The organism is Rhodoblastus acidophilus (genome assembly GCF_900187365.1).
GTDB lineage: Bacteria > Pseudomonadota > Alphaproteobacteria > Rhizobiales > Beijerinckiaceae > Rhodoblastus > Rhodoblastus acidophilus.
In genome coordinates this window covers 227813-285483 of the sequence record NZ_FYDG01000001.1, presented here as the reverse complement: position 1 = coordinate 285483, position 57671 = coordinate 227813, and the positions used below count along the sequence as shown (strand labels likewise).

Annotated in this window: 48 protein-coding genes (2 of these 48 running past the window's edge); 19 read left to right on the top strand and 29 right to left on the bottom strand. The window is 66.1% G+C overall.

Annotated elements, in window-relative coordinates:
- From CFB24_RS01215 to tolR, 8 genes are all read left to right on the top strand, one after another.
- Positions 1–1021, top strand: partial view of a DUF1214 domain-containing protein gene (locus tag CFB24_RS01215; RefSeq protein WP_088518744.1) — the 3' portion only. It extends 299 nt beyond the left edge of the window; 1021 of the gene's 1320 nt are visible here — the last part of the coding sequence; its start codon lies beyond the left edge, outside the window; it ends in the stop codon at positions 1019–1021.
- A 64-nt stretch (positions 1022–1085) separates the two neighbouring features.
- Entirely contained in the window at positions 1086–2117 is a 1032-nt protein-coding gene (locus tag CFB24_RS01210) for a sulfate ABC transporter substrate-binding protein (RefSeq protein ID WP_088519471.1), read from the top strand.
- 2 nt (positions 2118–2119) lie between these two features.
- Complete coding sequence (locus CFB24_RS01205) at positions 2120–3898, top strand: SulP family inorganic anion transporter (RefSeq protein ID WP_088518743.1); 1779 nt, start codon at positions 2120–2122, stop codon at positions 3896–3898.
- Positions 3899–3971: 73 nt separating this feature from the next.
- Positions 3972–6323 carry an arylsulfatase gene (locus tag CFB24_RS01200; RefSeq protein WP_088518742.1) on the top strand — a complete coding sequence of 784 codons (2352 nt, stop codon included), beginning with the start codon at positions 3972–3974 and terminating at the stop codon, positions 6321–6323.
- Between the two features lie 34 nt (positions 6324–6357).
- Complete coding sequence (locus tag CFB24_RS01195; protein ID WP_088518741.1) at positions 6358–8274, top strand: multiheme c-type cytochrome; 1917 nt, start codon at positions 6358–6360, stop codon at positions 8272–8274.
- 143 nt (positions 8275–8417) lie between these two features.
- Positions 8418–9185, top strand: a complete 768-nt coding sequence (locus CFB24_RS22945; protein WP_088518740.1) for an energy transducer TonB — start codon at positions 8418–8420, stop codon at positions 9183–9185.
- 28 nt (positions 9186–9213) lie between these two features.
- Complete coding sequence (locus tag CFB24_RS01185) at positions 9214–9954, top strand: MotA/TolQ/ExbB proton channel family protein (protein WP_088518739.1); 741 nt, start codon at positions 9214–9216, stop codon at positions 9952–9954.
- Positions 9935–10375, top strand: coding sequence for a protein TolR (gene tolR, locus CFB24_RS01180; RefSeq protein ID WP_088518738.1), 441 nt, complete (start codon positions 9935–9937; stop codon positions 10373–10375). Before CFB24_RS01185 ends, tolR begins: the two co-directional genes overlap by 20 nt.
- A 47-nt stretch (positions 10376–10422) precedes the next feature.
- On the opposite strand, the gene CFB24_RS01175 is transcribed toward tolR, so the two are convergent.
- The 4 genes from CFB24_RS01175 to CFB24_RS01160 all read right to left on the bottom strand — a co-directional run bounded on the left by CFB24_RS01175 (position 10423) and on the right by CFB24_RS01160 (position 15388).
- Complete coding sequence (locus CFB24_RS01175; protein ID WP_088518737.1) at positions 10423–11028, bottom strand: helix-turn-helix domain-containing protein; 606 nt, start codon at positions 11026–11028, stop codon at positions 10423–10425.
- A gap of 136 nt (positions 11029–11164) precedes the next feature.
- Complete coding sequence (locus tag CFB24_RS01170) at positions 11165–13735, bottom strand: TonB-dependent receptor (protein ID WP_158255199.1); 2571 nt, start codon at positions 13733–13735, stop codon at positions 11165–11167.
- 208 nt (positions 13736–13943) lie between these two features.
- Positions 13944–14759, bottom strand: coding sequence for a PNPOx family protein (locus tag CFB24_RS01165; protein ID WP_088518735.1), 816 nt, complete (start codon positions 14757–14759; stop codon positions 13944–13946).
- A 2-nt stretch (positions 14760–14761) separates the two neighbouring features.
- On the bottom strand, positions 14762–15388 hold the full coding sequence (locus tag CFB24_RS01160; RefSeq protein ID WP_088518734.1) for a glutathione S-transferase family protein: 627 nt from the start codon (positions 15386–15388) through the stop codon (positions 14762–14764).
- 104 nt (positions 15389–15492) lie between these two features.
- Here CFB24_RS01160 and CFB24_RS01155 point away from each other — a divergent pair, with 104 nt between their 5' ends.
- Entirely contained in the window at positions 15493–16383 is an 891-nt protein-coding gene (locus CFB24_RS01155) for a LysR family transcriptional regulator (protein WP_088518733.1), read from the top strand.
- A gap of 21 nt (positions 16384–16404) precedes the next feature.
- On the opposite strand, the gene CFB24_RS01150 is transcribed toward CFB24_RS01155, so the two are convergent.
- Complete coding sequence (locus CFB24_RS01150) at positions 16405–16899, bottom strand: Ros/MucR family transcriptional regulator (protein WP_088518732.1); 495 nt, start codon at positions 16897–16899, stop codon at positions 16405–16407.
- A 492-nt stretch (positions 16900–17391) separates the two neighbouring features.
- Between CFB24_RS01150 and CFB24_RS01145 the strand changes: the two genes are divergently transcribed.
- Positions 17392–19683 (top strand): arylsulfatase, encoded by a 2292-nt coding sequence (locus tag CFB24_RS01145; protein ID WP_244593180.1) that lies wholly within the window; start codon positions 17392–17394, stop codon positions 19681–19683.
- A gap of 60 nt (positions 19684–19743) precedes the next feature.
- On the opposite strand, the gene CFB24_RS01140 is transcribed toward CFB24_RS01145, so the two are convergent.
- From CFB24_RS01140 to CFB24_RS01115, 6 genes are all read right to left on the bottom strand, one after another.
- On the bottom strand, positions 19744–21675 hold the full coding sequence (locus tag CFB24_RS01140) for a bifunctional 2',3'-cyclic-nucleotide 2'-phosphodiesterase/3'-nucleotidase (protein ID WP_088518730.1): 1932 nt from the start codon (positions 21673–21675) through the stop codon (positions 19744–19746).
- A gap of 11 nt (positions 21676–21686) precedes the next feature.
- A complete protein-coding gene (locus tag CFB24_RS01135; RefSeq protein ID WP_088518729.1) occupies positions 21687–22349 on the bottom strand; it encodes a MotA/TolQ/ExbB proton channel family protein in 663 nt (220 codons plus the stop codon).
- A gap of 2 nt (positions 22350–22351) precedes the next feature.
- Positions 22352–24853 (bottom strand): TonB-dependent receptor, encoded by a 2502-nt coding sequence (locus CFB24_RS01130; RefSeq protein ID WP_088518728.1) that lies wholly within the window; start codon positions 24851–24853, stop codon positions 22352–22354.
- 38 nt (positions 24854–24891) lie between these two features.
- The gene (locus tag CFB24_RS01125) at positions 24892–25626 is read right to left on the bottom strand and encodes an energy transducer TonB (RefSeq protein WP_088518727.1); all 735 of its coding nucleotides are present in this window, start codon (positions 25624–25626) and stop codon (positions 24892–24894) included.
- Complete coding sequence (locus CFB24_RS01120; RefSeq protein ID WP_088518726.1) at positions 25623–26033, bottom strand: ExbD/TolR family protein; 411 nt, start codon at positions 26031–26033, stop codon at positions 25623–25625. Before CFB24_RS01120 ends, CFB24_RS01125 begins: the two co-directional genes overlap by 4 nt.
- A gap of 307 nt (positions 26034–26340) precedes the next feature.
- A complete protein-coding gene (locus CFB24_RS01115; RefSeq protein ID WP_088518725.1) occupies positions 26341–26577 on the bottom strand; it encodes a hypothetical protein in 237 nt (78 codons plus the stop codon).
- 190 nt (positions 26578–26767) lie between these two features.
- On the opposite strand from CFB24_RS01115, the gene CFB24_RS01110 reads away from it, so the two are divergent.
- From CFB24_RS01110 to CFB24_RS01100, 3 genes are all read left to right on the top strand, one after another.
- Positions 26768–27424 carry a TetR/AcrR family transcriptional regulator gene (locus tag CFB24_RS01110; RefSeq protein ID WP_088518724.1) on the top strand — a complete coding sequence of 219 codons (657 nt, stop codon included), beginning with the start codon at positions 26768–26770 and terminating at the stop codon, positions 27422–27424.
- Positions 27425–27632: 208 nt separating this feature from the next.
- The gene (locus CFB24_RS01105) at positions 27633–28796 is read left to right on the top strand and encodes an efflux RND transporter periplasmic adaptor subunit (protein ID WP_088518723.1); all 1164 of its coding nucleotides are present in this window, start codon (positions 27633–27635) and stop codon (positions 28794–28796) included.
- Positions 28797–28799: 3 nt separating this feature from the next.
- Entirely contained in the window at positions 28800–31955 is a 3156-nt protein-coding gene (locus CFB24_RS01100) for an efflux RND transporter permease subunit (RefSeq protein ID WP_088518722.1), read from the top strand.
- A gap of 38 nt (positions 31956–31993) precedes the next feature.
- Here the strand turns inward: CFB24_RS01100 and CFB24_RS01095 are convergent, their stop codons facing one another.
- Positions 31994–32188: a hypothetical protein gene (locus CFB24_RS01095; RefSeq protein ID WP_088518721.1), complete on the bottom strand. Its 195-nt coding sequence runs from the start codon at positions 32186–32188 to the stop codon at positions 31994–31996.
- Between the two features lie 385 nt (positions 32189–32573).
- Here CFB24_RS01095 and CFB24_RS01090 point away from each other — a divergent pair, with 385 nt between their 5' ends.
- The 3 genes from CFB24_RS01090 (at position 32574) to CFB24_RS01080 (ending at position 35229) form a co-directional block, all read left to right on the top strand.
- Positions 32574–34163 carry an alpha-amylase family glycosyl hydrolase gene (locus CFB24_RS01090; protein ID WP_176440403.1) on the top strand — a complete coding sequence of 530 codons (1590 nt, stop codon included), beginning with the start codon at positions 32574–32576 and terminating at the stop codon, positions 34161–34163.
- 263 nt (positions 34164–34426) lie between these two features.
- Positions 34427–34681, top strand: coding sequence for a WGR domain-containing protein (locus CFB24_RS01085; RefSeq protein ID WP_088518719.1), 255 nt, complete (start codon positions 34427–34429; stop codon positions 34679–34681).
- Between the two features lie 116 nt (positions 34682–34797).
- On the top strand, positions 34798–35229 hold the full coding sequence (locus CFB24_RS01080) for an ATP-binding protein (RefSeq protein WP_088518718.1): 432 nt from the start codon (positions 34798–34800) through the stop codon (positions 35227–35229).
- 114 nt (positions 35230–35343) lie between these two features.
- On the opposite strand, the gene CFB24_RS01075 is transcribed toward CFB24_RS01080, so the two are convergent.
- A complete protein-coding gene (locus tag CFB24_RS01075; RefSeq protein ID WP_088518717.1) occupies positions 35344–36414 on the bottom strand; it encodes an acyltransferase family protein in 1071 nt (356 codons plus the stop codon).
- A 69-nt stretch (positions 36415–36483) separates the two neighbouring features.
- Between CFB24_RS01075 and CFB24_RS01070 the strand changes: the two genes are divergently transcribed.
- Positions 36484–37230 (top strand): sialate O-acetylesterase, encoded by a 747-nt coding sequence (locus tag CFB24_RS01070; protein ID WP_088518716.1) that lies wholly within the window; start codon positions 36484–36486, stop codon positions 37228–37230.
- On the opposite strand, the gene CFB24_RS01065 is transcribed toward CFB24_RS01070, so the two are convergent.
- The 4 genes from CFB24_RS01065 to CFB24_RS01050 form a co-directional block, all read right to left on the bottom strand.
- Entirely contained in the window at positions 37227–38480 is a 1254-nt protein-coding gene (locus CFB24_RS01065; protein WP_088518715.1) for a VpsF family polysaccharide biosynthesis protein, read from the bottom strand. The genes CFB24_RS01070 and CFB24_RS01065 overlap by 4 nt on opposite strands.
- 140 nt (positions 38481–38620) lie before the next feature.
- Positions 38621–39718, bottom strand: a complete 1098-nt coding sequence (locus CFB24_RS01060; protein ID WP_088518714.1) for a glycosyltransferase — start codon at positions 39716–39718, stop codon at positions 38621–38623.
- Positions 39719–39811: 93 nt separating this feature from the next.
- Positions 39812–40480, bottom strand: coding sequence for a methyltransferase domain-containing protein (locus tag CFB24_RS01055; RefSeq protein WP_088518713.1), 669 nt, complete (start codon positions 40478–40480; stop codon positions 39812–39814).
- A 162-nt stretch (positions 40481–40642) separates the two neighbouring features.
- Positions 40643–42109: a S10 family peptidase gene (locus CFB24_RS01050; protein ID WP_088518712.1), complete on the bottom strand. Its 1467-nt coding sequence runs from the start codon at positions 42107–42109 to the stop codon at positions 40643–40645.
- 140 nt (positions 42110–42249) lie between these two features.
- Between CFB24_RS01050 and CFB24_RS01045 the strand changes: the two genes are divergently transcribed.
- Positions 42250–42495 (top strand): thioesterase domain-containing protein, encoded by a 246-nt coding sequence (locus tag CFB24_RS01045; protein WP_088518711.1) that lies wholly within the window; start codon positions 42250–42252, stop codon positions 42493–42495.
- On the opposite strand, the gene CFB24_RS01040 is transcribed toward CFB24_RS01045, so the two are convergent.
- From CFB24_RS01040 to trpB, 12 genes are all read right to left on the bottom strand, one after another.
- Positions 42448–43479, bottom strand: coding sequence for a CobW family GTP-binding protein (locus tag CFB24_RS01040; protein ID WP_088518710.1), 1032 nt, complete (start codon positions 43477–43479; stop codon positions 42448–42450). The two genes, CFB24_RS01045 and CFB24_RS01040, sit on opposite strands and share 48 nt — an antisense overlap.
- Complete coding sequence (locus CFB24_RS01035) at positions 43476–45176, bottom strand: ASKHA domain-containing protein (RefSeq protein ID WP_088518709.1); 1701 nt, start codon at positions 45174–45176, stop codon at positions 43476–43478. Before CFB24_RS01035 ends, CFB24_RS01040 begins: the two co-directional genes overlap by 4 nt.
- On the bottom strand, positions 45176–46201 hold the full coding sequence (locus CFB24_RS01030) for a uroporphyrinogen decarboxylase family protein (RefSeq protein ID WP_088518708.1): 1026 nt from the start codon (positions 46199–46201) through the stop codon (positions 45176–45178). Before CFB24_RS01030 ends, CFB24_RS01035 begins: the two co-directional genes overlap by 1 nt.
- Positions 46194–47240: a uroporphyrinogen decarboxylase family protein gene (locus CFB24_RS01025; RefSeq protein ID WP_088518707.1), complete on the bottom strand. Its 1047-nt coding sequence runs from the start codon at positions 47238–47240 to the stop codon at positions 46194–46196. Before CFB24_RS01025 ends, CFB24_RS01030 begins: the two co-directional genes overlap by 8 nt.
- 2 nt (positions 47241–47242) lie before the next feature.
- On the bottom strand, positions 47243–48322 hold the full coding sequence (locus CFB24_RS01020) for a uroporphyrinogen decarboxylase family protein (RefSeq protein ID WP_088518706.1): 1080 nt from the start codon (positions 48320–48322) through the stop codon (positions 47243–47245).
- Positions 48319–48981: a corrinoid protein gene (locus CFB24_RS01015; protein WP_088518705.1), complete on the bottom strand. Its 663-nt coding sequence runs from the start codon at positions 48979–48981 to the stop codon at positions 48319–48321. The genes CFB24_RS01020 and CFB24_RS01015 overlap by 4 nt, the downstream gene beginning before the upstream one ends.
- A gap of 33 nt (positions 48982–49014) precedes the next feature.
- Complete coding sequence (locus tag CFB24_RS01010; protein ID WP_088518704.1) at positions 49015–49266, bottom strand: 4Fe-4S dicluster domain-containing protein; 252 nt, start codon at positions 49264–49266, stop codon at positions 49015–49017.
- A gap of 155 nt (positions 49267–49421) precedes the next feature.
- Positions 49422–50591 (bottom strand): trans-sulfuration enzyme family protein, encoded by a 1170-nt coding sequence (locus tag CFB24_RS01005; protein ID WP_088519470.1) that lies wholly within the window; start codon positions 50589–50591, stop codon positions 49422–49424.
- An 8-nt stretch (positions 50592–50599) separates the two neighbouring features.
- Complete coding sequence (locus CFB24_RS01000) at positions 50600–51970, bottom strand: pyridoxal-phosphate dependent enzyme (protein WP_088518703.1); 1371 nt, start codon at positions 51968–51970, stop codon at positions 50600–50602.
- A 175-nt stretch (positions 51971–52145) separates the two neighbouring features.
- Entirely contained in the window at positions 52146–54884 is a 2739-nt protein-coding gene (locus CFB24_RS00995; RefSeq protein WP_088518702.1) for a DUF2339 domain-containing protein, read from the bottom strand.
- Positions 54885–55266: 382 nt separating this feature from the next.
- Positions 55267–56118, bottom strand: a complete 852-nt coding sequence (gene trpA, locus CFB24_RS00990) for a tryptophan synthase subunit alpha (protein WP_088518701.1) — start codon at positions 56116–56118, stop codon at positions 55267–55269.
- Positions 56115–57332, bottom strand: a complete 1218-nt coding sequence (gene trpB, locus CFB24_RS00985) for a tryptophan synthase subunit beta (RefSeq protein ID WP_088518700.1) — start codon at positions 57330–57332, stop codon at positions 56115–56117. Before trpB ends, trpA begins: the two co-directional genes overlap by 4 nt.
- Before the next feature lie 131 nt (positions 57333–57463).
- Between trpB and CFB24_RS00980 the strand changes: the two genes are divergently transcribed.
- Positions 57464–57671 carry the 5' portion of a LysR substrate-binding domain-containing protein gene (locus CFB24_RS00980; RefSeq protein ID WP_088518699.1) on the top strand. It continues 686 nt past the right edge of the window, so the window shows 208 of its 894 coding nt (coding positions 1–208); the start codon lies at positions 57464–57466; its stop codon lies beyond the right edge, outside the window.

Below are 57671 nucleotides of genomic sequence, written 5' to 3'. Positions count from 1 at the left end.
CCAGTTCGGCCCCAGTATTTTCTGGACGCTCACGCCCCCCTATGTCGCGGGCGAGGATTCCGCGCCGGGCGGACGGTTCGGGATCGACACGCCGGACCGCATCTACCGGGCGGTTTCGGTCTCGCCCGCGTTGCGCTACGTGATCCGGGGCCAGCGGGCGGCGCAGCCGTCCAACGGGGATTTCCTGTTCGAAGTCCACCAGAATTTCGTCAGCCGCGTGCTCGGCTCGCTGAGCGCCCGCGATATCGATATCGACGCCGATGGCAATTTCGCGATCACCGTGGATGCCTCGCCGTCCGAAGGGCGCCGCAATCATCTGACCCTGCCCCCGGACGCATCCTCCCTGCTGATCCGCGACACGCTGGCCGATTGGGACCGGCAGAGTCCGAACCGGCTGACGATCGAACTTGTCGGCGGCGAACCGTCCCGCGCCGGCCTGGATCAGGCCAGGCTCGACGCCGCGACCACGATCAAGGCCTATGCCGAGGTCAACAGCAAGATCCTCGATCTCGTCGCCAAAACGCCAGTCAACGAGATCAAGCTCGCGGTGCGCACCGGCGATCATGGCATTGAGGGCGCCATCGCTGGCGTGTCGCGGTTCAGCATCAAGGACGACGAAGCCCTGGTGGCGACGCTCGATCCGCAAACCGCCGCTTATCTCGGCGTTCAGCTCACCGACCCCTGGGGCCGCTCGATCCCCTACTGGGACCATATCAGCAGCCTCTCGAACCGGCAGGCCGTCAAGAACCAGGATGGAACCTTCACCTTTGTCATCGCGCCGCGCGACCCCGGCTATCGCAATTGGCTCGACACCAACGGGCTGAACGACGGGGTCGCCGCCGTGCGCTTCGAGGATTTCGGCAAGGCGGATATCGACAAGATCGTGCGGCGGTGGAAGCTGGTGAAGGTCGCGGAATTGCCGCAGATCCTGCCGGCCGACGCGGCGCGCGTGACGCCGGAGGAGCGCGCGGCCCAGATCGCGGCGCGCAAGGCCGGCTTCGACAAGCGTCTCATCAACTGAGCGCGGCCGCCGGCGCGTGGCTTTTCCTTTTCGCGCGCCGGCTTCCGCTTTGGATATTTTCTTCATGCGCCCGCCGCCCCTGCCCGCCCTCGGACTGTTCGCCTGCCTCGCGGCCTTCGCCGTCATCGCCGGCTGGAACTGGCCCGGCCACGCCGGGCCGCGCCTCGTCAACGTCTCCTACGATCCCACCCGCGAGCTTTACCGCGATATCAACGCGGCCTTCGCCGCCGACTACCGCCAGCAAGCGGGCGGCGAGGTCGAGATCGTCCAGTCCCATGCGGGCGGCGCGTTTCAGGCGCGGCAGGTCGCTTCCGGCGCGCAGGACGCGGATGTCGTCACGCTCGGCCTGCCGTCGGATGTGGAAGGGCTGCATCGGCGCGGCCTGATCGGCGACGATTGGCGCGAGCGCCTGCCCCATGCGGCGAGCCCCTATTGCTCGACCGTGGTGTTCGTCGTGCGCAAGGGCAACCCGCGCGGGATTTCCGACTGGCCGGACCTTTTGCGCGACGGCGTCGAGATCATCACGCCGGATCCGAAAACCTCGGGCAATGGCCGGATGGCGGCGCTGGCGGCCTTCGGCTCTGTGACGGCGCGCGGCGGCGACGAGAAACGCGCCAAGGCGTTTGTGAAGGACCTGTTCGCGCACGCCCCGTTCCTGCCGGCGGCGGCGCGCGAGGCCGGGGTCGCCTTCGCCGTCGAGAACAAGGGCGATGTCCAGATCGCCTGGGAGAGCGAGGCCTTGCGCGAGGCGGACGAGTCCGGCGGCGCGGTCGAGGTGGTCTATCCGCCGATCTCCTTGCGCGCCGAGGCGAGCGTGGCCTGGGTGGACGCCAATGTGGCCCGCCACGGCTCCGAAAAATTGGCCCGCGCCTATCTCCAGTTCCTGTTCGGCGACGCGGCGCAGGAGATTTTCGCTCGGCGCGGCTATCGCCCGGCCAACGCCGAAATCCTGCAACGCCACGCCGAACGGCTGCGGCCGATGAACCTTTTGGCGATCACCGCGCTCGCGCCCGACTGGTTCGAGGCGCAGCAGAAATTTTTCGGCGAGAACGGCGTCATCGACACGATCTATCAACCCAAGCCGCGCGGCGAGTGACCATGACCGATCTGCGCCCGTTCTCGCCTCGCTTCGGATTGAATTTTTCGTCGTTGCGCGCCGATCTGATCGCCGGCCTGACGGTGGCGGCGATCTCGCTGCCGCAGAGCATGGCCTATGCGCTGGCGGCGGGCGTCGATCCCCGGTTCGGCCTTTACACCGCCATCGTCTTCGCCGCCGTCGCCGGCCTGTTCGGCTCATCGCGCGCGCTCGTCAACGGGCCGACCGGCGCGGCGGCGCTGGCGGTGTTTTCGGCGCTGGCGTTCATCGACCCGGAGGCGCGGCTCGAATCCTACGAAGCCATGTTCATGCTGGCGGCGATGATCGGCGCCGTCCAGATCGTGATCGCCGCCTGCCGGCTGGGCGACTGGATGCGCTTCATTTCGGATTCGGTCGTGACCGGCTTCATCACCGGCGCCGCGCTCCTGACCATGGCGGGCCAACTCGCCAACGCGCTGGGCGTGAAGGCGCAAGGCGCCGCGCACCAGCCCGTGCTGGCGCGGCTCTGGCTCACGCTGACGCAGGACGCCGCCGTGAACCCGCGCGCCCTCGCGCTGAGCCTCGGGGCGATTCTGTTGGCCGTGGCGAGCCGGGCCTTTGTCAAACGCTTCCGGCTGCCGCAAATCGACATGCTGTTCAGCTTATTGGCCGTTTCGCTCGCGGCCTTCCTGCTGGGCTGGTCGCGGGCGCAGGAGAACGCCAAGCCGCTCGTCGCCCTGATCGACGCCATTCCCGCGTCCTTGCCCGCGCTTCATGTTCCGGAAGTCCAGCTGTCCTGGCTCGGCGAACTCGCGCCTTCGGCGCTCACGCTCGGCCTGCTCGGCAGTCTCGAAGCGCTGACAATCGCCAGGGCGATCGCGCGCAAATCCGGCGAGACGCTCGATTGCAACAGGCAAATCCTCGCCGAGGGGCTCGGCAATCTGGCCGGCGCCTTCTTCCGGTGCATGCCGGGTTCGGGCTCGTTGTCGCGCACGGCGATCAATGTTCAGGCGGGCGCCGTGACGCGATTGTCGGGGCTGGTTTGCGCGGGGGCCGTCGCCCTGGCGGCGGCGGGGCTGGGATCATGGGCCGCCGCGATTCCCAAACCCGCGCTCGCCGGCCTGCTGATCGTCGCCGCGGCGCGGCTGATCGACGTCGCGCGCATCCGCGCCACGCTGTCGTCCTCGCGCTACGATGCGTTTCTGGCTTTCGTCACGGCGGCGGCGGCGCTGACGCTGGGCGTCGAGATCGCCATTTTCGTCGGGGCGACGCTGTCGGCGGCGCTCTACCTGCCGAGGGCCGCGCAATTGAAAATTCAGGAACTCGTGGTGTCGCGCGAGCGGGTGTTGCGGGCGCGAATCCCCTCCGATCCGCCGGCGCGCGCGGTCGCTATTCACGATCTCGAAGGCGAACTGTTCTTCGCCGCCGCGCCGGTCTTGACGCAATATCTCGACCAGGCGGCGGCGGCGGCGCGCGCGCAGGGCGTCGGCTATCTCGTGTTGCGTCTGAAGCGGGTGCGCAATCCCGACGCCGTGGCGCTGGAGGCGCTCGACCGTTTTCTCGCGGACGCCCGCGCGCAAGGCCCGACCGTTCTGCTGGCCGGGCTGCGGCCGGATATTCATGCGGCGCTGGAGGGGTTCGGAATCATCGGCCGCCATTCGCCGGACCTGATCTTTCCCGAGGAGGCGCAGGATTCCTCGGCGACGATCAAGGCGGTGCGCCGCGCCTATGCGCTGGCGACGCGCGACGCCCTTGGCGCCCGCGAGGGGGCGGAGCGGCAGCCGAGATATTACCTGGTTTGACGCCTCGGGGGGCGTTGACAAGCTTGGCGTCACAAAATACTAGTTAAAAACTAGATTTAATAGGGAATTTGTGATGCGACTCCTCCACGCCCTCGCCCTGAGTCTGGCGCTGCCCCTGCCGCATGCCTTTGCGGAAGACCTGCCCAAGCCCGAGGCGCCGTTCGCGGGCGTGGCGGCGGATACGCGCGAGAAATCGACGCCGGCCTTTCCCGACGCCGTCAAGGCGCCCAAGGGCGCGCCCAATGTCATCCTGATCCTGCTCGACGACGTCGGCTTTGCCGCCAGCTCCACCTTTGGCGGCGCGGCGGCGACGCCGGAACTCGACAAGCTCGCGTCGCAGGGCGTGCGCTACAACCAGTTCCACACCACCGCGATCTGCTCGCCGACCCGCGCCGCGCTGCTCACGGGCCGCAACCATCACCAGACCGGCTTTGGCAATCTCGTCCCCGCCGGCTATCCCGCCTATAATTTGATCTGGAAAAAGGAAACCGCGTCGATCGCGCAGGTGCTGAGGCTCAACGGCTATTCCACCGTCGCCTTCGGCAAGTGGCACAACACGCCGGTCTGGGAAATCTCGCCCGCCGGCCCGTTCGACCATTGGCCGACCGGCCTCGGCTTCGAATATTTCTATGGCTTCATGGCCGGCGAAACCAGCCAGTGGGAGCCGCAGCTCTATCGCAACACGGTGGCGGTCGAGCCGACGAAGACGCCGGCGCAGGGTTATCATTTCACCAGCGACATCGTCGATGACGCCGTGAAATGGCTGCACAATCACGAATCCGTGGCGCCGGAAAAGCCGTTTTTCCTCTATCTCGCCACCGGCGCCACCCATGCGCCGCATCACGTTCCGCAGGAATGGATCGACAAATACAAGGGCCAGTTCGACCAGGGCTGGGACAAACTGCGCGAGGAGAATTTCGCGCGGCAGAAGGCGCTCGGCGTCATTCCCGCCAACGCCGAACTCACGCCGCGCCCCGAGGGCCTGCCGGCGTGGGACTCGCTGTCGCCTGACCAGAAAAAACTCTACGCCCATCAGATGGAGGTCTATTCGGCCTTCCTCTCGCACACCGACCACGAAGTCGGCCGCCTGCTGAAAACGCTGGACGAGGAGGGCCGCGCCAAGGACACGCTGGTGCTCTATATCGTCGGCGACAATGGCGGCAGCGCCGAGGGTGGGCTGAACGGCTCCGACGCCAATCTCGGCGTGTTCCAGGGCGCCAACACCGACGTCGCCTTCCAGTTGCAGCACCTGTCCGATCTCGGCAGCCCGCTCTACGACAACCATTACGCCGCCGGCTGGTCCTGGGCGACCACCACGCCGTTCCAGTGGATGAAGCAGATCGCCTCGCATTTTGGCGGCACGCGCAATCCGCTGGTGGTGTCCTGGCCGGGCCATGTCGCGCAAAGCCAGGCGATCCGCAGCCAGTTCGGCCATGTCAACGACATCGCCCCGACCATTTACGCCGCCGCCGGGGTCGCGTTTCCTGACAAGGTCGAGGGCGTCGCGCAAACGCCGCTCGAAGGCAAGAGCCTGCTGCCGAGTTTCACCGACCCGCAGATCAAGAGCGCCCACACCGAGCAATATTTCGAAATTTTCGGCAATCGCGCGATCTACAAGGACGGCTGGGTCGCGGGCGCGCGGCGTTACCGGCCGTGGGAGATGTTCACGGACATTACAAAAGTGTTCCGCGGCGGGTTCGAGAACGACAAATGGGAGCTTTACCACGTCGAGGAGGATTTTTCGCAGGCGCATGACCTCGCCGAAAAGAACCCGGAAAAGCTGGCCGAACTGAAGGCCGAATTCGACAAGGAGGCGCGGCGCAACGGAGTCTATCCGCTGGTTCCGATCCCGGAAAAGGACAAGCTGCCGCTGGCTTCCGTGGGCAAGACGCATTTCGTCTTCTATGACGGCGTGGATCGTCTGCCGGCGCAGGCGCTGCCGGACATTGGCGCGCGCAGCCATCGCATCACGGCGATCATCGACAATAGCGACGGCAAGGCCGAAGGCGTCATTATCGCCGATGGCGGCCGCCACGGCGGCTTCTCGCTCTATGTCAAGGACGGCAGGCTGATCTACGTCAGCAACCTGTTCGGCCAGACGCTGGAGCGCGTCGTCGGCGCGCCGCTGCCCAAGGGCAAGTCGACCGTGGTCTATACGTTCGACGTCGATTTCTCGCTGAAGGAAACCGCCAAGGGGCTGATTTCGGCGGCGCTGATCGCCAAGGCGCGGCCGGGGCAGGCGCGGCTCTCCGTCAATGGCGAGGAGGTGGCGAGCGAACATCTGTCCGCGTTCGGCGGCTTCAACGCCATCGGCACGGAAACGCTGGATATTGGCAAGGACTTGGGTTCGCCGGTCTCGCCCGATTACCAGACGCCCTTCGCCTTCACCGGCAAGATCGAGAAGGTCGAGCTGGATCTGAAATGAGACGCCCTCAAAGAAAACAGGGCGGGCGCCGCGCATGAACCGGCTCCTTCGTCTGGCGGCGGGCTGCGCCCTTGTCGCCGCTCTGTGCCTCGTTTTCGGCCGCGCGCCAAGCGCCGCGCCCGAGAACGATTATGTCGGCGCGCAGGTCTGCGCCGGCTGCCATGAGGCGCAGGCGAAAGCCTGGGCCGGCTCGCACCATGCGAAAAGCATGGCGCCGCCGAGCGCCGCCAATGTGCTGGGGGATTTCTCCGGCGCCGACCCGCGGTTCTTCCGGCGCGGCGCGGATTTTTTCGTGCGCGCCGAGGGGGCGGACGGCAAGGCGGCGGATTTCAGGGTCGCCGCGACATTCGGCGTCGCGCCGCTGCAGCAATATCTTCTGGAAGTTTCCGGCGGGCGGCTGCAAGCCTTTCCCGTCGCCTGGGATTCGCGCGCGAAAAGCGAGGGCGGCCAAAAATGGTTCAGCCTTTATCCCGGCGAGAAAATCCAGCCCGGCGATCCCCTGCACTGGACCGGGCGCAACGCCAATTGGAATTTCATGTGCGCCGAGTGCCACTCCACCGGCGTCGCCAAGACTTACCGTTTTGACACGGACAGTTACGACACGCGCTGGCGCGAGCAAAACGTCGCCTGCGAGGCTTGCCATGGTCCGGGCGCGCGCCATGTCGCCTGGGCGAAAGCTGGCGCGCGCGGCGGCGATGACGGCTTGCTGGCGGTGAAACAGGCCGACGGCTTCTGGAACGATTTTGACGCGCGCGGCATCCGGCATTGGCAGGGCGAGGCGCGAAAGAATCCGTCGGAGGAGATTTGCGCGCCCTGCCATGCGCGCCGGCGCCCGATCGCGCAGGCGAAACCGGGCGCGGCTTTTCTCGACGGCTTTTCGCCGGCCCTGCTCGATCCCGGCCTGTATTTTCCCGACGGCCAGATCAAGGACGAGGTGTTCGAATGGGGCTCGTTCCAGCAGAGCCGCATGCACGCCGCCGGCGTGACCTGCGCCGATTGCCACGAACCGCATGGCGCCGCGCTGCGCGCGCAAGGCAACGCTCTATGCGGCCAGTGCCATGCGCAAAGCGTGTTTGACGGGCCGCAGCATCACCATCATGCGTCGGGGCCGGGAACGCAGTGCGTCGCCTGCCATATGCCGCAGCGGACCTATATGCAGATCCATGTCCGCCACGACCATTCCCTGCGCATCCCGCGCCCGGCCGCCAGCGCGAAACTCGGCGCGCCCGACGCCTGCGCGGCCTGCCACGCCGACAAGGATGCCGCTTGGGCGGACGCGCGGCTGCGCGGCTGGGGCGCGCGGCGACAGGACGAACGGGCGGGTTCCGACATAGCCGAGGCGTCGCGCCTCGCCGCTTTCGCCGTGCAACCCGGCGCCGCGGCGCTGCAAAGCCTCGTCGCCGCGCTGCGCTCGCCCTCCCCGCTGCTGCGCCTGGGCGCGCTGCGCGGCCTCGCGCCCTATGACGAAAGCTTGCGAGAAAAACTTGTCGGCGCCTTGCGCGACGATCCCTTGCGCGCCCTGCGCATCGAGGCGGCGCGGCTGACGCCCAATGCGCAAACCCCGGCGCTCGACGAATGGCGCGCGGCGGAAACGCTCGCCGCCGACCGCCCCGAAAGTCATCTCAATCTCGGCGCGCTGGCAGCGGAGCGCGGCGATGCGGCGGAGGCGGAAAACGCATTCCGCCGCGCCGTGAGCCTGGATGACAAATTCGCCTCCGGCTGGCTCAACCTCGCCGACCTCCTGCGCGCAACGGGTCGGGACTCTGAGGCTGAAGGGCTGCTGCGAAAGGCTCTCGCCGCCGCGCCGGAAGACGCTGACGCGCATTACGCGCTGGCGCTTTGGTTCGTCAGGCAGCACCGGCTGGCGGACGCCCGCGCCGAAGCGCGCGAAGCCGCGCGCCTCAACGCCGCCGACAGGCGTTTCGCCGATTTGTTGCGGCTGCTGCCGTAACGCACGGCGCGTCGCATCAGCATCGTCGAGTCCTTTTGCGCGGGCCGCGACAAACTGGAGCGGCCATGTCCGAAAACAATTGCCATGTAATCCTATCAATTATATATTTTAATTAATGATCCTCGAAGCCTGAAAGTCCCGCAATGACCGCAGCTCTCGCGCCGCACCCCAGCGTCGACGACGCCGCCGATTCCCAGACGCCCTTGCCCGGCGCCCAATGCCTGTTGCAGATCCAACCCGCGCGCCAGCACTATCTGGCCGAGATCGCCGCCGTCGCGCTTTACGCGCTGATCGTGGCCGCCGGCCTGACCTACAAGGCCAGCCCCGTGGAAGCGCCGCAGGAACAGCCGCTGGAGCTTGTGCTGGCGCCGGCCGAGCCGCCGCCCGAGGAGCCGCCGCCCCCGCCCGAGGAGGTCAAGCCCCCGGAGCCGGAGCCCCCGCCGCCGCCGCCGGAAGCCGTCGCGCCGCCGGTCGCGCCGGTCGCCCCGCCCAAAAAGGTCGAGCTGCCCAAACCCAAGCCCAAACCCGCGCCCAAGGTGGAACATAAGCCGGTCGCCAAGGTCGAACGCAAACCTCAGCCGGCGGCGCGGGTCGCCCCCCGGCGCGAGGAGGCGGCGCCGGCGCAGCCGGTTCCCGCCGGCGCTTCGGCCTCGGTGATCGCCAACCAGTTGCACGGCTGCCTCGCCCGCGCCGGCGCCAGCCTCTATCCGGAATCGCAAAAGCCGCGCTCCGGCCATGTCGGCTATCGCGCCCTGATTAGCGCCAGCGGTTCGGTGTCCTTCAGCTGGTCGTCCTCGGGCAATCCCGCCTTCGACGCCGCCGCGCAACGGGCCGGCGCCCGCTGCGGCCATGTCGAGGCGCCCGGCCGCCCCGCCGCGCTCTCGGGCGCCATCAACTTCCGTTACAACTGACCCCAACCCCAAACGAAAGAAAGCTGAAATGTCAGACGTTTCCACAGCCGCGCCCGCCGTGGCGCACGCCCTGTCGCCCGTCGACCTGTTTCTCCAGGCCGACAGCATCGTCAAGGCAGTCATGGTTTTGCTCGTCATCGCCTCGGCGTTCGGCTGGGCGGTGATCCTCGACAAGGAAATCCGCCTGAAAATCCTCAACGCGCGGGCGAAGAAACTGATCGCGAGCCTGCAGGGCGAGGAACTGCCGCTTGGCGCGCTGGCGCCGGAATTTTCGACGGTTCCGACCAGCGATCCGCTGGTTCAGATCTATAGCGCGGCCTCGCAGGAATTCTTGCGTTCGCGCGACCTGCTCGACACCGAGGGACAGCGCGACGCCGCGCAGGAGCGGGTGCATCGCGCCGCCAGCCTCGCCAGCGCCGCCGCGCTCGGCCATCTTCAGGCGCGTCTCGGCAGTCTTGCGACCATCGGCGCGGTGTCCCCGTTCGTCGGGCTGTTCGGCACGGTCTGGGGCATCATGAATTCGTTCCAGGGCATTGCCGCGTCGAACAACACCAGCCTCGCGGTGGTCGCGCCCGGCATCGCCGAGGCGCTGTTCGCCACGGCGCTCGGCCTGGTGGCGGCGATCCCGGCGGTGATCTTCTACAATCGGATCGGCACGGACATCGCCAATTACGGCAAGAAGCTGGCGAGCTTCATTGGCGTGTTCGACATCGAGCTGTCGCGTCATCTGTCCAAGAAGGGAGAGCGCAATGGCCTTCGCGTTGCGTAATCAGAACGATTCCGAGGTCGCGCCGATGGCGGACATGAACGTGACGCCGCTGGTCGACGTCATGTTGGTGCTGCTGATCGTGTTCATGGTGGCGGCGCCGCTGATGGCGGTGGGCGTTCCGGTCGATCTGCCCAAGGTCGCCGCCAAGCAGCTCAACGAACAGAAGCCGCCGATCGCGGTCAGCATCGACGCCGAGGGCAATTTCTTCATCGACCAGAAGGCGGTGACGTCGGAGTCCCTCTTCGACGAGCTGAACGCCGCGACCGAGAACGACAAGGAGCGCCGCATCCACGTGCGCGGCGACAAGAACGTGACTTATGGCAAGGTGATCGAGGCCATGGGCAAGATCAACGCCTCCGGCTTCACCAAAGTGGCGCTGGTTTCGGAGGCCCCGGCGCCGTCCGCGCCGTCGCCGCGATAAGCGGCGCGCCCTGAACAGGCCGGCGCGTTTCGCGCCGGCCATTTTTTTCAGTCGCGGATGTCGTCGTACGACATCAGCAGATGCGCCAGCGCGTCGTCATCGCCGAGCGCGCGATAAGAGTGGGGCACATCCGCGTCGAAATGGATGGCGTCGCCCGCGTTCAGCAGATAGGCCGGCTCGCGGCCGGCGACGATCTCCAGCGTGCCCCGCACCACCAGGATGTTTTCGGACGTGCCGGGCGCATGGGCCTGGGATGACTCGATGTGGCCGGCGGCGACGGTCAGTTCGTAGATCTCGACGCGCGGCTTGTCGCCGAACGCCATCAGCGCCCGCGACTTGAAGGCGCCATCGCTCGACGACAGCACGTTGGCGTCGCTCTTGCGGATCACCGAGGCGCCGCCGCGCCGCGGCGTGGCGATCAGGCTGCCGAACGGCACGTCGAGCGCATTGGCGATCTGCCAGAGCACGTCGATGCTGGGCGCGCGCCGCCCGCCCACGATGGCGGACAAAAGCTCGGGATCGACGCCGGCGAAATTCGCGAGGTGTCCCAGCGCGTTTTTTTCATGTTTCAGGCGGGCGTTCAGCCGCGCGGCGATCACCTGGGTCAGGTCGTGCTCGGTGACGGGCGGCCCTTCGACATGTTTGGCGTTCACGGGAGACTCCTTAGTTAAGTAAAATTATGGAACAGCAGAAAAAAAGGTCAAGCTTTTCCCGAACGATGCGGCGCGATGACGCAAAAAAACCGGCGCCGCAGCGAAACGGCGCCGGTGAAGTTGCTCGGAACAAGGGTCAGAATTTGGTGCGAAGGGTCACGCCCACCGTGAGCGGATCGTTCCAGTAGAGCGTGCCGAGCGCGAGATTGGTCGAGAGCGCCATGCTCTGGGCGGCCCGGCGGTTGAACAGGTTTTTGGCCCAGATGCCGACGTCGATGTTTTCGTTGCTCGTCTTGAAGCCGAAGCCCGCATTGAAGGTCGAATAGGACGGCTGCTTCAGCACATAAGCCGTGCTGCCGGCGCCGAGGGAGAATTGCGTCGTGCTCTTGAAGAACTGGTTGCCATAGACATAGCCTCTCCAGTTCTCGCCGATGAACGCGCCGGCCGCATATTCGTAGGTGGCGCCGAGGGAGAAGGTGAACGGCGTGACATTCGGAACGCGCCCGCCGGACAGGTCGATGGTGGTCGGGTGGACCGCGGAGGCCTGATAATCGGCGGGCAATGCGGAGTTCGGGAATTTGACGTACCAGGCGCCGTTATACGCCCCCGACCAGGTGATCCAGAGATCGTCGATCGGCGAATAGCGGCCGTCGGTTTCGAAGCCCGCGAGACGGACGCGCGGCACGTTGCCGAGATAATTGTTCGGGACGTATACGGTCTGGCCATTGGTGTTGTAAGAGAAATAATTCACCAGCTTGGCCTGGAAATCGTAGATTTCATTGTCATAGACATTGGCGTTGACCTGCAGCCGGTTGTCGAGCCAGCTCGACTTGAAGCCCAGTTCGAAGTCATAGGCGACTTCCGGCTTGGTGATTGCGTCCTGATAGCCGATGACGGTCGGCAGTTGGTTGGCGGCCCAGGCCGCCGGGGTGTTGCCCGTGTAGACGGGGACGGCGTCGGTGTTGGCGGCGCCGGATTTCACGCCGCGCGCGAAGTTGAAATAGGCGTTGAAATTCTCGGTCACCTTGTAGGACGGGTTGATCAGGAACGAGATCGAATCCGTCTTCTGTTCGCCGTTGATGTTGAAATTGGTCCCGCCGGTGTTCGCGATCACATAATCAGTGCGCACGTTCTGCAAATTGGCGGGAAGCGCGGCGCCGCCGTAATAATAACCGGTGTCGGAGGCGGTGCGGTCTTCCCAGGAATTGCGAATTCCGAGGGTGAGCGCCGCCTTGTCGTCGTAATGGTAGGTGCCTTGCGCGAACTGGGCGAAGGTCGTCACGCCGGTGCGGCCGAAGCGAAAGGCCGACACGCCATCGAGAATGCTGGAATTGTAGATCCCGACATTGGTGTTGTTGGCGGTCGTCATGGTGACGGCGTCGGGGCCCAATCCCGTGATGTTCCTGGAATTGACCAGTTCGCGCAGGAAGTAGAGGCCGCCGGTCCACTCGAATTGTTCGCCGGTCGGCGAGGCGATGCGCAATTCCTGGGAATATTGGTTGACATTGACGTCATAGCCGACGCTGAGGTCGGAATATTGCTTGATGCCGAAGTTGCCAGTCCAGTTGTGCGGCTGGAAGTCGAACCTGCGCCACGCGGAAACGGACGTCAGCGTGTAATCGCCAATATGCCAGTTGAGTTCGTTGGACACGCCGTCGGTGCGCGTCTTGAGGCTGCCGATGTCGGTATACGCCGCCGCCCACGGGTTGGCGGCGATGCGTGACGCATATTGCGGGAACAGGGCGGAGAGCGCGCCCTGAGGCGTGTTATAGACGGCGGCGCCGGCGCCGGTGACCACGGCGATCTTGCGCGCCGATCCGTCAAAATTCCGGTTCCAGCCGTCGTCGAAAGTTCCGGTCCCGTTGTTGTTCTCGTGGCTGGCGTCGTGTTCGACGATCACGCGATCGGTGATGTCGCCGAACGTCCCGAGCAATTGTCCGCGACCACCCCAGCGGTTGACGTTCTGTCCATCGGGGTCCCCCGCCGGCGCGTAGAGGTTCTTGATGAAGCCGTCCTGTTTCGTGCCGAAACCCGAAATGCGGTAGGCGAGCGTGTCGGGAATGAGCGTTCCGGTATTGGAGAACTTTTCCTCGACCAGCCGCCGGCTGCCGACGGTGGTTTCCGTGGTGGTCTGCGGCTCGAAGCTCGGCTCCTTGGTGTTGATGATGATGGCGCCGATGGTGGTGTTCTTGCCGAGCAGCGTGCCCTGCGGCCCGCGCGCCACCTGGATGGAATCGATGTCGTAGGTGGTTAGCCAGGAAAAGCCGATGTGGGTGTAGAACACATTGTCCACGATCACGCCGACGCCGCCCTCGGAGCCGTCGGTGCCGCCGGCGATGCCGGTGATGCCGCGCAGGCCGTTGGCGCCGGTGCGCGGGTTGGCGACGGCCGGCGTGAAGCTCGGCACCTTCTGGACCACGTCCTTCCAGCCCTCGAAATGCTCGCGCTCGGCGGTCGCCTTGCCGATCGCGGAAATCGGCAGCGGCACGTCCTGGGCCTTTTCGGCGCGGTCGCGGGCGGTGATGGTCACCTCCTCGACCTGTCCCGAGGCGGGCGCCGCTGCGGGCGCAGGGGCGGCGGCGTCCGTGGGCGCGCTTTGGGCGTTCGCCGCGCCGGCGCCAAGGCAAGCGAGCGTGACCGCGCCGCCGATCAGGGCGATGGGCGCGACGCTGGAGAGAAGGATCCTGCGGCGGACGAACAGAGACATTGTGGATTCCTGCGTGAGCTTTGAAGGAGTGGCGCTAATTACGTACATTTCCTATCGGTAAAGTATGTTTTATGGCGACAGCGCGAGTCAATCGCTGCGACCGGGAAAAAAATTAAGCTTTGCTGAACGCCGGCCCCTGTTGCAAAAAAAACACGGAGCCTGCTCCGGCTCCGTTCTGCACAAACGCCTCAGGGAAATCGCGCCGCCTTCAAGCCGCGGCGCGGATGAGCCGTTGCGTCCGCTCCGGCTCAAAGCTCCAGGATCGCGCCGCCAGATCGACGCGCGCCCGGCCGGACAGACGCAGGGCGCCTCCGTCCGGGGCGTCGGGAAACAGCAGCGCCGCTTCGGGATGTTCGAGCAGGTTTCCCAAGGTGTTGAAATAATTGTTGCCGGGGTAGTCCGGGATGCGCAGCGTCCCCTCGGGCGCGATCTCGACAAATCCCGGCGGGCCGCCGCGATGGGAGATATCGACGCCGCCCGACCCGCTCGACGCCACAAAGAACCGGACGCCGCCGGCGATTGTTTTGCGCGCGGCGGCGTCGAGCGCGGGCAGATCGCTCCAGGCGCCCGGGCCGTTCGTTGCGGGCGCCTCACGTGGCGCGATATATTTTGGGCAATTTCCGAACGCCTCCTCCACCGCGAGCGTCAGACTGTCCGAAGTCGCGCCGACGATGCGTCCGTTGACGCGATTGCGCCGTCGCGCGGCGAAATCGACGCCGATCACGCCAAAGGGCGCGCCCGAGGCGCGGACGATGGACTCGCCGTCCGGAAATGCGGCGGCGATCTCCAGGCGGCTCGGCTCCGGCGCCGTGATGAAACCGGGCGCGCCGCGCAGCAGCGACGCGGCCGGGCGGCCGTGCGCATCGAGGCCGGCGACGAACGCCAGCGGAAGATGCGCGAAGAAATCGCGCAACTGATCGGTGAGAAAGGTGCGAATGACCGGCGGGATGGCGGGCGCGCCGGCCAATTGGCGCGCCCGGATCTCGCCGGGCGCCCAAGGGCGGCGTTCGGACGGGGCGGCCATGGTCAAGCCGCCCGCAGGCCGGCTTTGCTCGCCGGCATGGGCGCGAAGCCGGGCAAAGCCTCGATGCGCTTCAGCCAAGCCATGACTTGCGCAAAGGGCGCGAGATCGACGCCGCCTTCCGGCGCATGCGCGATGTAGGAATAGAGCGCGACATCGGCGAGGGTTGGGCGCGCGTCGACTAAAAAAGTCTTGCCGGCCAGCGTGGCGTCGAGCGTGGCCAGCAGCTTTTCCGCCACGGCGATGGCGCGGGCGTGATCGAAATCCCGGCCGAACACGGTGACGAGGCGCGCGCAGCAGGGTCCGTTGAACACCGGCCCCTGCGCCACCGAAAGCCAGCGCTGGACCTGCGCGGCGCCGAAGGGGTCGCGCGGCAGCCAAAGGCCGGCGGGATCATATTTGGCGGCGAGATAGACCAGGATGGCGCAGGAATCCGCGACGATCTCGCCATTGTCGTCGAGCACCGGCACGGTCCCGAACGGGTTGAGTTTCAGGAACGCTTCGCCGCGCTGCTCGCCGCCGGCGAGATCGACTTCGCGAAAGGTGAAATCGACCCCGAGCAGGCGCAGCATCAGTTCTGCGCGATGGGAATGGCCGGATTTGGGAAAACCGTAGAGAATGGGCGCGGACATTGGAGCTCTCCAGAGGTTGGGCGACCAGAGAGGCGGAAGATAGGCCTTCTATAATTCGGCGGAATGGGCATAATTCGCAGCAGACTGTTGCGGATTATGAAACAATGGACCGGCTCGATCATCTCGCTTTGTTTGTCGCCGTCGCCGAGCGCGGCGGTTTTGGCGCCGCGGCGCGCAAGGCGGGACGTTCCGCGGCCGCCGTCACCCGCGCCGTCGCCGCGCTGGAGGAGGAGTTCGGCGCCCGCCTGTTCAACCGCACCACCCGCGCCGTGCATCTGACCGACGAAGGCGACAAGCTGTTCGCGCGCGCGAAAAACCTGCTGGCCGATTATGACGACATGGCGGAAAGCCTGCGCGGCGCGGTCGAGCCGAGGGGGTTGCTGACGATCACCGCTCCGGTGATGTTCGGCCGGTTGCACATCATGCCGCTGGTCAAGGATTTTTTGCGCGCCCACCGCCAGGCGCAGATCGACTTGCGGCTGCATGACAATGTGCTGTCGCTGATCGACGAGGGCGTCGATCTCGGCGTGCGGATCGGCGAATTGCCGGATTCTTCATTGATCGCTCTGCGCGTCGGCGCGGTGCGGCGCCAGTTGGTCGCCGCCCCCGCCTATCTCGCCGCGCGCGGCGCACCGAAAACGCCGGCCGATCTGGCGAACCACGACCTGATCTCGACCTTCAATCTCTCGGCGCAGCCGGGCCTGTGGCCGCTCGGCCCGCGCGAGGAGCATTTGTTGCGCATCCGCCCGCATCTCACCGTCAATTCGGTGGACGCGGCGCTCGACGCCGCGATCTCCGGCCTGGGGATCGCGCGGCTATTTTCCTATCAGGTCGAAGCCGCCGTGGCGCGCGGCGCATTGCGCCCGATCCTGCGCGACCAGGAGCCGCCGCCGGCGCCGATCCATCTGCTGCGCCCCGCCGGACGCCGGTCTCCGGCCAAGGTGTCGGCCTTCATCGACGCCGCCGCGACGGTTTTGCGCGCCAAATTCGCCTGACGCGTCAAAACTGGCTGCGGCTTATTCCGCCGCCGCTTTCACCGCCGCTTTTCTGCGGACGGGCTTTTTCTCGACCGGTTTTTTCTCGACGGGTTTCGTCTCCTTGGCGGTCTCGCCGGCCTTGCGGCCCAAGCCGGCGCTCTTGGCCAGCGACGACCGCTGGGCCGAATAGTTCGGCGCCACGATCGGATAGTCCGCCTTCAGGCCGAAGGTCGCGCGATAGTCGTCCGGAGACATATTGTGTTCGGATTGGAGATGACGCTTGAGCGATTTGAACGGCTTGCCGCAACACAGGCACGTCAGCGCGTCCGGATTGACGGACTTCTTGACAGAAACCGCCGGCTCCATCTTCTTCGGTTCTTCAGCCGCAGCGGCGGCCGCCGTCCCACCGGCCACGCCGAAGGCTGTCTTGACCGTCTCGATCACAGACGTGAGGTCCGCCGGGGCTACGGTGTTATTGGACAGATAGGATGAAAGGATTTGCGCCACCAGCGCCGTATTGTCATTCTCGGCCATCACGTTCCCTCCGAATCGCCATTATGTTTCAATTTCCACGAAACGCTTAGGTCTCCCATAAGTCAATCGGTGAAGGACTGTCGCTTTTCTGTTTATTATTTAAATCGGAAACTTTGCAGAAATTAGCGATGGGCGAAACGGCTGGCGCCGGTGCGCCGGGAAAAGCGCGGACGGCCCATGTCGCGCCTCGACGACAAAGCCGGTTTGACAGCGGTTTTCCGGCGCCTCCGGGCGGCAAAGCCCTCAGCCGAATTGCCGGGCGTCGGCGCGGAAACGTTCGACCAGCCATTGGCTGACCGCGTCGATGCGCGGAACGTGCGTGAATTCGACGGCGCGCGGCGCCTCGCCAGCACGCATCTCCCCGGCTTAATAATTGACTCAAACGATAGGATTAAGCAATTAATGAGGGCGCTGCGGCGCCGTGCGCGTCCGCTCGAAAGGAATTGCCCAATGAGTCCTTCTAAATGCCTGTTGCTTCTCGGAGTGTCTGGATTGGTTCTGACGGGGGCGGCGCGCGCCGGCGCCGCTGAGGAGTCGCTGCCGAAACCGCCCCCCGCTTTCGCCGGCAAGATCGACATCGACCGCGACAAGTCGACGCCCGACTGGCCAAAGGCGGTCAAACCCCGCGACGGGGCGCCCAATGTGGTGGTGATTTTGCTCGACGACGTCGGCTTCAGCGCCACTTCGGCCCTCGGCGGGCCGGTCAGCACCCCGGAACTGGACAAGCTCGCCGCCGGCGGTCTGCGCTACAACAATTTCCACGTCAATTCGATGTGTTCGCCGACCCGCGCTTCGCTGCTCACCGGACGCAACAGCCATAAGGTGGGCTTTGGCAATATCACCGAACTGGCGGCGGGCTATCCCGGCTACACCTCGATCCTGCGCAAGGATAGCGCCGGCATCGCGGAGGTGCTGAGGCAGAACGGCTATGCCACGGCTGCTTTCGGCAAATGGCACAATACGCCGGTGTGGGAGGCGGGGCCGACCGGGCCGTTCGACCATTGGCCGACCCATCTCGGCTTCGAGCATTTCTATGGCTTCGTGAAGGCGGCCGACAGCCAGTACGAGCCGCAGCTCTTCCGAGACACCGTGCCGGTCGAGCCGACCCGCACGCCGGCGCAGGGCTATCATTTCACCACCGACATCGTCGACGAGGCGGTCTCCTGGCTGCACCAGGAAGATGCGGTGACGCCCGAAAAACCGTTCTTCATCTATTTCGCTCCCGGCGCCACCCATGCGCCGCTGCAAGTTCCGCAACAATGGGTGGACAAGTACAAGGGCAAGTTCGACGCCGGCTGGGACAAGATCCGCGAGGAGACGTACAAGCGCCAGAAGCAGATCGGCGCCATTCCCGCCAACGCCGAACTCACGCCGCGTCCGGCGGAGCTGCCGGCCTGGGACAGCCTGACGCCGGACCAGAAGAAGCTGCTCGCCCGCCAGGCGGAGGTTTACGCCGGCTTCCTGGAGCATACCGATTACGAGGTCGGGCGCCTGCTCAAGGCCATCGCCGACGAGGGCAAGGGCGACAACACGCTGGTGCTCTATGTCGTCGGCGACAATGGCGCGAGTTTTGAGGGCGGCCTGGAAGGCTCGGATTTCGCCGGTCTCGACGGCAAGCCGGAGCCGCTGGAGACGCGATTGCAGGAGGCCGGCAAGCTTGGCGGCGAGCTGGTGTTCAACAGCTACGCCACCGCCTGGGGCTGGGCTTTCGACGCGCCGTTCCAATGGGGCAAGCAGGTCGCCTCGCATCTGGGTGGAACCACCGATCCGCTGGTGGTGTCCTGGCCCGGCCATATCAAGGATGGCGGCGCGGTGCGCGGACAGTTCAGCCATGTCACCGACATTGCGCCGACGATTTATGAGGCCGCCGGGGTCGCCTTTCCCAAATCGGTGGACGGCGCCGAGCAGATTCCCCTCGACGGGACCTCGCTGCTGCCGAGCATCGCCAGCGCCAAGGCGCCGACCGCCCACACGATCCAGTATTTTGAAATGCTGGGCAATCGCGGCATCTACAAGGACGGCTGGTGGGCCGGCGCGCGGCACCTGCTGCCGTGGCGGTCGGCGCAGCAGATTCATTCTGCCAAGATCGGGGATCGGCCGTGGGAATTGTACAATCTGAACGAGGATTACAGCCAGGCGCATGACCTTGCCGAAAAGAACCCGGGCAAGCTGAAGGAGCTGGTCGAGCTGTTCGACGAGGAGGCCAAGCGCAACAATGTCTATCCGCTGGCGCCGCGGTGGGACCGGCCGCCGTCGCCCTCCGACAATCGCACCTTGTTCGTCTATCGACCGGGCGCCGAGCGCATTCCCGAAAATATTCTCCCGCCGCTGCGGGGACGCGCCTATGCGCTGACGGCGGAGGTGTCGATTCCCGACGCCCGGACCGAAGGGGTCATTGTCGCCGATGGCGGCCGTTTCGGCGGGTTCAGCCTCTACGTCAAAGACGGCAAGCTGATCTACGAGGCCTCGGCCGCCGGCCATACGGTGGGCAAGATCGTGGCGGAGAAGCTGCCGCTTGGCGACGCCAGGATCGTGGTGGAGTTGCAGCCGGATGAAGCCGGGGGCGACGCTGGACCGGCGCTGTTCGGCCCGGCCCGCGCGGCCACGGCGCGGCTCAGCGTCAACGGCAAGCCGGCGGGGGAGACGCATCTCGTCAACGCCTCGGCCTTCAGCCACGAATCGCTTGAGGTCGGCAAGGATCTGTCGTCGCCGGTCAGCCCGGATTATTCCGCGCCGTTCGTCTTCACCGGCAAGATCGACAAGGTGACGTTGCAGCTGAAATAAATCGAGTTGAACAAGGGTTGCGCGCGGGACGCCTCGCGCAACCCAACGTGAGGACGCGCGTCAGCCGAGGTCGAAACCGACCCGCAGATAGCCGGCCTCGGCTTCGCGGATCAGGCGCAGTCCCGGGACCTCGCCGATCTTTTCTCGCGCGCCCACACCTGTGTCGAAGGCCGCCGCAATTTTCTTCGGCAGATCGACGAAGCGCCATGGCGCCGGAGCCGGCGCGCCGATATTTTTATTTTTTCGCGCGCGGATATAATCGATCACGGCGTCGCGGTTGGCGTCGGGGGCGCGCAGCGCCAGCGCGGCCGCATTGGCGCCGGGCGTCTTGCCGCTGTCGGCGCGATAGCTGTTGGTGATGACCATGAACGCCCGTTCGGGCGGCACCACCTCGCCTTGATAGCGCAGGTCGAAGATGCGGCCGCCGCCGGCGACGCGTTCGCCGTCGCGCTCGAACGCCGGGGGACGCGTCGGGTCGATGCGATAGGTCAGGCCGGCGATCGCGTCGAAATTGTAGCCGGGGATGCGGCGGTCCACCAACTCTTGCGGGCCGGCGGCGTCGAGAGTCAGCGTCAGGAAGGCGCGGGCCGCATATTCGAGCCAGTCGCGAATCTGCGCCCCGGTGACTTTTAGCGCGACCACGGTATTGGCGTAGACGTACAGGTCGGCCGCATCGCGCAGCGCGACCGGACCCGCCGCGATATCGACATAGGAATCGGGCGTGTAGCCCGACTTGTTCGGCGCCATCGCCGAGAGCAGCGGCAGGTCGGCGTAGGGCGTCCCCGCCAGCCAACGGCGGCCGTAATCGAGTTGCGCCTCGTTGACCAACGCCGTCGCGGGATCGTAGCCGGCCCAGCAGAAGTACGAATCCACCGGCATTGCGAAATGTCCCACCGGCTGGTCCATCCAGGCCACGGTCGCGCGATGGGCGGGCGCGATGGCCGCGACGGTGGCGGGGTCGGCCTCGACCAGCGCCGCAACGCTTTCGCCGTCGCGCCGCGAGATCGGCCGCGCCTCGACCTGCGACCCCGCCACGCGCCAGCGGTCGTGATCCCTGACCAGATCGAGGTCGATCACGCCGAGATGGCTCCCCCAAAATCCGGGCATGACCGCGGGAACGCCGCCGATTTTTCCGGCCAGGGCGTCCACCTCGGCATGACCGGCGAACGCGGGGCCGGGAAACAGCTTGTGCTGGTGGCCGAGCACCAGCGCGTCGAGGCCAGGCAGTTGGCAAAGGGCGAGCGCGGGGTTTTCCTGGCCCGGATCATGCGCGGAAAAGTCGATGCCGCCATGCAGCAGCGCCACCACCACGTCGCATGACTCGCGCAAGCCCGGCAGATGGCGCCGCGCGGCCTCGACCGCGTCGCCGACCTCGATCCGGCCTTCGACGCGCGATTTGTCCCAACTCATGATCTGCGGCGGCGCAAAGCCGATCACGCCGATCTTCAGCTGTCGCGGGGCGCCCGAGGCGTCCACCAACGTCCGCTCCAGCACCGCCGTCGGCGGCAGGAAAGGCGCGCCGCCTGTGCGGAGAATGTTGGTGGAGACGTAAGGAAATTTCGGCCCGTTCAGCGCGCGTTCGAGAAAGGCGAGGCCGTAATTGAATTCGTGGTTGCCGAGCGTGGCCGCGTCATATCGTAGCCCGTTCATCACCTCGAACATGGGATGCAGCGCGCCCTCCGGCAGGCGGCCGGGCGCGGCGCACCAATCGGCGAGCGGATCGCCCTGCAGCAGGTCGCCATTGTCGAACAGCAGGCAGTTCGGGTTTTCCCGCCGCGCCTGCGCCACCAACGCGGCGATCTTCACCAGCCCGACCTTCGGGTCGATCCGGGCGTGGTAATAGTCCCAGTCCATCACGAACATATGCAGGTCCGTGGTGGACAGCAGCCGCAATTTTACGCGCGGCGCCTCATCGCTTCGGGCGAATTGCGCATCAAGCGCGAGAACGCCGGCCGCGCCGAGCAGGCTTCTGCGGGAAAGGCCGGCGGTCATGTCTGTTCTCCTCAGGCCGTGGCGCCGACGGGCGAGTCTTCCGGCGCCGCAGACGCTGGCGTCGAAGACGCCTGCGCCTCGTGAGCAGGAATGGCTTCGGTCAGCAGGATCAGGCGCTTGAACTGCTCGGTCAGGTTGTCGGCCATGCGATGCAGGAAATTGTGGCCGACCAGCCCGCACAGCGCGGTGAAAATGCCGATGGCGGTGGCGACCAGCGCGGCGGCGATGCCGCGCGAGACCGCCGCCGGATCGGACACGCCGCCCGACGACAACGCGTTGAACGCATCCATGATGCCCAGAATCGTGCCGAGCAGGCCGAGCAGCGGCGCGGCGGTCACGATGGTGTCGAGCAGCCACAGCCGCGCGCCGATGCGCCCGTCCACGTCGATGAACAAGGCGGCGGAGAGATCCTCCAGCCGCTCGCGCTTGATCCCGGCGCGCGCTTGGGCCTCGACATATTCGGCGAGGCCGCGCGTGATCGGATCGGCGCCGCCGAGCACGTGCGCGCCGGGGCGCACGGCCCCCTCCCGCGCGGCGCGGGCGAGCTTGCCGGCCTTGAAGCCGACAAGGATGTAGTAGATCAGCCGCTCCAGCAGGACCAGCGTGAGCAGACCGAGCATTCCCCAGAGCAGGACGATGCAGATGTGATGGAAATAAGCAGTGTCGATGGCCATGGTCAGAACGCCGTCTTCATGGTCAGCAGGGCGGAGAAGCCCTGGCCGAGATAATAATTGGGCGTCCCCGACGCGGCGATGGCGCCGCCGAGCGTCCCCGTCGTGGCCTTGGCGTTGTTGGCCAGCGAGTTGACGCCGGTGAGAACGACGCGGTCGGTCAGGTTGAACAGATTGAGCTGGAGGGTCGGCTTCTTGGCCCAGCCGTAATCGTCGAAACGATAGCCGATCATGGCGTCGAGCCGGCCATAGCCGGGGATGCGCTCGTCGTTCACATAGGTCGAATATTGCCCGGCGATGGCCTTGAAGATGAGATTGCCGAGGATGTGGCCGTCGTCATAGTCGATGCCCACGGCGACGCTGGAATTGGGCGTGCCCGGCAATTGCTTGCCCTTGGTCGGCAGGTAGTCGAGGGACTTGGCCGTCGTGGTGGTGCGCCAGTTGTCCAGCATTTCACTATGGACCAGTTCGCCCGAGACATAGGGGCGGAAGTTGTTCCAGCGCCGGAAGCCGATTTCGGCGTCAACGCCGTAGATCATCAGGCGGCCGACATCGAGCGTGACGCCGGTATAGGTGGCGCCGGTTCCCGCCGGGTCGAGTTCGTTGGTCGATTGCTGGAAGTGGTCGAACCGCGACAGGAAACCGGTCACCGAGGTGGCGAACAGTTCGCCCTGGTGGCGGTGGCCGATTTCATAGGAAACGCCGCGTTCCGGGGGAATGCTGTTGATCGGCGCCGTCATGGCGCCGTTCGCATAGGCCGTGTAGAGATTATAGTTCGGCGCGGTGCGGATGGTGGTGCTGACGCTGGCGATGAACTGGTTCTTGTCGTCCCAGCGATAGCGGACCCCGGCGGTGGGCAGGAACGCCGTGTTGTGCAGATCGACGACCGGGCTGGCGGCATAGGGCAGTTGGTTTACGACGTGGCGGTCGATGAACGCCTGTTTGGCGCCGAGTTCGAAGGTCAGCTTGTCGTTGTAGGTCCAGGTGTCGCCGACGAAGATCACATTGGTGAGCGTGTGGGTCCAGGCCGCGCGCTTTTGCATCGGCCCGCCCGGACAGGCCACCGGCGTCGAGCCGGATTTGCAGACCGCGCCCGCCGGCAGCGCAAAATTATTGCTGACGGCGAAGGGGTCCGCGACCGAGCCGTCAGAGGCGAGCGGCTCGAACGGGCCCCACTGGTGATGCAGCGCGTCTTCGAGCCAGTAGCCGAGCACCAGCTTGTGGGCGTCCATCGTCCAGGTCAGCTTGTTGATGACGCCGGGGCGGACGGTCTCGGTGATCGACGGATTGTAGTAGAGCACGTTGTCGGTCAGCGTCGAGCCGCCGCCATAGTTGACGTTCGTGACCTTCAGCCCGCCCCAGCCGATTCCGGTGGCCTCGTTCATGGCGGTGACGCCGCCGCCATTGCCGAAGCCGTACCAGAAATAGGGAATGGTGTCGAAAGTCAGGTTGGGCGCGAGGGTGAAGTTCGACGGCGCCGAGGCGATGACGTTCTTGAACGGATTGATCTTGTAGCCGGCGTAATTGGCGTAGGCGCTCTGGTTCGACAGCGTGGTGAAATTGCTCGGCAGATGCGCCGGCCATCCCGTGGTGTAATTGCCGGCCGAATATTGCGCCAGCGTCGGGAACGGCCACTGGGTGTTGGTCATGTCGTTGTAGATCACCGACAGGCGGATCGTATCGCCGGCGTCGATGTCGTAAACCGACTTCATCTCGATATTGTAGCGGTCGTCGCGGCCGAGATGGTTCCAGTGGTTGTCGCCCAGATGCGAGAACGAGACATAGCCGCGGTAATCGCCGATCTGCCCGGTGTCGACCCGCATATATTCGCGGAAGGTCGCGTTGGAGCCGGCGCTGAAGCTGAGCACGCCGCCGGCGGTCTTGGACGGGTCGATCATGTACATGTTGATGACGCCGCCGACCGCGCCGATATGCGGCGAGTCGAGGTCGGCCGACCCTTGCGCGATCGAGATCGAGCTGATGTTCTCGGAATCGACATATTCCTGCGGGTAGAGCGCGAAATTGCCGGAATCGTTGATCGGCGCGCCTTCGATGGTGAAGCCGAGATGGTCGGAATTGAAGCCGCGCACGCGGACATTGCCGCCGGACAGGCCGATATTGTCGGTGCTGACCGCGTTGACGCCCGGCAGCAGCTGAATCATCTGGTAGGGACTGGCGGTCGGCTGCAGCTTGTCGATGGCGTCGCGGGTGACGGTGGAGCGCGTCTTGGTCGCGTCCTCCTCGATCATGTAGCCGCCGCCGAGATCGGCGCGGGTGACGCCGAACGGGTTCGGCGCGCCGTCGCCGGGCGTTCCCTCGCCGCCGCCGGCTTGGACCGTGCCGAAGTCGGTGGGGGCGGCGGTGAGGCCGCCCATGGCGCGGGAATCGCGCGAACGGGGTTGCGCCCCCGGCTGGGCGGCGGCGTCCGGCGGGGCCGTCTGCCCCAGCGCCGACGGCGGAAGGGCTGTGCCGGCGAGTAGGGCCAGCGCGAGAGTTTTCAGCTTCATGTCGGTCCTCGTGGGTTCAAGTCTGTGCAATCGCGTGGTCAGAAGACGATCCGGCCGGTGAGCTGGGAGGCGCCGCCGGCGGCGGAGCCGCAGCCGGACGACAGCACGCTGGCGCGCGCGGCCTGGTCGAGCAGCCCCGATCCCGAACTGGAGGTGACGGAAACCCCGGCGATCGCGCCGCCGGAAACCGAGACGCTGACGCCGACCGCGCCATGCGGATTCTGCTGCCGCGCCTCCTTGGAGGTGGGATAGCGGGCGTGCGCCTGCAGGCAGGCGCGGAAGGCGGCGGCCGAACCGGCCGAGGCGCGCGGGGCGGCGGCGGGACCGCCGCGCTCCGAACGCGGCGCGGCCGCCGCGCGGCGCGGCGTCGCCTCGGCGGGCTTCGCCCGGGGCTTCGGCTTGGCGACCGGCTTGGGTTCATCGTCCTCGTCGTCCGGCGCCTCGACGACTTTTCGTTTCGGCGGCTTGAGCTTTTTCGGCGGCGGCAGCGCGCCTTCGGGCGTCGTCAACGGCGCCTTCGCCTCGGGTTTGGGCGGTGGCTCGGGCTGCGGCTGGGGCGGCCGCTCCGGCGTGGGTTCGGCCTTGGGCTCCTCCGGCGGCGGCTCGACCAGCGACAGCTGGAGGTCGGAGGCGGGCGACGGCTCCGGCTCGCTGTTCAGACGCTCCGGCGCGGCGAAGAAAAATCCCGCCGCCATCGCCGCCGTCAGCGCGAGGCTGGACAGGTGGCTGACGACCTCGGGCCTGCGCCAGCACGATCCCGGCGTCGCGCTCATGGCTTCTGCTTCGCCACGATCTGGGCGCTGGCCACGCCCGCCGCCTTCAGCGCGTCGAGCACGCTGACGAGATGCTGGAGATTGGCGCCGGAATCGCCGGCGATAATCACCGCGAGCGGCTTGTCCGGGCTGTTGGCGGCCTTCAGGCGTTCGGTGAGCGCGGCGAGTTCGATGGCGACGCCGTCAAGGAACACGCCGCCGTTCGGATCGATGCCGACCTGCATGCGGGTGCGCTCGACCATCTGGTCGGGCCGCGCCGAGGTCGGCGGCGCGATGCGCAGGCCAAGCGCGGGCAGCACGTTCATGCTGATCAGCACGAAGAACACCAGCAGGAACATCATCACATCGATCATCGGGATGATTTCGATGCGCGCGCGTTTTTCGGTCTTCCGGGGCCAGCTTCGCATGGCAAGGCATCGTCCTTTGGCGTCTCGCGTGGCCGACACCAAAAGAAGCTTTGCCTGACGCGCTGATGACCAAAGCGCGACAATTGGATTACGCGCGTGATCGGGCGCATGGACGCCGCCGCCCCGCCCTGAGAGAGACGTTGGTAAATTATTTATTTCTAAGGTTTTTTTGGAGCCGGCGCGGCGACGTGTCTTTGGCGCCACAGCCGATGGCAAAGGCGATGCGCAGCCGGCTCCTCGGCCTGGCCTGCGCCGAAAAAGTCAGCCGCGGCCGCATCATAACCCATCCGTCGCGCCAGCGCGGCGCTCAGTCCTTGCCGCAGTCGCGGCTCTCTCGTGTGTCGATCTCGCCGTTGAGCCGGTGATAGCTGGTGACGCGCACCCGGCAGCCGTCCTCGTCGCGATAGGTCCGGACAATTTCATGGCGGCGCCAGTCGCCGTCGCCCGCGCCGGTTTCGAGCGCCGCGGCCTCGCCCGTCGGCGCCCCAACAAGCCCAAGCGCCGCCAGCAGATGAGCGATCGCGATCCTTCGAGACGGCGTCATGGCCGATGTCTCCGTGGCTGGGGCCGGATCCCCGGGGCGCTCCGACGCGCCGCCCGGCCCGGCGTGACGATCTTTAAACTAAACCGTTTCGTTTTTGTTGCAAGCCTGGTTGTTCCGGCCTAAGGTCCCGCATCGACGAGGGCCAGCGCGCCCGCTCCGACGCCGCGTCGGGCGCCAGGAGATGTTGGACATGCCCAGACCGAGGAAGCAGGAAGCCACCGACGAGACCGGCGAAAACCGCAAGTACCGCCTGATTCTCGAAAAGGCGCGGGCGCTGTTCCTGCAATTGGGCTTCGATGCGACCAGCATGGACATGATCGCCCGCGAGGCCGGCGTGTCCAAGGCGACGGTCTATGTGCATTTCACCGGCAAGGACGATCTGCTGCTCCGGCTGATCGACGACGAATGCGGCCGGCTGGGTCCGCAGGCCTTGTGGCCCGCGCATGACGGCCCGATCGACCTTGACGCCGAACTGCTGGGCATCGCGCGCCGCTACACCGCCTTCTTTCTGCAAGATCGCGGGCTGGACCTGCATCGCCTGATCATGATCAGCGCCGGCCGCTTTCCCAAGGCCGTCGAGACCTTTTGGCGCGCCGGGCCGGGACGGTGCGAGGACGAGATGTCGGCTTTTCTGGAGATCGCCATCGCGCGCGGGCTGCTGCGCATCGACAACATCCGTCTCGCCGCCGTGCAGTTTCTCAGCCTCGTGCAGGGCCGGCTGCACCTGCGCTGGGAAATGTCTCTCGGGCCGCCGGGCGCCGCCGAATATCAGGCGCTGATCGAAGGCGGCGTGCGCGTGTTCCTCGCCGCCTATCGCGCCGGTGGCCGCGTCGGGCCGCAAGCCTGACGCATCCCTCGCCTGTCAGGCCTCGCGCGCGCGGTCGTCCGCGCCTTCGGAGTTCCGGAGATTTTTCATGAGCCTTATCGCTTGTCTGAAATTGCGCCGCCCGACCAGCCTCGTTTGCGCGCGGCGGCCCAACGGGCCGCCTCTGCGGCGGCGGTTCAGCCGTCCTCCGCAAAACCTCGCCGCTCAAAACTGACACTGGAGCCGACCCATGCCTTCCGCCCTCCGTTCTTGCGCCCTTGGTTCGTGCGCCTTTGTCGTGGCGATGCTGTTAGCCGCCCCGAGCTTCGGGCAAGCGCCGGCCGGCGGTCCGCCTTCGGTGGGCGTCGTTCCCGCGCGCACCAAAGCCGTCACCGAAACCACCGAGATCAACGGTCGCGTCCAGGCGATCGGCCGCGTCGATCTGGTCGCGCGCGTCAGCGCCTGGCTACAGGACCAGTTGTTTGCCGAAGGCGCCGAGGTCAAGCAGGGCGACCTGCTGTTCCGGCTGGAGCAGCCGCCGTTCCAGGCCGACGTCGAGGCCAAGCGCGCCGCGGTGGCGCAGGCGGAGGCGCAGCTGGAGCTGGCCAATCTGACGCTGAACCGCGCCGAGGAACTGCTGAAGACCAACGCCGCCAGCCGCAGCACCGCCGACAACGCCCGCGCCGCCCAGCGCACGGCGGCGGCGCAGCTGCGCTCGGCGCAGGCGCAATTGCGCCAGTCCGAGATCAACCTGGGCTATACCGAGATCCGGTCGCCGATCGACGGCCGCATCGGCCGCATCGCCATCACCCCCGGCAATGTCGTAGGCCCCTCCTCCGGCGCGCTCGCCACCGTCGTCAGCCAGGACCCGGCCTATGTCGTGTTTCCGGTTTCGGTGACGCGGCTGCTGCAATTGCGGGCGCAATTCTCGACGCAGGGCGGGCTGGAGGCGATGAAAATCCGGCTGCGCCTGCCTGACGGCCGCGTCTACGGCGAAACCGGCCAGCTGAAATTGCAGGACGTCAGCGTCGCGCGCGACACCGACACGATCATTCTGCGCGGGACCATCGCCAATCCGCCGCTGCGGGGCGGCGGTCACGAACTGACCCATGACGAAATGGTGCGCGTGATACTGGAGGGGCCGACGCCGCGCGACATTCTGGCGATCCCGCGCGCCGCCGTGCTCACCGACCAGCAGGGCTCTTACATTTATGTCGTCGACGACAAGGATGTGGCCCGGCAGCGCCGGGTGAAGCTGGGCCAGTCCACGGCAGAGACCGCCGCGGTGGTCGACGGCCTTGCCGAGGGCGAGCGCGTCATTGTCGAGGGCGTGCAGCGGGCGCGCCCCAATGCGCAAGTCGCCCCGACACCTTTGGCCCCCACGCCGGCGGCGGCGCAGATGGGGGAGAAATAAGCCATGATCGCCGATGTCTTCATCGACCGTCCCCGACTCGCCGTCGTCGTCGCGCTGGTCACGACGCTGGTCGGCGCGCTGGCGCTGCTGCGCATTCCCGTCGCGCAATTGCCGGACATCGTGCCGCCGCAGGTGCGCGTCTCCTCCACCTTTCCCGGCGCCTCGGCGGAAGTGCTGGAGCAGACGGTGGCGCAGCCGATCGAAGCCAAGGTCGTCGGCGTCGACAAGGCGATCTACATGAAAAGCACGAGCGGCAATGACGGCTCGTACACGCTTGACGTTTCCTTCGAATTGGGGACCAACGCCGACATCAACACGGTCAACGTCAATAACCGCGTGCAGAACGCTTTGGCGCAATTGCCGGCGGAAGTGCGGCTGCAGGGCGTCAACGTGCAAAAGCGTTCGTCGTCGATGCTGCAGGTCATCGACATATTCAGCGACGGCCAGAAATACGACCAGCTGTTCCTGGCCAATTACGGCCTGATCAACATTCTGGATGAACTCGCGCGCGTGCCCGGCGTCGGCGAGGCCACGATGTTCGGGCGCTCGAACTATTCGATGCGCATCTGGTTCAACATCGAGAAGCTGTCGAGCCTGGGCCTGTCGCCTTCGGATGTCGCCAACGCCATCGCCGCGCAGAACGTGCAGGCGCCGGTCGGCCGCCTCGGCGCGCGGCCCGTGCCGAACGATCAGGCGTTCCAGTTCAACTTGCAGACCCAGGGGCGCCTGACCACGCCGGAGGAATTCGGCGCCATCGTGCTGCGCGCCAACCCGGATGGGTCGACCTTAAAAGTGTCCGACGTCGCCCGCGTCGAACTGGGGGCGCAGAGCGCGGACACGTATTCGCGCCTGAACGGAGAGCCGACGGTCGGCATCGGCGTCTTTCTCGGACCGGGCGCCAACGCCATCAACACTTCCAAGGCGTTGCGGGCCAAGCTCGACGAACTGCGGCCCCGCTTCCCCGAAAACTTGCAGGCGCGCGTGGTTTACGACGCCACCGTTTTCGTCAATGACACGGTGTCGGCGGTGCTACATACGCTGCTGGAAGCCTTTGTTCTGGTCGCGCTGGTGGTGTGGCTGTTTCTCGGCAACCTGCGCGCAGCGCTGATCCCGATCATCGCCGCGCCGGTCAGTCTGATCGGCACGTTCGGCGTGCTGGTGGCGCTGGGCGCCTCGGTCAACACCGTGTCCATGCTGGCGCTGGTGCTGGCCATCGGCATCGTCGTCGACGACGCCATTGTCGTGGTCGAAAATGTCGAGCGCGTGATGGAGGAGGAGCCGGACCTCTCGCCCGCGGCCGCCGCGAAAAAGGCCATGGCGCAAGTCACCGCGCCGATCATCGCCATCACTTTGGTGCTGCTGTCGGTGTTTACGCCGATCGCCTTCCTGCCGGGCGTGATGGGCGAATTGTTCCGTCAGTTCGCGATCACCATCAGCGCGGCCATGCTGATTTCGGCGATCAATGCGCTGACGCTGTCGCCGGCGCTCTGCGCCCTGTTCCTGCGGCATGAGCCGGAGCGGCATGGCCTGTTGCAAAAATTCGGGCGCGGCGTCGATCGCGCCCGCGACGGCTATGTCGGGGTGGTGCGCATGGCGCTGCGGCGTCCGGCGCTGTCGGTGGCGGCGGTCGCCGCCTGCGCTGTGGGGATTTTCGGCCTGTCGCTGGCCACGCCGACCGGCTTTTTGCCCGAGGAGGACCAGGGCGCCTTCTTCATCAACGTGCAATTGCCGGAGGGCGCCTCGGTGGCGCGCACCGAAACCACGGTGGTCCAGGTCGAGGGCATCCTGCGCAAAATGCCGGAGGTGCAAGATGTCATCTCCATCGTCGGCCTGTCGCTGCTCGACAATTATTCCGCGTCCAACAACGCGTTTGTGATCGTTCGGCTCAAGCCTTTCGAGGATCGCGTCGCGGCCAGTTCTTCGGCGCAGGCCCTGATCGGCAAGACGTTCGGCGCGGTGCAGCAGGTGCGCAGCGCCAGCGTGCTGCCGTTCAACCTGCCGCCGGTGATCGGTTTGTCGACGGCGGGCGGCTTTCAGTACCAGCTGGAATCGCTCGATGGCGCGGAGCCCGCCGCGATGGCCAGCGTCGCCAACGCCCTGCTCGCCTCGGGCAACCAGAACCCAAAACTCACCCGCGTGTTCTCCACCTACAACGCCAATTCGCCGTCGATCTGGCTCGACATCGACCGCGACAAGGCGCAGGCGCTGGGCATCGGGGTCAACGACATCTTCTCCACCCTGCAGATCTCGCTCGGCGGCTATTACATCAACAATTTTAATATGTTCGGGCGGACATGGCAGGTCAATCTGCAAGGCGACGCCTCCGCGCGCCGCGACCTGCCGTCGCTGTGGGACATCTATATCCGCAACGCCCGAGGCGAGATGACGCCGCTGCAATCCATCGCCAGCCTGCGCACGGTGACGGGGCCGGCGGTGATCACGCGCTACAACAATTACCGCTCCGTGACGATCAACGGCTCGCCGGCGCCGGGCGTGTCCTCGGGCGCGGCCATGCAGGCGATGGCCGAAGTTTCGGCCAAGACGCTGCCGCCGGGCTATACGTTCGAATGGACCGGCACGGCCTATCAGGAGCATGAAGCCGTCGGCAAGACCGGGTATATTCTCGCGCTCGCGGTGATCTTCGCCTTCCTGTTCCTGGTGGCGCTCTACGAAAGCTGGGTGATCCCGATTCCGGTGCTGCTGTCGTCGACGATCGCGGTGTTCGGCGCCTTCGCCGGCATGCTGATGGGCGCGATCACGCTCGATCTTTACGCCCAGATCGGTCTGGTCGTGCTGATCGCGCTGTCGGCGAAGAACGGCATTCTGATCGTGGAATTCGCCAAGGAGCAGCGCGAGGCCGGACGCTCGATCCTGGAGGCGGCGGAACAGGGCGCGCGCCTCCGGTTCCGGGCGGTGATGATGACCTCCATCGCCTTCATCCTCGGCCTGGTTCCGCTGGTGTTCTCCCATGGCGCGGCCATGATGGCGCGGCGCAATTTGTCGACGCCGGTGTTCGCCGGCATGATCACGGCGAGCCTTGTCGGAATTCTGTTCATTCCGATGCTCTATGTCGTGTTCCAGTCGCTGCGCGAGCGCGTTAAGGCGCGAGGGCTGGCGCAAATCGTGTCGTTCCGGCCCGGCGCCCGCAAGACATATTGAAACGAACGTCTCCGGCCTTGCGGCCGGAGACGCGCCGTTCACTCGTCGCCGTGTTGCTCGGACTGGATTCCTTTGCTGTCCTGTCCGCGCTCCTTGCTGCGCCGCTGCTTGTCGCGGTTGCTCAGAATTGTGTTTTCCTCGACGGTTTCGGGCTTGAGATCGCTCATGGCGCCGCCGCCCGAGCCTTTGCCGTGAGGCCCGACGCCGACGTGCTTCCGATCGGCATTCGCCATGTGTGATGTCTCCTGTGTGGCCGAGTCTTCGCCGCCATGTGAACGCGAATTGTCTCGCTTCCGCTCGCGGCGCGCGGACCCGAAGGGTCCAACTCTTTGCTGATTCAGGGAAAACAATGCGCGTACGGCATCGTTCCGACTTGCCGGGCGTGAGAAACGATCCCGCGGCGAAAATCCGCCGATGAGGCGCGCACGGAACCCGCGCCGCCCGCTCCCGTTGCAGAGGGGTCGAACGGGAGACGCGGACGCGAGCCATGCTGTTGCGCACAGAACCCGCCGCCCTTGTGCGGCCTTGCTTAACCAAGGACGAGTGCCGCCAGGACGAAGCCTGGCCTGGGCGGCCGCTGCGCGCCAACGCAGGCGTCACGCTCGGGGTGCGCGCGGCATGAACATGGACACGCCGCACTGGTGGCAGACCGCCGTCATCTATCAGATTTATCCGCGCTCGTTTCAGGACAGCAACGGCGATGGCGTCGGCGACCTGCGCGGGATCATCCGCCGGTTGCCGCATCTGGTCGAACTCGGCGTCGACGCGCTGTGGCTGTCGCCGATCTCGCCCTCGCCCATGGCGGATTTCGGCTATGACGTTTCCGATTACACCGGGGTCGATCCGCTGTTCGGCGACATGGCGGATTTCGACGCGCTGGTCGAGGCGGCCCATGCCGCGAACCTGCGGGTCATCCTCGACTTCGTGCCGAACCACAGCTCCGACCGGCACCCCTGGTTCATCGAAAGCCGCGCGTCTCGCGACAGCCCCCGGCGCGACTGGTACATCTGGCGCGATCCCGCCCCGGATGGCGGGCCGCCCAACAATTGGTTGTCGGTGTTCGGCGGAGGCGCGTGGGACTTCGACGCCGCGACGGGCCAATATTATTACCACGCCTTTCTCGCCGCGCAGCCGGACCTCAACTGGCGCAATCCGCGGGTGCGCGCTGCGCTTTACGAGGCGATGCGCTTCTGGCTGCGGCGCGGCGTCGACGGTTTTCGCATCGACGTCATCTGGCATCTGATCAAGGACGATCAGTTCCGCGACAATCCGCCCAATCCCGACTTCAAGCCGGGCGATCCGCCCTATCACGCCCTGATCCCGCTCTACACGGCCGACAGGGATGAGGCGCACGAGGTCATCGCGGAGATGCGCGACGCCATCAAGAGTTTTCCCGAGGCGCTGTTGATCGGCGAAATCTACCTGCCGGTCGAACGGCTCGTCGCCTATTACGGCCGCGATCTCGCCGGCCTGCACCTTCCGTTCAATTTCTCCCTGATCGGCGCGCCGTGGCGCGCCGCCGCGCTGAAGAAAATGGTCGACGATTACGAAGCGGCGCTGCCCAAGGGCGGCTGGCCGAACTGGGTGCTCGGCAATCATGACAAGCCGCGGATCGCGAGCCGGATCGGACGCGCGCAGGCGCGCAACGCCGCCATTCTGTTGCTGACGCTGCGCGGGACGCCGACGCTCTATTATGGCGAGGAGATCGGCATGACGCAGGTGGAGATCGCGCCGGAGCAGGCGCGCGATCCGTGCGCGCGCTCCGGCTCCGGCCGGGACGGGTGCCGCACGCCGATGCCATGGGACGGCGGGCCGCACGCCGGATTTTCCGACGCCGAGCCGTGGCTGCCCCTGGCCCCGGACTTCAAGCAGGAAAATGTCGCCAACCAGCGCGACGACGCCACGTCGATCTATCGCCTTTACCGCCGCCTGACGGCGTTGCGGCGCCAAAGCAAGGCCTTGTCGATCGGCGCCTATCGGCCCGTCGCCGCGACGGGAGACGTGTTCGTCTTCTTGCGCGAATTCGATGGCGAGCGCATCGCCGTCGCCCTCAACCTCGGCGCCGAAGCGACCGCCGTCAGCTTCCGCTTCGGCGGTTTGACCGGCCGCATCCTCGTCTCGTCGATGGGAGACCGGGACGGCGAACCCGTTGACGGCGATATCGATCTTCGGCCGAACGAAGGCGTCGTCATCGCCTGCGCGGTTTGATGCGCATCAGCGCGACGCGGTCGGGTCATGGGCATCGCCGCGAACGCGACGGCGGGCGGCCAAGCTACGACAAGACTCTGGCCTCCGGGCGTTTTTCGTCGCTGGATGAGATCGACGCCGGCGCGCGAAGACGAATTATCCCGTGCAGAGCGGCGTGAAGCCCCGCGGCTGTCATCGACGCCGTGAATCAATCGCGGCCGGATTGATTCAGTTTATGCGTTGGACAGCAGGCGAATTTGCCGCGACGATTCCGTATGACTTGCATGTCCGACCCTCCGCTCCATCTCGAACGCATCGACGCGTCGCGCAACATGTGGCGCTATTACCAACTCGCGGTTCACCCCACCTTGTTCGGCGAACACGCGCTGGTGCGAAGTTGGGGGCGGATCGGCGCGCCGGGCCGGCGCAAGATCATGACCTTTTCCGAATTGGACGCGGCCAGGCGGGCGTTCATGCGGTTGGAGGCCGCCAAACGGCGTCGCGGCTATGTCGAAGTCCAACCTGACACGGCGTCTTGAAGGCGCCAGAAGCGGCCTGCCGCATCCAGGCTTCGGCGCAGGTCGAAAGCGTATTAAAGATCAAGCCGAGGAGGAAGTGCGCCCTTAGCGTTTGAAAATTCAAGCGCAATTGTGCAATTCCGGGCCGATCCGCGCACATCGCCTTTCATGCTCGCGCCAAGGGCCTTGGCTTGTCCATCGTCGACCGCATCGCTCGTCTGCTGGCGGCCGAAATCACGTTCCGGTCGCGCGATGGGCGGGGCAGTCGCTTTTCTATTTCCGTTCCGCTGGATGACGCGCAATCCTTGCGGTCCGGCCTTCAATTGCTGCTGGAGGGATGGGGCTACGAAACCGTCGCGGCCGGTTTTTGCGAGGAAGCCCTTGACCTCGGCGCACGCGAGGGATGGCGGTTTGACGCCATGGTCGCGGATCATCGTTTGGGCGCCCGTTTGAGCGGCACGCAGACCGTCAACGAAATCCACGCCCGCTCCGGCCGAAAGGTCCCGACCATCGTGATCGCCGGCGACACGTCGCCCGATCGCATCGTCGACATTCATGCGAGCGGTTAGGTGATGCTCCACAAGCCGGTGGGCGCCAACGAGTTGCGGCGGATGCTGTTCTCTCTGCCGCCGCGCGGCGACAGTCCGCCGCAGTCAGCCTGAACGCGGCGGATCCAGAGGGTTTCAGCCGAGCGCCTTTTGCGCAGCGAGCCTTGAGGCCGAGGTCTTTGTCGACAGCCGGTCTCGGATCCAGTTCTGCGCAGGGATTTCAATCATGCGATGCGACAGGCGGGCGGCGAATATGGCCGCGGCGATCGCCAACAGATCGCAAACATGCGGAGCCGAGGCGAGCACAGACAAGTGTTTCGTCCGCAATGCGCCGTAGATGATCGTAAAGATGAAAATATGGATCATGTAGAGGGAATAGGATTCCTCTCCCAAATTCACCAGAATCCGATGCGACAGGATGCGCCCAAGCGGACCTTGCAAGCTGGGGGCGACGGCGATGATCCAACCGAACGCCAGCGGAAACCATACTTCGGAAACGCCAAATATAAGGCCGAGGATAATCAGGACGGAGGCCACAAGAAATTGCGCTTCGGCATAAGGCGCCGATTTGGTCGTCGACATGGCGCTATACAGCAGCATGCCGCCCAGAAATTCCGGAATAATGCGCGCAACGCCAAAATCAATGGTGCGAGTCGCCAGGTGGAACCAGGACCCAAACACAAGCCAGCATAGGGCGAGAAGACAAAGCGCCTTTCTTGCCGATCTTTTAAATGGGATCAGAACAAGGACCGGAAATAGAAGGTAAGCTGTGAATTCCGCACTGATCGACCAGGCCGGGAAATTCCAGGTCATCTGGTCCGTCACGCCCCAGGCCGTCAGCAGCGCGATATGCGCGAAGAAAGCCGAGGCTGTGAAGCGGTCCTCATTCACACTGATTCCGACAGTCTTCGAGGCAATGACAAAAAACAAGAGCAATAATAGCGTGAAAATATGAATGGGGTATATTTTTGCAAAACGCGCAACAATGAAATTGCGGACAAATCCCTCGCGCTGATAAGCGCGCGGCGCGTAAACATGAGTCAGAATATAGCCGGAGAGAATAAAAAAGAAGTCGACGGCCACGCCGCCCTTTCGTATCATCTCCAGATGGATCGGCGCTGAAGAGTAGTCCATGGCATGATGGACAACGACCAGTATCGCCGCAAAAAACCGAAGTGACGTAAGGGGGGCGATTTGCGGCGGCATGATACCCCTTCACGAGAGTTGCGGAAGCCCGGAACCCGACGGTGTCACCTCGTCCTGAAGGTCGCGTTAATGGCGGCCTTGTCGTTCAGTCCGTTGAGCCGGGCCTGGGCCGCTCCGCTTGCGAAGCTCGATATTTTTCTGCTGTTCGGGCAATCGAATATGTCGGGTCGCGCGGAGTTGGACGGCGCGCCGGACTTGGTCCACTCCGATCATCTCTGGATGTTTCGCAACGGCTCGTTTGTTCCGGCCAGGGAGCCGGTTTCGGACGATCCTGAAGCGGCTTTTGGCCCTTCGCTCGCCTTCGCCGACGCGCTGTATCACGACACGCAGCGATCCATCGGGCTGATCAATTGCGCGCGCGGCGGCACCAAGATTGTCCAGTGGGCGCCTGACGACGATCCCGGCAGTCTTTACGGGAGGTGTCTGGGCCAAGCGAAACAGGCGCGGACTTTCGGTCGCCTGCGGGGCGCTATTTTTTACCAAGGCGAATACGATTCCTGGAATTTGGACGATGCGGCCGGTTGGAGCGCGCGGGCGACGCGGATGCTGCAACGTCTCAGGACAGACCTGAATGCGCCGTCTCTTCCGATCATCGTGACGCAAATCGGCCCGAACCCGCCCGACAGCGAAACGGCGTCGCCGGCGCGCGTTCTCCTTGCGGCGCAGGAAGCGATCGCATTGCCCCACGCGGCGGTCGTCTCCGCCCGGGATCTCCCCTTTCAAAGCGACAGGCTCCACCTCAATCAACAAGGCGAAATCGTGCTCGGCGGTCGTTACGCCAAGGCGATGTGGCGTTTGATGCAAGCGGCGCGTTAGTCGCGGTCGCCGCCCGCTTCGGGCGCCATGCGCGCGGCGCTCTCCTTGTTGAACATAAACAGCAACAACAGCGAAAACTGGTTGAAGATCATGGATTTCGTCGAGAGGCCATTCATGGAGCTGACGATGATCAGGAAATAGATCAACAGGACGGAAACGCCCGGGCGGGCGCGCCTCCAGTACTCAAACAGCAGGGCGATCAAGCCGATGACGAAAAAGAGCGTCATCCAGGCGCCGTAAAGGAAGATCAGAGCGATCCATGTGTTCTCGATGCCAATGGGGATGCCGGCCATGCCCAGGTTTGAGATCAACAGATCGAGACGCGGACCGAACAGCACGTCGCTCGTATCGAACATGTTGAACAGTTGCAGCGCGACGACTCGGGATTGCGCGGAGCCGCTGTCGTCGACGAAACGGGCGATGGTGTTGTCGAACATCCCCGCCGACGCCGCCCCCGCAACCGCGAGAAGGAGCAAAGGCGTAAGGATTAATCCGGCGAGCACGCGACCGAGGTCGACGCGGGCGCCAAGCAGAAAAAAGGCGAATTTGAACGCCAGCACGCCGCCCACGATCAGCGACGACAGCACCAAAGCGGTGCGTCCGCCAAAGACGGCCAGGGCCAGCAAGCAAAGGCCGATGATCGCGACGCGACGTCGCGGGCCCAATTGCGGATCGCCGCCCAGACAAAGACAGAGGAGATAGGCGCCCGTGGTTGACGCGTTCATCAAGGGATGGCCGAGGATGGCCGTCGGGCGGTCGTCGCCCGGCACCGGCAGCCCGGCGATGGCATAGGGAAACAGGCGGGTCTGCGTCACCAGTTCGAGAACGCCGACCGCGGCGTTGACGACCAGGATGACATGCAGCGCCTTGCGCATGAAATCGCGCATCGCCGGAGAAAGATCATCGTACGCGAACAGTGCGGCCAGCGCGACCAGATAAGTTTCGATGATCGCGGAAAGCGGCGTCTGCTGAACCAGCACGCTGTAGGCGGCGAGCGAGACCCACATAGCCAGGAAGAACGCGGCGCCGGGGAGCTGTTGCAACAGGCTGCGCGCATAGCGCAAGGGGTGACGCTGGCCCAGAAAGCGGAACGCGATGGCCAGCGTCGCGAGATAAGTCGCCGGATGAAGCTTCTCCCAGGCGGGACCCTCGGCAACGTCATATTTCAGGCCGACGGCCGAGAGCGCCATCGTCGATATGGCGAAACAGGCCAGCATCGCGGCGACCAGCGTGATCGTCGCCAACGTCAAGGCCCAAGGCCGTGGCGACCGATCCGCCGAGACCGGGAGAGCCGGCATTAAGTTTCTCTCGTCGTTATAACAGGTTCGGACAAAGCGTCAGGGCGCGCCATTCGGATGATCGAACATCGCCAATGACGGTTACCAAAGGGTTAGCCGCGTGGCGCCGCGCGGGCGGAAGTCACGGCGCGAATGACGGACTCGTAGGCGTCGAGCGCCGCGCCCAGCGAAAAATCGCGCGCGCGCTCCTGTCGCGGGGCGGGATCGCCGGGCTGGGCGAGCGCCGCCGCGATAGCCTCGGACAAAGCCTCGACATCGCCGACGGGAACGAGCGCGCCAAGCGCGGGATCATTGAGGATTTCCGAGGGGCCGCCGCAATCGGTGGCGACAACCGGCAAGCCATGCGCCAAGGCCTCGACGCAGGCGAGGCTGAACGTCTCGCGCCGGGAGGAAAGCGCAAAACAGCGGGCGCGGTTGAGCTCGGCCGCGATGTCGCGCGTGAAGCCGGGCAGCGCCACGCGGTCGGCGACGCCGAGCGCCCGCGCCTCCGCCTCCAGCTTCGCCCGCTCCGGTCCTTCGCCCAGGATGACCAGACGCGCATCAGGTTTTTGCAGGCGCGCGAAGGCGCGAATGAGCGTCGTGTAATCCTTGTCGGGCGCGAGCCGGCCCATCGACAGAACGATCGGATCTCGTGCGGCCAGTTCCGCTGGCGAAAGGACTTCGGGAAAAGGCTCGGGCGCCGCCGGATTGTGTATCGTCCTCACCTTGTTCGAGGGCGCGGCGAAATGGGCGACAAGATCGTCGCGCAGTTGTTGCGAAACCGCGACGGTCGCTCCGGCCAGCCGCGACAGGACGGGCGTCAGCCGATAGCCGAGTGCGCTGAGCCCCTCATTCTCGCTCAAATAAAACCCGTGATAGCCGAGAACGGCGCGGCCGATCCGACCCGCCAGCGTGGCGGCGACGGCGTGTTTGAGGTTGGAGACGGAGAGCGCCGAGAGGCTCGCGTCCGGCCGTTCGCGTTTCAGTATGTGCGCCAGGGCCATCGTTCCCCGCCAATGCCCGCGCGGCAGCACCCGCAGATCGACGGCTCGCGACAGGAGATGAAGAGTTTCCTGCGCGTCGAAATCGACGGCGAGGATCACCTGATGCCCGCGCGCGGCGAAGCCGGACGCAAGGCGCGCAACCACCCGCTCGGCGCCTCCCGACGTCATGGCATGGGTGTAAAACAGCAGTTTGCGGCGTTCGGTCATGGAGCTTCAGTCTGGCGAATTGTCGTTGCGCACGGATTTTGAAGGCGGAAGCGCAAAACGCATCGGACGCCTTTTATGTAGCGACTGGAGGGTTTATTGCTTTGCGGCGCCGCCGTGACCCCAGACTGCGGTGTATGACTTCGTCAATCCAATCAATTTTTCCTGAAATATTTGCGATCCCGGGAACAGAAATTGAAATTCTGGCTTCGTCAACAAGTTTATTTCTTCGATATAGGCGCGGGCGATATCGACGTTCGGAACATCTTCATAACCGCGCCGAGGCAGAACCGGCAGCAGAATGACGCGCAATGGATTGGGCAGCCAGTGAAAAAACGGAATCATGAAATGCTGCTCGACGGGAAACCAGAACGATGGCGTCTGAACGAAGCCGGCCTCCGCGACCGAGCGCAATTCCTGAGCGCAGACTTTCATATTGGCCCAGGTCTGCAAATGCTCGATGACGGAATTTGAGACGACGAGATCGAACCCGCGCGTTTTGAAACTGGAGAGGTCGAGGGCGTTGGCATATTCGCCTTCAATCCAACTGGCGTTGGGATCGACGACAATATCGGCCGGGTCGATGTTGGTGATCGTAATTTTCTCAATATTTTTCACATCGACCGTCTTCCAAAATTCGGCCCGGCCGCCGACGTCCAGAACTTTTATGGGGCGGTTCTTTTGCTGGGATAAATGGTTCACAAGCTCCACAAGCCGTTGGTTACGCTTTTTTCTGAAAAAACTTTGAAGCTTGGCGACCAGCATATCAGTCCTCTACTCGCGACCGTTGCCCTTTGCACGGAATCCGCGCAGAACAATCGTCGCAGGCGGATCGAGACGTGGAAGCGACTTGTACGCGACGTCCGTTATCATGCCGTTAGGGGGGCCGCGCGGGCGGAGCCGGGGCGGCGACCATGGCCGCCGGCGTCACCGGCCTTCGATCAACTTGCGCGCCGCATCGCGCAAAGCGGCGCGCGACTCGTCTTCAGCGTAGAACATATGCCCGCCGGCGAGGGCGAGAAAGCCGATCCGATCCGGCGCGCCCACCGCCGCGCTCTGGTCGAGCAGCAGGCGCGTGGCGAAATAGGGCGTGACCAGATCGCTCAGGCCATGCGCCACCAGCACGCGAAGCCGGGGATCGAGCGCCATGGCGTAGCGCAGGTCGGAGAGGGCCTCCTGGCTTTGCCGGCCCGGCCCCCAATCCCAGTCGCGCGCGACCCGGTCGTTGAGGATTTCGTACTTCAAATCTTCGACCGGCCATTTGAGCCGGTCCGTCGTCAGCCGCGTCATGGCCTCGGCGAGCGGGGCGCGCAGGGCGTCGAGAACGGGATCGGGCCAGTCGTGGCGGTCTCGCCCGGGCGCAGGGTCAAGCCCACGGACGCCCCCGTCATAGGGACTGGCGACGGCGCGGCCGGACGGGTCGGACTCGCGCGCCCAATCCGAGGCGCCGATGCGGCCGCCAAGGCGGCGGACGCGGTCCTGCGGCAGGCCGGTCAAGGCGGCGACGCGACTTGAGACGCGCTCCAGCGCCGCTTCGTCCTGCGGGCCGCGCAGCAGGTCGCGCAGATAGTCTTCGCGCGCGTAAGTCTCCGCTTCGGCAAGGGCGGCGCGAGTCCTGGCTCCGGTTCGGCTGGCGGCCAGCGAGGGCAGCCGCGCGGCGTCGAGCAGCGGCGACCGGCCCTCGATCCAGGAAAAGTCGAGCACGGGCGAGATCAGGATGAGCCCGTCGACGCCGAGGTTCTGTTTCTCTTGCAGGGCGCGCGCGATCCGGGGCGCCCGGAAACCGCCATAGCTTTCCCCCAGCAGATATCTGGCGCAGCTTTGGCGATGCTCGCGCGCCGTCCAGCGCCGGATCGCGATCGCCAGCGCCTCCACATCGCCATCCACCGACAACAAACGCTTTCGCGCCGCGTCATCCGTCGGCGGCGGCGCATATCCGGTTCCCGGCGGATCGAGGAAAACCAGATCGGCGAAGGTGAGCCAGCTTTCCGCGTTGTCGATCAGGCGCGGCGGCGTCGAGGGAACGGCGCCGGCCAGCGGCAGGCGCCATGGTCCCACAGCGCCGAGGTCGAGCCAGGCTGAAGAGGCGCCGGGACCGCCGTTGAAAGCGAACACCACGGGGCGGCAGGCGCTGTCCGGCTTTGGCTCGACCGTGAAGGTGAGCAGGGCGATGTCGGCGAGGGTCTCGCCGGATCGGCCGTCCTTGACCGGCGCGGTCGACGCGGTCGCCTTGAACGCGATCCTGCGGCCGTCGATCTCGATGGCCTGTTCGGTGACTGCAGGCGGCGGCAGCGGATCGCGCGCCGGCTTCGGCGGGTCGGCGGCGGCCGCGCCGAGCGGGAGGGCGAGCGCAAGGACAACGATCGCGCGTGCGATCCGGCTCGTCAGGCGCATCGGGGCGCGCAGTCGCAATCGAGTCGTTGCGCCGATGTGCTCATCGACGGCCGCCGAAAGCGACGGCGCGCGCGGATGGTGCGTCCCATGTCTTTTCCCCCGCGCGATGAACGTCCTGGCGTCGGGCCGCGTTCCCTGATCTGGAACCCGACGCCCTGCTCGGCTATTCCTTCGACGGTCTCTTCGCGTTCGAGATGGCGCGCCGCCTGACCGCAGCGGGCGAGGACATCGCCGCGCTCCTCTTGCTGGATGCGCCCGTTGCCAGCCGTTTCCTGAGCGAGGCGGTCTCGGCCGCCGGGGGGAATGGATGGATTTTTTTGCGCCCACTCGATCGGGGTTCAGCCGATACAGCGGACTTGGCCGACGCCGCGCGCTGCGTCGGTTGAGCTTGCGCGCGTCTCCGCGAAGTCGTCGAGGCCGGAAAAGCAAGCACGCACGTCCGCGTCGGTCAAATCCTCCGCAATCACCACGAGGCGCGAGCCGTGCGCGGCGTCGGGCCATTGCGCCAGCGTTTCCGGCGGGTGCAGCAGGCGGCGCACGCCATGGACGGCGACCGGATGGCCCTCAATATCCAGCAATCCCTTGAGGCGCAGGATCGCATCGCCATGCGCGTCCGTCAGCCGGGTCCAGGCCTCGACAAACGAGTCCCAGCGCAGCGGCGCGTCGAATGTCAGGCAAAACGCCGCGATGTCGTCGGCATGTCCCGGTTCATGTCGCGCGTTGTCCGCGCATTGGCGGGCCGGGGCGGCCGCAGGACGGACGGGGGGCTGCAACAGCCAGCCGCTGTCCACGACGCCGTGACTGACGATGAGTTGCGGCGCGAACGGATTAATTTCCGTCAGCCTGTCCCGCAGGCGGGAGACCGCCAGCGGCGCGGCGATGTCGCTCTTGCTCAAGACGATGCGGTCGGCCAGCGCCACCTGCTTGATGCAGACGCGACGCCGGCCGAGTTCGCGCAATCCCTGCAACGCGTCCACCACCGCGACCACGCCATCGACGCGGAACAGGCGGGCGAGCCTGATGTCCTCCGCGAAGGGCGCCAGCAGCGGGCCGGGATCGGCGAGGCCGCTGGTTTCGATCACGACGCGCGCGAACGGCTGCGCCGCGCGCCGCTTGTGCAAGTCGAGCAGCGTCGCGGCGAGGTCGCCGCCGATGGCGCAGCACAGGCAGCCGCCGCTCATCACCGTCACTTGGCCATCGACGCGCCCGACCAGATCCTGATCCAGCGCGACTTCGCCAAATTCATTGATGACGATGGCGAAGGGTCCCGACGCGTTTTCGCGCAGCAGCCCAGACAGCAGCGTGGTCTTGCCGCTCCCCAAAAATCCGGTCAGCAGCGTGACGGGAAGGCGCGGGTCCACGCCGGTCACGCCACATCATCGAGCGCCGCCCGCTCGGGCCGGGGAAAAGCCATGGCCGCGACGAAGATCTTGGTGAAGGCTTCGTCATTGGCCAGCTCCACCGCCTCGACGGCGCGCGCCAGTTCCGCCAGCCTCGCCCGGCTGGGCGCGTGGGTCAGCAGCGCCTCGGCGCCGGTTTGCGAACTATTGCCGACATAGGTGACCTTGCCGTCGAACTCCGGCGGGAACAGGCCGATGTCGATCAGGCTGCGCACGGTGAGATGATAGCCGAACGAACCTGCGATCAGCGCGCGGTCCACCTGCGCCGCGTCGAGGCCGTTGCGGCGCAGCAGCACGTCAATGCCGGCGCGCACCGCGCCCTTGGCGAGCTGCACCTGCCGGATGTCGCCCTGCGACAGATAGATCTCATCGGTGAGATGGAACGCCGGCTTGCCGTCGCGCTTGGCGAAGCGGGCCTGAAGAGCGGACGGCAGCGCGGCGCGGTTTTTGGTGAACCGCCCGGAGGTTTCGACCACGCCATGCACAGCCAGTTCCGCCACCGCGTCGAGCAGGCCGCTGCCGCACAGGCCGACCGGCGGGGCGTCGCCAATGGTCTGCACATGCACGTCGCCGCCCGTCAGCGACACCCGCTCGATGGCGCCGCGCGCCGCCCTCATGCCGCAGGAAATGTTCATGCCCTCGAACGCCGGGCCGGCGGCGGTGGAGGTCGCCTGTAACAGGCCGTCGCGGGCCAGCGCCATTTCGCCGTTGGTGCCGATGTCGACGAACAGGGTGACGCCCTGAAGATCGGCCAGACTGGTGGACAACATGCCGGCGGTGATGTCGGCGCCGACAAAGCCCGAGACCACCGGCGGCACATAAACCAGCCCGGTCTTCGCGATCGCAAGCCCGAGCGATTTGGCGGACAGATGCGCGTCGCCCGTCAGCGTCGGCGTGTAGGGATAGCGGCCCAAAGGCTCGGGATCGACCCGCGCGGCGAGATGCAGCATGCAGGTGTTGCCGGCGAACACCGCTTCATAGATGCGGCGGCGCGGAATGCGGGCTTCGTCCACCAGCGCGCCGATCAGGCGGTTGATTTCCGAGATGACTTCCCGGCTCAGCAGCTCCAGCCCCTCCGCCGTCGAGCCGAGCTTGATGCGCGACAGCACGTCCTGGGCGTAGCGCGCCTGCGGGTTGAGGGCCGAGCCCGAATTGACGCGCGCGCCGGTGTTGAGGTCGATCAGCGCGGCGACCAGCGTCGTGCTGCCGATGTCCACCGCAAGGCCATAGGTGTAGGGCGTAGTGTCGCCGCGCTCCTCCGCGATCGCCTGCCCGCCCGCGAGCAGTTCGGTGACGTCGCGTTCGGGCGAATGACGCTTGGCGATCCAGGGCGACAACGGCAGGTCGATCTGCTGGCCGTCTTCGAGAATTTTCAGGCCGTGTTCGGCGCCGACCGGAAGGTCGAGGGCGAGGTCGCCGTCGACCAGAGTCGTGCACAACAGCACGAAGCCTTCGCGCCGCTCGGCTTCCGACAATTTGGCGGAATCCACGACATGGGCGGCGTCGCGGGCGGCGTCGTCTAGGCGCACCTTGCATTTGCCGCAAGTGCCCGCGCCATTGCAGGGCGCGTCGAGCCGGATGCGCCCGCGCCGCGCCGCGTCGAGCAGCGATGCGCCCTGTTCGACTTCGACGCTGATGTCATGCGAACGGAAATGCACCTGCGCCATTACGCGTTTCCCTTCACGGTTTCGGTGAGCGCGCGAATGTTGTGCAGACCGGTCGATGTGCTCAGGCCGCAGGCCGGCGAGATGATGTCGATGCCGTCGCGAATGAGACGCGCGGTGTTGCGCGAAACCTTGTCCGCCTCGCCGAATTCGAGCAGGGCGGTGCTGACATTGCCCATCGTGTTGATCTGCGGAAAATCTTCCTTGAGCTTCTTCAGATTGACCAGCGCGTCCACGCTGATGGCGTCGGCGTGGATGTTGGCGAGCTGGTTGCGGCTTTTCGACATGTCGCCGCAGATATGCACGATGACCTGCTTGCCGCTGGCGTGCACGGCGTCGCAGAGCTGGTTGAGATAACGCACGGCGAAATCCCCGAAAATGCGCGGCCCCAGAATTTCGCCGGTCGCGGTGGGATCGCCGATGGCGATGACGTCGGCGCCGTTGTCGATGACCTCGCGGGCATATTCCACCAACAGCCGCGTCACATAGTCGAGCACGCGATGGGCGTCCTGCGGCTGCGTGCGCAATTCCTTGAGAAAGGTCAGCGGCGTCACGACGGAAGCCGCAGTGCTGACCGGGCCGGACAGGCTGGCGATCACCGGCGTGTCGGGATTGCGTTTTTTCAGATGGTGCGCGGCCTGCACCACGGTGGCGATGCGCCCCTCGCGGATGATTTTTTTCACGTCGCGGATCTCGACCGCGCCGCAGGAGGCGAACGCTTCCTCGGCGATTTTCGGCTCGCAGGACAACGTGCCCGGATCGATGCGGCTTCCCAAAATTTCCGGTTCGACCGTCATGCAGAAGGGCACGCCGAGATTTTCAAAGCCGGTGGCGGCGTGGACGCGTTGCGCCAGCTCCGCCATGCCCTCGGGGTCGAAATGCGCCGCCGGCAGGGTCGGGCTGTTTTCGTCCATCACCTGGGTCACGGCGGCGTTCATCATGCCGCCGGTGCAGATCACGGGCGCGCGATCGACCGGCTGATTGGCGAGAACGCGGTTCAGGCGTTCGCGCGGCGCCATGTCAGACATGCAGGCTCTCCTGTTCGCATAAGTTTTGTGCGCCAAGAGTCATGGCGCGGATGTTTTCGAGCGGCGTGATGCTGGACATGCCGCAGGTCGGCGACAGCGCGTCGAAGCCGCCGGGGCCGGCGAGCCGCGCCGCCAGTTTGGCGATGGGCGCCGGCTGGCCCTGGTGCAGCAGGAAGGTGCTGATGTTGCCGATCAGCGCCACGCCCGGCAGCGCCTCACGCAGTTCGGCGGGGGACAGCGAGGCGTCGGGGATGTAGCCGTCGAGATCGAGCCGCGCCACGGAGGTCGCCGATTTGCCGAGCGCGCCGCACATGTGCAGCAGCGCGCGCCCGCCGGCGGCGTGGATCGCCGCGACCAGCCGTTGCAGATGCGGAAACACGGCCGTTTCGAACGTGCGGGGGCCGACCAGCGCGGGCGTGGCGGTGTCCTCATGGATCGCGATGGCGTCGGCGCCCGCTTCGATCAATCGCCGCGCCCAGGCGATCAGGAAGTCGGTCGCATGGGCGGACAGCGTCGCCGTCTCTTGCGGCCGGGTGCGCAATTCGCGCAGGAACGCAATCGGCTCGACCACCGAAGCGGCGATGCTGACGGGGCCGATCAGATTGGCGATAATCGGCAGATCGCCGGCGTCGCGCGCCAGCAGCCGCACCGCCTCCACCGACACGGCGGCGCGTCCGCGCCGCAGCAATTCCTCGACCGGAGGCGCAACCACGTCCACGACCGACGTATGGGGCTCGCGGACGATGCGCGCCTCGGTTCGGGCGTCGCCAAGGTCGATCTGCGCGCCGAAAATTTCGGCCTCGACGGTCACGCACAAGGGCACGCCGACGGATTCGAAACCGGTGATGCGGGCCGCCGCCAGGGCCAGTCCCGCCATGGCGGCGGCGTCGCCATGCGCTTCCGGCAGGGTATGGCCGGAAAGCGCCACGACCTGCTCCGGCGTCGCGGTCATGCTGCCGCCGGTGCAAATCACTGGCGGCCTGTCCACGGGCTGATGCGCCAGGGCGCGCAAGAACCGTTCGCGGCGAGTGAGAGTCATGCTCAATATCGCCCGTAAAGCCGCGCCGCCTGCACCATGGTGCGGGCGGACAGAAGATTGCCGTTGGGAGGAAACTCGCAGCCGCTCGACAGGATGAACCCGCCTTCCGCGACGCCGAACGTCTCGATCTGCGCGCGACAATCCTCCAGCACCTGCGCCTGGGAGAATTCATGGCCGACCTTGGCGGGATCGGCCACGCCGATGCTCACCACCTTTTTGGCCCAGTTGGCGGCGTGCTCCTGCCAATCGGCGGAGCCATGGGCGGGATAGGCGTGGGAAATGGCGATGGGGTTGATGTGTTCGAGCACGGCGTCGAAATAGACGCCGCCGCCGCAATTGTGCACGATCACGGGCACGCCGGCGTCGCGGATGGCGTCGGCTACGGATTTGAAAATCTCGGCCTCGAATTTCACCCAGGTCGATTTCTTCAAAATGCTGGCGGAGGAATAGAGCGGGTCGAGCACGATGGCGTGGGCGCCCGCCTCGATCTGCGCCTTGGCGTATTCGATCAGCACTTGGTTGATCGTATGCACCGCCTCCAGCACCCGGTCGGGATGGCGGATCACGTCCTTGAACAGTTCGGCATGGCCGCGAATCTGCGACAGCACGCCGAGCGGGCCATAGACGAAGCCCATGGTCGGCACGCGGTCGCCGCGCGCCTCCACCAGCCCGCGCACGATTTCGATCACCGTGGACATGCGCCGCGATTTGTGCGGATCGACCGGCTTGACCTTGATGTAATCGTCGGCTGTTTTGATGAACGGATTGTCGAAATTCGGCAGGGCCGTGCTGCGTTCCGGAAAGATCACTTCCTGCCCGAAATCCTCAGCCTCGACCGACAGATCGACCAGCGTGAGAAAGCCGTCGAACTCGATCAGATCCTGCGCCGCCAGCAGGCTGGCGACGGCCACCTTCGGGTCCTGCGACCAGCGGTCGTAGGAATAGCCGAGCACCCGGCACGAGGCGCCGCAGACCAGCGGCGCGGCGGGAACGCGGTCGGGCTTCTTGTATTGCAAGGCCAGCACGACGCGCTCCAGCGGCGTCAGCTCCTCGCGGGTTTCGGTGCGGATGGAGATGGTCATGCGGCGTTGCTCAATCCGACGAGGCGCTTGGCCAGTTCGACGGCCTGCGCGGCCTTGGGCGCGTAGCCGTCGGCGCCGATGCGGTCGGAGAATTGCTGCGACAGCGGCGATCCCCCGACGATCACCTTGAAGCGGTTGCGCACCTTTTCGGCTTCGAGAATCGAAACCACTTCGCCCATGCGCTCCATCGTGGTGGTCATCAGCGTGGACAAAGCGATGACGTCGGCCTTCACCGCGATCGCCGTCTCGACGAATTTTTGCGGCGGCACGTCGCGGCCGAGATCGTGCACCTCGAAGCCGGCGACCTCCAGCATGATGCGCACCAGATTCTTGCCGATGTCGTGGGTGTCGCCCTGGACGACGCCGATGACGACGCGGCGGTTGAAGCCGGTCTGGTGCGTCTTGATGTGCGGGCGCAAAATGGCGAGGCCGGCATACATGGCGTCGGCGGCGATCAGCAGTTCGGGGACGAAATATTCCTCCTCGTCGAACAGTTTGCCGGCCCGGTTGACGCCCTCCAGCAGGCCGCGCTCGACCGCTTGCCAGGCGTCGTAACCGCGATCCAGCACTTCCTGCGCCAGAATCGTGGCGAGCTTCTCGTCGAGTTCGAACACGGCGGTCGCCAATTGCTCGTAAAGTCTTCTCTGGTCGTCGGACATGGGGTCACTCCACTGTGGGGCTTGGGGGGCCGGTCAGGCGCGAACCGGCGAAACGGGTTTGGGCTGGACGATGCGGGCGATTCCTTCGTGCAGATGAATCAGGCCGGGTTCGCAGACGGGGACGCAGGCGCCGCAGCCCGCGCAATTGTCGGCGAGAATGCGCACGCCTCCTTCCGCATCGGCGCTGATGGCGTCGTTGAAGCAGGCTTCCAGACAATCGGCGGGACAGCCCGCGCAGGGAGAGGCGGCCGAAACGCGTTCGGCGCAGGAGGAAATGTCGGCCATGGCGGAGACGGAACGCCCCTTTTCAGGCTTGTGCGCATCGACGGGATGCGAGGGAAACGAACTGTCTCCATTATTAGTATATAAAATCTATCAACAAAATGATCTAAATCAATCAGCGTCGATGCGGCGGCCGCGAACGGCCGCCGCCTCAAGAGTCAATCGACCCGCGCCAACGCCGCGGCGAGGTCGGCGACCAGATCGGCCTCCTCCTCGATTCCGACCGACAGGCGCACCAACGAGTCGCTGATGCCGGCCTCGGCGCGCCGCTCCGGCGGGATGGTGGCATGGGTCATCAACGCGGGATGTTCGATCAGGCTTTCGACGCCGCCCAGGCTCTCGGCCAGCGTGAACACGCGCACGGATTCGAGGAATCGGCGCGCGCCGGCGAGATCGGTGGCGAGATCGACGGAGATCATGCCGCCGCCGGCACGCATCTGCCGCCGCGCCAGCGCGTGCTGGGGATGCGACGCCAGCCCCGGATAGATGACGCGCCGCACCTTGGGATGGCTCTCCAGCCAGGAGGCGACGGCGAGCGCGTTGTCGCAATGCCGGCGCATCCGCACGTCCAGCGTCATCACCCCGCGCAGGGTCAGGAAGGCGTCGAACGGCCCGGCGATGGCGCCGACGGCGTTCTGCAGGAAACCGACGCGCTCGGCGAGATCGGCGTCGGGGCCGACGATCGCCGCGCCGCCGATCACGTCGGAATGGCCGTTGAGATATTTGGTGGTGGAATGCACGACAATGTCGAAGCCAAGCTCCAGCGGCCGCTGGTTCCAGGGCGTGGCGAACGTGTTGTCGGCGACGGCGAGCACGCCCGCTTCGCGGCAAATCTCCGCCACCGCCGTTAGATCGACCAGGCGAAGCAGTGGGTTGGTCGGGGTTTCCGCCAGAACCATGCGTGTGTTGGGGCGCAGGGCGGCGCGCAGGGCGGCGGGCGAGGTCAGATCGACATAGGACACGTTCAGTCCGGCGCTGCGCGCCCGCACCCGCTCCAGCAGGCGGTAGGTGCCGCCATAGAGATCGTCGCCGGCGATCAGATGATCGCCCGGCTGCAACAGCTCCAGCACGGCGGCGATGGCCGCGAGGCCCGAGGCGAAGGCGAAGCCCTTGGAGCCGCCTTCCAGATCCGCCAGCCGCCGCTCTAGCGCGAAACGCGTCGGATTGTGCGAGCGGCCGTAGTCGAAGCCTTTGTGGACGCCGGGGCTTTCCTGCTCATAGGTCGAATTGGCGTAGATCGGCGGCATCAGCGCGCCGGTGGAGGGATCGGGCGTGCGCCCGGCGTGGATGACGCGCGTGCCGAATCCCGGTTTGATCCTTGAGGTCATGTTCATGGTCAGGCCGCCTTGAGGCGCAGATGATTGAGAAGGTCGAAGCGGGTGATCAGGCCGTAAAACACGTCGCCTTCGGCGACGATGGCGACCAACCCGCGATCGAGCACCGCTTGCAGCGCGCCAAAACCGGCGCGGGGCGAGAGGATTTCGAGATGGGTGGTCATGGCTTCGCCGGAGGGCGTGCCGAAATTGGCGGGATTGGCCCGCACCCGCTGCAGGATGTCGGTTTCGTCGAGCAGCCCGACGATGCGGCCGCCGTCGATCACCGGCAGCTGCGAGACTTCGGCGTAGCGCATGCGCACGAAGGCGGTCTGCAGCGGATCGGAGGGCGTGACGCTGACGACGCCGCCTTCGTCGAACCGCCGCGCGATCAGGTCGCGCAGATCGCCGAACGTCTTGCGCGGCAGCAGGCCGTGGTCGATCATCCAGTTGTCGTTGTAGACTTTCGAGAGGTAGCGCGTGCCGGTGTCGCACACCAGCGTGACCACGCGCTTGGGCGTGGTCTGTTCGCGGCAATAGCGCAGGGCGGCGGCGAGCAGCGTGCCCGTGGACGATCCCCCATGCACGCCCTCCGCGCGCAAAAGCTCGCGGGCGGCGGCGAAGCTTTCGGAATCGGGGATTTCATAAGCCGCCGTGACGCCGGTGAGATCGGCGATGGGCGGCACGAAATCCTCGCCGATGCCCTCGACCATCCAGGAGCCGGCGACGCCGATGCGTCCCGTCCGCACATAATTGGCGAGAATCGATCCCTTGGGATCGGCCAGCACGAATCCGGTTTTCGGGCTGGCGCGGCGGAAGAAATGTGTCAGCCCGGTGAGGGTGCCGCCCGAGCCGACGCCGCAGACGATGGCGTCGACGTCATGGTTCATCTGGGCGAAAATTTCCGGGCCGGTGGATTCTTCATGCGCGGCGGGATTGGCCGGATTGCCGAACTGGTTGACATAGAAGGCGCCGGTCTCCTCGGCGATGCGCGCCGCGAAATCCTGGTAATAATCGGGATGGCCCTTGCCGACGTCGGACCGGACCACATGCACGACCGCGCCCAGCGCCTTCAATTGCAAGACTTTTTCGGCGGCCATCTTGTCGGGGACGACCAGAACGAGGCGATAGCCCTTGGCGCGGGCGATCAGCGCCAGGCCCAGGCCAGTGTTGCCGGCGGTCGCCTCGATAATGGTCGCGCCCGGCTTGAGCCGCCCGTCGCGCTCGGCCGCCTCGACCATCCACAATCCCACGCGATCCTTGATCGACCCGCCGGGATTTTGCGACTCCAGCTTCAGAAACAGCTGGCACGGCCCCGTGTCGAGGCGGGTGGCTTCGATCAAGGGCGTGTTGCCGATCAGTCCGAGCACGGCCGGGCGGGGTGTCCTGGGCATTGTCAATCCTGCATAAAAGAATCGGACGCGCCGGCGGGGGCGCGTTTGGAACGTCCTATTTATACATATTGTCCATAAAAATAATAGACTAATTGGGCGCGGCATTTGTTCTCATCGGGATTCCCCGCGAAAGCGCGGCTTGAGGCCGGTTTTTCCCGCCGCGACGCGCGTGCGATCAGGCTTCGGGTCTGTCCGGGCCGTCGTCGGGCGCCGCCCCCGACGCACGGAAGACGAGTTTCTGATAGACGAGCCCGATGCCGATCAGCACGGCGCCAAGGCAGATGAACGAGAAGGCGCGCGCGGCGCCTTCGAGCGCGCCGAGATCGTAGAGGAACACTTTTAGCACCGCGAGCAGGACCACGCCGGCCGAAGCGATCCGGGCTTCCAGCGAGCGGCGCAGCAGCCCGTAGCCGAGCAGCGCCACCCCCAGCGCCAGCCAGACCGCGGAATAGGCGTAAACTTCGAGCGATCCCGCTTCGGCCTTCCAGCCGAGCGCCGCGCCCTGGAAGACGCGCCGCGTCTCCAGCGTGACATAGGCGAAGGTCAGCGCCAGGGCGATCAGCCGCGTCATCCGCACCAGCCAGCCCGGAGGCGCAGCGACATTGGCGAGCGCCGCCGCCGTCGCGGCGGGGAGCGCATAGCCCAGCAGCAGCGCGTTCAGGACCACGCCGCCTTCGACGGGAACCGCATCAAGATAAGGGTTTTTGGCGATGAGCAGGCCGAAGGTCGATCCGGCGGTCGCGCCGATGGCGAAAGCGCGCGAGAACCAGCCCAGAACCGGCCGCGCGCCCCGCGCGTCGAGCCGCAGCAGCGCATGGGCGAAGCCGAACCCGGCGATGGCGTAAAGGCCGAATTCGGACAGGCTGGCGCGCGCGGCCGTCATGTCGCCGCCGGTCATGGCGTGGCGGATTTCGAAGAAGGCCAGCAAAGCCGAAAAGGCGATGGCGAGCGTCTGCGCGATCCTCGTCGCGCCATCCTGTCGGGAGCGTCCGAGCAGATGGGCGGCGAGGCCGAAGGCGGCGGCCGGAACGCCATAGCCGAACAGCAGCCAGTTCAGGATCGGCGTCGCGCCGAGGTCGTCGCCGACGATCCGGGGATCCCAGACCAGCCGCGCCGCGACGACCAGCCCCATCGCGGCCACGGCTTTTCGCAACGCGGAGATGTCCAGACGGCTCGCGACGAAGGCCGCGCCCAGCGCGGACAGCGCCAGCGCGATGGTCAGCGCGCCGCTCTCCAGCGCGAAATTCAGGCCGAGCGCCATCGCGGCGAAACCGCCCGAGGCCATCAGGCCGAGCGCCAAGCGGTCGCTGGCCATTTGCGGCCGGCGCCGGCGCAACGCCCCGGCGAAGGCCGAAAACCCCGAGGCGAGCGCCAGCGCGGCGCCGGCCCACATCGCCTTGGCGCTAAGCGTCGCGATCTCCCCGGAGTCGAGCGACGCTTCGCGCGTCACCCACAGCGCTAGCAAGGGCGTCAGCGCCGCCGCGCTGGCGAGCAGGGTCGTCGCGCCGCGCGAAAGATTTTCGGTTCGCCACAAAGCGCGGCCGGACAGCGCCGCCACCGCGCCGGAGCCAGCCAGGGCGAGCGTGTAAAACAGCGCGGGATGCGCCAGCTCGCCGACCTCGGGCCGCGTGGTCAAGTCGATGAAACGCGGCCACATGATCAGCAGTTCGACGACGACGGCGCCCGCCGCGAGCAGCAGGCCCGGCGCGACGGCCGGCCGGCTGGCCCCGGCCAAGGCGAGCGCGCCGATGATCGCGGCGATGCAAATGCTCCACAGCGCGCCGATCCCGCCCTGCGTGGCGAGTTCGGCAAATTGCGCGCCCGCGAACACGGCGAACAGCGCCGGCGCGACATTGGCGAGCGTTTGGCGCAGAGCGAAACGGGCGAACAGGGCGCGGCGGTCGAGGGCGTAGAGCCAGACGGCGAGCGCGGTGTGAAAGGCGAAATGCAATTGCGTGGGCGCCGCGACGATCTCCGGGCGCCCCTGCATCATCACGCCGCCCCAGGCCGCCGCGCCGACGGTTCCGGAGATCGCCAGCCAGCCCCATCGCCGCAGCCGCGCCAGAGCGGAGGCGGCGCCGACGACAAGGACGAGATAGATCGCCAGCGGCCAGGGGCTGGGATGGGAGGAATGGACCAGCAGCGGCGCGCCGAGGGCGCCGATCAGGCCGAGGCCGGCGATGGCTGGCCCGTGCAGCAAAGCGGCGAGCAGGGTCGCCAGCGCGGCGGCGCCGAGCGCGACGAAGGCCAAGCCCGGGCCGATGAAGCCGTAAAGCGCATGGGCGGCGTAGATGACGCCGAAGGCCGTGGTCGTTCCGGCGGCGGTGAGCACGGCGGGCGTCGGCGTCGCGGCGTTGGTCGCGCGATCGCGCCGGCGCAGTTTTTCGCCAAAGCCGATCAGCGCGACGGCGAGCGCGAGGCCGCAGGCGATCCGCATCGCCGGGCCGAACAAGCCCTGTTCGACGGCGTAGCGGGCCAGCAGCAGGCCGCCGAGCGCGAGGGCGAGGCCGCCGACATAGACCACCCAGCGCGTGCCGATTCGTTCTTCGAGTGAGGCGGGCGGTTGCGGCGGCGGCGCGATGGGGCCGAAGTCGCGGGCAGGCTCGGGCTCAAGCGGCTCCGGCGACCAATCGGCGGGATCAGGCGGGATGTCCGAGACGACGCTGGCGCGGTCGCCGGATTGCTGCGCGGCGCTCGGCGACTGGGCGGACAGCGCCGCCAAGGCCTCGCGCAAAAGGCGCTGCGAAAGTTCGAGATCCTGAGCCAGACGCTCAAGGCGCTTCAGCCGGGCGCGGGCGTTGAGCGCAAGGAAGAAGCCGATGGCGCCCAGCGCCGCCAGCAGAAAGGGAGTCGCTGAAAAAAACACCAGAGCGTCGTCGACCATGCCGGGGCCCTCGTTTGCAATCGTCGTCATGAAATCCCCGTCCGAGGCGATGGCGACGGACCGTGCGCAAACGCCTGGACCCCGGCGCGACGGCGATCACGGAGACGCCGGCGATGAGAATGCCAAACGGACGGACAACGGTCATCGGGAGATCCGAATGAGTTCGCGACAGGCTCAAGAATAGCGAAATGTGAACAATGTTCAAGGATGCCGCGAAACAATCCCGCGAACTGGTTAGCGCCTTGATACGATGCGCGACGCCGCCGAAAGGCCGCCCGGTTTTCGCGCACGCAAGAAAACATCCAGTGCGGTGAGACGGTTCGTGATTTCCCACTTTGAGTAAAAAGTGAAGACGATACTCAAGGCATTATCATCTTCACGCCGGAAATCTATCTCTGGCCCATGCGCAGCCTCATGACCGAGGCTGACGCTTCCCACCTATGACCTTCCCCACGGCGGCGCCGGCCCCTGCGGTCTCGTTCGGACGGAGGGCTTCGGCGAACGCCCGCACCGCGCGCAAGGCGGCGTCCACCCCCTCGCTGGCGAGCGTTTCGACCAGTTGCGACCCCACCACCACAAGGTCCGCATGTTCGGCCAGCGCGCGCGCCTGCGCAGGGCGGCGAACGCCAAAGCCGGCCGCGATCGGCGCGCGCGTATGCCGCCGCGTGCGGGCGATGGCGGCGCCGGCCTGTTCGGGCGCGCAGCTTGCGGCGCCGGTCGTGCCCGTGATCGTCGTGTGATAGACGAAGCCGCTGGCGTCGCGCAGGATTTCGGCGAGGCGCGCGTCGTCGCTGGTGGGCGCCGTCATGACGATCAGGCGCAGTCCGGCGGCCAGCGCCGCCGCCCGATAGGGCGCGGCGTGCTCCACCGGCAGATCGAGCAGCAGCAGCGCATCGGCGCCGGCCGCCGCGGCGTCGGTCATGAATTGCTTGTCGCCATATTGCATGACCGGATTGACGTAGCCCATCAACACCACCGGCGTGGCGGAGTCGGTCTTGCGCAGTTCGGCGACCAGCGCCAGCGTGCGCGCGGAGGTCTGGCCGGCGGCGCGGGCGCGCAAATGCGCATTCTGGATCGACGGGCCGTCGGCGACGGGATCGCTGAACGGCAGGCCGAGTTCGATCACGTCCGCGCCGGCCGCGCCGAGCTGCGCGAGCAGTTTTGCGCTAGTATCGAAATCGGGATCGCCGGCCATGAAATAGCAGACCAATCCGCTCCGGTTCTGGTCGCGCAGCCGCGACAGCGTGGCGTCGAGGCGGTTCATGCGGCTTCTCCCTGATGCGCCTGGACGGTGGCCAAGTCTTTGTCGCCGCGCCCGCTGAGGTTGACGATCAGAATTTGCTCCCGCGTCATGCGGGGCGCCAGCCGCAGCGCAAAGGCCACGGCATGGGCGCTCTCCAGCGCCGGCAGGATGCCCTCCCCGCGCGCCAGCCGGTGGAAGGCGGCCAGCGCCTCGTCGTCGTCCACCACGGCATAGGTCACGCGCCCGCTTTCAAACAAATGGGCGTGTTCGGGACCGACGCCGGGATAGTCCAGCCCGGCGGAAACGGAATGCGCGTCGGCGATCTGGCCGTCGGAATCCTGCAACAGATAGGTCAGGTTGCCGTGCAGCACGCCGGGGCGTCCGCCGGACAGGCAGGCCGCATGTTTTCCGCTGGCCAATCCGAAACCGCCGGCCTCCACGCCATAGCAGCGCACGGAAGGGTCGGCGAGAAACGGGTGAAACAGGCCAATCGCATTCGAGCCGCCGCCGACGCAGGCCACCAGCGCGTCCGGCAACCGTCCGCAACGGGCCTGAATCTGCTCGCGCGTCTCCTCGCCAATGACGCGCTGGAAGTCGCGCACCATGCTGGGGTACGGGTGCGGACCCGCGCCGGTGCCAAGCAAATAATAGGTGGTCTCCACATTTGTGATCCAGTCGCGCAAGGCCTCGTTCATGGCGTCCTTGAGCGTCGCCGTGCCCACAGCGACTGCGCGGACCTCGGCCCCCAGCAGGCGCATCCGCGCCACATTCGACGCTTGCCGGGCGATATCCGCCGCGCCCATGTAGATAACGCATTGCATGCCAAACAGCGCGCAAACCGTGGCGGTGGCGACGCCATGCTGGCCCGCGCCGGTTTCGGCGATCACGCGGCGTTTGCCCATGCGTTCCGCGATCAGGATTTGGCCGACGCAATTGTTGATCTTGTGAGCGCCGGTGTGATTGAGGTCCTCGCGCTTGAGGAAAATCTGCGCCCCTCCGGCCTCGCGGGTGAGGTTTTGGGCCGGGAACAGCGGCGTCGGCCGCCCCACATAATCGGTCAGGATTTGCCGGCGACGGGCGCGGAACGCAGGATCGGCCAGGGCGGCGGCGAGTTGCTGGCGCAGCGCGCGCAACGCGGGCATCAACGTCTCCGGCATATAGGCGCCGCCAAAGCGGCCGAATTGCCCGGCGGCGTCCGGTCCCGCCTCCGAATGGGATGAGCTTGTGTTGGTCATGCCGCGCTCCTGCTATAAATCAGGCTTGCAGCCTATCCACCCGTTCTCTTCGCAAAAACTGATATGATCTTACGGCTTGATGTGAGAAAAACTCATATCATGTCCCCGAACCCGACCGTCTCGCCAAGCTGATGCGCCGCCTGCCTCCTCTGAACGCCCTGCGCGTCTTCGACGCGGCGGCGCGCCGCCTGAACTTTTCGGCGGCGGCGGAAGACCTGTGCGTCACGCACAGCGCCGTCAGCCACCAGATGCGCCAGCTTGAGGACTGGCTGGGCTGCAAGCTGTTCGTGCGCCATGCCGGCGGCGTTCGGCTGACGCCCGCCGGCGAACGCCTGCATA

What these genes read in the sequence shown, in the direction of transcription:
- CFB24_RS01170 (WP_158255199.1), bottom strand. Translation starts at nt 13,735, where the DNA reads ATGTCTCTGTTCGTCCGCCGCAGGATCCTTCTCTCCAGCGTCGCGCCC.
- trpA (WP_088518701.1), bottom strand. Translation starts at nt 56,118, where the DNA reads ATGAACCGCCTCGACGCCACGCTGTCGCGGCTGCGCGACCAGAACCGG.
- CFB24_RS01185 (WP_088518739.1), top strand. Translation starts at nt 9,214, where the DNA reads ATGTCAGACGTTTCCACAGCCGCGCCCGCCGTGGCGCACGCCCTGTCG.
- CFB24_RS01115 (WP_088518725.1), bottom strand. Translation starts at nt 26,577, where the DNA reads ATGACGCCGTCTCGAAGGATCGCGATCGCTCATCTGCTGGCGGCGCTT.
- CFB24_RS01055 (WP_088518713.1), bottom strand. Translation starts at nt 40,480, where the DNA reads ATGCTGGTCGCCAAGCTTCAAAGTTTTTTCAGAAAAAAGCGTAACCAA.
- CFB24_RS01210 (WP_088519471.1), top strand. Translation starts at nt 1,086, where the DNA reads ATGCGCCCGCCGCCCCTGCCCGCCCTCGGACTGTTCGCCTGCCTCGCG.
- CFB24_RS01165 (WP_088518735.1), bottom strand. Translation starts at nt 14,759, where the DNA reads ATGGCCGCCCCGTCCGAACGCCGCCCTTGGGCGCCCGGCGAGATCCGG.
- CFB24_RS01050 (WP_088518712.1), bottom strand. Translation starts at nt 42,109, where the DNA reads ATGCGCCTGACGAGCCGGATCGCACGCGCGATCGTTGTCCTTGCGCTC.
- CFB24_RS01150 (WP_088518732.1), bottom strand. Translation starts at nt 16,899, where the DNA reads ATGGCCGAGAATGACAATACGGCGCTGGTGGCGCAAATCCTTTCATCC.
- CFB24_RS01130 (WP_088518728.1), bottom strand. Translation starts at nt 24,853, where the DNA reads ATGAAGCTGAAAACTCTCGCGCTGGCCCTACTCGCCGGCACAGCCCTT.
- CFB24_RS01105 (WP_088518723.1), top strand. Translation starts at nt 27,633, where the DNA reads ATGCCTTCCGCCCTCCGTTCTTGCGCCCTTGGTTCGTGCGCCTTTGTC.
- CFB24_RS01195 (WP_088518741.1), top strand. Translation starts at nt 6,358, where the DNA reads ATGAACCGGCTCCTTCGTCTGGCGGCGGGCTGCGCCCTTGTCGCCGCT.
- tolR (WP_088518738.1), top strand. Translation starts at nt 9,935, where the DNA reads ATGGCCTTCGCGTTGCGTAATCAGAACGATTCCGAGGTCGCGCCGATG.
- CFB24_RS01035 (WP_088518709.1), bottom strand. Translation starts at nt 45,176, where the DNA reads ATGGCGCAGGTGCATTTCCGTTCGCATGACATCAGCGTCGAAGTCGAA.
- CFB24_RS01060 (WP_088518714.1), bottom strand. Translation starts at nt 39,718, where the DNA reads ATGACCGAACGCCGCAAACTGCTGTTTTACACCCATGCCATGACGTCG.
- CFB24_RS01155 (WP_088518733.1), top strand. Translation starts at nt 15,493, where the DNA reads ATGGACCGGCTCGATCATCTCGCTTTGTTTGTCGCCGTCGCCGAGCGC.
- CFB24_RS01120 (WP_088518726.1), bottom strand. Translation starts at nt 26,033, where the DNA reads ATGCGAAGCTGGCCCCGGAAGACCGAAAAACGCGCGCGCATCGAAATC.
- CFB24_RS01135 (WP_088518729.1), bottom strand. Translation starts at nt 22,349, where the DNA reads ATGGCCATCGACACTGCTTATTTCCATCACATCTGCATCGTCCTGCTC.
- trpB (WP_088518700.1), bottom strand. Translation starts at nt 57,332, where the DNA reads ATGACCAACACAAGCTCATCCCATTCGGAGGCGGGACCGGACGCCGCC.
- CFB24_RS01100 (WP_088518722.1), top strand. Translation starts at nt 28,800, where the DNA reads ATGATCGCCGATGTCTTCATCGACCGTCCCCGACTCGCCGTCGTCGTC.
- CFB24_RS01015 (WP_088518705.1), bottom strand. Translation starts at nt 48,981, where the DNA reads ATGTCCGACGACCAGAGAAGACTTTACGAGCAATTGGCGACCGCCGTG.
- CFB24_RS01090 (WP_176440403.1), top strand. Translation starts at nt 32,574, where the DNA reads ATGAACATGGACACGCCGCACTGGTGGCAGACCGCCGTCATCTATCAG.
- CFB24_RS01085 (WP_088518719.1), top strand. Translation starts at nt 34,427, where the DNA reads ATGTCCGACCCTCCGCTCCATCTCGAACGCATCGACGCGTCGCGCAAC.
- CFB24_RS01110 (WP_088518724.1), top strand. Translation starts at nt 26,768, where the DNA reads ATGCCCAGACCGAGGAAGCAGGAAGCCACCGACGAGACCGGCGAAAAC.
- CFB24_RS01200 (WP_088518742.1), top strand. Translation starts at nt 3,972, where the DNA reads ATGCGACTCCTCCACGCCCTCGCCCTGAGTCTGGCGCTGCCCCTGCCG.
- CFB24_RS01095 (WP_088518721.1), bottom strand. Translation starts at nt 32,188, where the DNA reads ATGGCGAATGCCGATCGGAAGCACGTCGGCGTCGGGCCTCACGGCAAA.
- CFB24_RS01005 (WP_088519470.1), bottom strand. Translation starts at nt 50,591, where the DNA reads ATGACCTCAAGGATCAAACCGGGATTCGGCACGCGCGTCATCCACGCC.
- CFB24_RS01010 (WP_088518704.1), bottom strand. Translation starts at nt 49,266, where the DNA reads ATGGCCGACATTTCCTCCTGCGCCGAACGCGTTTCGGCCGCCTCTCCC.
- CFB24_RS22945 (WP_088518740.1), top strand. Translation starts at nt 8,418, where the DNA reads ATGACCGCAGCTCTCGCGCCGCACCCCAGCGTCGACGACGCCGCCGAT.
- CFB24_RS01140 (WP_088518730.1), bottom strand. Translation starts at nt 21,675, where the DNA reads ATGACCGCCGGCCTTTCCCGCAGAAGCCTGCTCGGCGCGGCCGGCGTT.
- CFB24_RS01000 (WP_088518703.1), bottom strand. Translation starts at nt 51,970, where the DNA reads ATGCCCAGGACACCCCGCCCGGCCGTGCTCGGACTGATCGGCAACACG.
- CFB24_RS01020 (WP_088518706.1), bottom strand. Translation starts at nt 48,322, where the DNA reads ATGACCATCTCCATCCGCACCGAAACCCGCGAGGAGCTGACGCCGCTG.
- CFB24_RS01030 (WP_088518708.1), bottom strand. Translation starts at nt 46,201, where the DNA reads ATGTCTGACATGGCGCCGCGCGAACGCCTGAACCGCGTTCTCGCCAAT.
- CFB24_RS01025 (WP_088518707.1), bottom strand. Translation starts at nt 47,240, where the DNA reads ATGACTCTCACTCGCCGCGAACGGTTCTTGCGCGCCCTGGCGCATCAG.
- CFB24_RS01205 (WP_088518743.1), top strand. Translation starts at nt 2,120, where the DNA reads ATGACCGATCTGCGCCCGTTCTCGCCTCGCTTCGGATTGAATTTTTCG.
- CFB24_RS01160 (WP_088518734.1), bottom strand. Translation starts at nt 15,388, where the DNA reads ATGTCCGCGCCCATTCTCTACGGTTTTCCCAAATCCGGCCATTCCCAT.
- CFB24_RS00995 (WP_088518702.1), bottom strand. Translation starts at nt 54,884, where the DNA reads ATGACGACGATTGCAAACGAGGGCCCCGGCATGGTCGACGACGCTCTG.
- CFB24_RS01125 (WP_088518727.1), bottom strand. Translation starts at nt 25,626, where the DNA reads ATGAGCGCGACGCCGGGATCGTGCTGGCGCAGGCCCGAGGTCGTCAGC.
- CFB24_RS01070 (WP_088518716.1), top strand. Translation starts at nt 36,484, where the DNA reads ATGGCGGCCTTGTCGTTCAGTCCGTTGAGCCGGGCCTGGGCCGCTCCG.
- CFB24_RS01075 (WP_088518717.1), bottom strand. Translation starts at nt 36,414, where the DNA reads ATGCCGCCGCAAATCGCCCCCCTTACGTCACTTCGGTTTTTTGCGGCG.